The following is a 57671-nucleotide window of genomic DNA, read 5'->3' as shown; positions in this document are numbered from 1 at the left end:
ATTAGCGTTATTTATTTTATTACTCGGCCGTAAAGCCATACCTGCTACTAAAGATCAACCGGAAGTAGAAGCGCCAGTGGGGATGCTGCATTAACCTAAGATTAATAATCCTGAACAATAAACATGGAAAATGAACTAAGACCCGTTTGGAGCAGAATTTTTAATTTTAATTGGAAATTTGGTTTATTCTTAGTTCTGGTAATTTGTATTCCAAGGTTTATTTTAGTTCTAATAGCAAATTCAACGGGTAATTATGGCTCTATTGGATTAATTATGCTCATTTCTGCTGTTGCCCCTTTTCTGTTCCTGACTAAATATGGCCGGAAGAAGATCGGCCTTACCAGACCTAGAAAATATTCCGGGCTTGTTCTTGCTCTTATTGCCGGGCTAATTGTTAGCTTCTTGTTGTATTACATAGGTCAGAGTATATACGGCAACCACTACGAAAATTGGTATAACTATATTGGCAGGTCGTATAAAATACCCACCCAAATAAATTCTCATGACAAGGCTATTTTATTTGCCGTTGTTGCTTTAACCGGAATGATTTTTAGCCCCATTGGAGAAGAACTGTTTTTCAGGGGCATTGTTCACGCTAGTTTTGCTAATTCTATTGGGGAGAAAAAAGCATCCATTGTTGATAGCTCTGCTTTTGCCGTTACCCATATTTCCCACTTCGGATTCGTCTATATCAATCAGCAATGGCATTTTCTGACAACTTCAACTTTGATTTGGGTAGTAAGTATGTTTTTAGTTAGTGTGCTGTTTTTTGTTTTTAAGCAATACTCCGGTTCTATTTTAGGAGCCATTACTTGTCATGCGGCTTTTAACTTAGGAATGATTTATTGCATTTTTTATCTTTTATAATCTTTTACCCGGTAACGCAGTACTCCTATTTACTAAATAGAAATAGCTTAAGCACCCGCGTTACCATTGTGCGTACTAATGTAGTTAATGTGCAGGCGAAGAGCCTTTAAACCCGTAACTCCTTGCAACAACTCCAGTTCCAGAAATTCTATCTCCGGACCCAGCTTTTTTTCTTGTTGTAAATGATGGATAACTGGCAAGAATTCTTCTATTTCGGTGCGGGTAGTATAAACCAGGGCTATGGTATTGGGTTGCGTGAGTCGCTCGGTTGTTCCTTTCAGGTGGGCTTTATCCAAGCGCTTTTTAAGTATTTCGTACCGGATACTATACGAACCTTCTACATCAAACCGGTGTTCGTCGAGCCGAAACTTAATATCTACCGGGTGCGAATGCGCTAATATAAGTTGAGTAGTTTGCAACGGTAAAGGTAAGTTTGGTAAAAGCTGGTGCGTTAAAGCAGCCATTTGCACCATAGAAGAAAGCTGCCAATAGCGAATTTGCTGCAAATGTTCTGCCCCAAACGGCAACCAGGGCGCAATAGAAGCTCCCATGTACAAATTGTATTCTAAACCATCGGTGCGAAATTTCTCAAAATAATGCGGATAAATAACTTGAATATTTTTTGACTCTTGCTCCAGATAAGAATTAACCGTAGTATTTATGAGTGCCATACTTTTTTCGTAGGCCTGGTATTTTTCCTGGTAAAGACCGGTAGTAGAATTGGTAATCTCCAGATAAGGCTGCACCCAAGTGTTAAAATCAGGATGATTCTGGTGCAAAAACCGGAAATAGGGGTTTATTTCGTGTTTTAAAAAATCAGTAATCTGTTCTTCATCTTCCGGGCTAATTTTTTCTATCAGGCGGCGCTGCCAGTACCAGCTCTTTGCTAATAATTTTTCGGGCCGAACCTGGTAGGTAGGCAAATTAGGTAACTGCAATATTTCGCCAACAAAACGGAATTGTCGCATAAAATCCTGCTGAATGGCCTTGTTACGTTCCGTGGAAGAATTGCGTACATCTATAGCGCCGTAAAAAGGAAAAACTTGCTCAAAAATTACCTGTGTAGCTTCTTCTTCGAATGGCACGTCTTCCCCTTGCCGCAGGTAAGCCCAGGCAGCCTCATTAAATTTCCACTCTAATGCCGGCTGTAGTAAAGTAAATTTTTGCCGCACAATTTCTTCCATGCTGTTTTTGAACTGATTCCGTTGGTATAGCAGTAATTCTATTACCATCGGAATGGCTTGTTCAATCTTGCGTAAGACTTCTTTATTCAGGGCACCTACATGCGGACTACCAATTTCGAGCATACCTATGGCATTATTTGCAACTACCAACGGATATATTATAAAGCTACCGAACCCATTGCGGCGAAGAAGCCGTTGCGGTGGATTTTTAGCATCTACGAGATCATTCATTATCCGAGGCTCAGGCTTCCTAGCAATTCTTTCTATTAAATCCTGTACCTTGGGTTTACTTTTTTCATTACTGGGGTAAGCCGAATGCCTGAGGAAAATACTGCGGGAAGTATATGGTGCGTGGTGCACATATTGGCCGTTTACCTGCAAAAAAGGCATTAATCCAATTTGAATGTCTTTCTGGCCACACAGGTTACGCAATGCTTTTTCGAACCTATAGTAAATACCACTTTCCTCTTCCGATTGCAGGTGCACAAATACTTCTTTTAATTCCTGAAGAGTTGCTTGTTCGGTAACATCTTCCAACAGAAAAAAACAGAATCCATTGAACGTAAATTGCTCCAGAGGTATAGGCACCGGTAGTTCTTCCACCGTCTGTATGTTTTTTTCGGCAAAATCAATCCAATCTGGTTGCAGAGGAGATAAAGTACCCGGTGGATGCGGTTCCACAAACCGGAAATCGATGCGGAGGCGGTAATATTTAGTAAGTCCTTCTATTTCTTTTTTAATGGTCAGCCATGGCGATAAGCTGGTACTGATAGAAACGTGGTAGCATTTCTCCAGTACCAGCTTATACAACGCGCGTAACAAATTTTCGCGCATAGTAACCAGGTCTGAGTGGGGAGGCTGCTTTTCCGTAGAATTAGTGAGACGCTTAAAAGTTTCGGAATAATGAAATAAAGTAAGCGGATGATGAGGCAAGCCAATAGCGTAAGGAATTTCATCCCCCTGATGAATTAAGGGCAAAACGCTGTGTTTAATCAGCGTAAAAAGTTCATCTAAAGATTCAGTATTGGTAATTACTTCTAAGGCTTCCGAATCCAAAAAAGGAGTAAAGCGGGTAATCAGATAATCGTACAAGAAAATAAGACCCGAATTTAACGGAACTTCTTGCTTTCGTTTGCGCAAATAATGAATAAACGGCCGAAAGGATAACCGAAAAGGCAACACGTTTTCTACTAGCTGGGGAGTATTTATTTGCAGTAGCTCCATGTTGAATTTAGTTAAAGCCCTCTTTGCATTATTTGTTTCGGTTACCTTAACAATATAATAAGCAATTATTAAGAGCGCAACCCGTAAATAATAGAAGATTTATGCTCGGAAGAAGTTTACAATTTACTAATTCGGGCTAATATACAGAAAAAGTTAGCCGTTAATGCTTAAGCATACGTCTTATTGCCCGTTTGCCTGCATAATAATGTGTACAAAATCTTCCAGGGGCATTCCCAAAGAAACATTATTTTCTACGATGTTGCACTGGTACTCACCTTCCATGGTATTCAATAACCAGTTTATTTCTAAGGCTGAAACTCCCAATTTTTTTAAAGGCATCTTTTTTAATTGAGGAAATTCTTCTGAAATCTGCCACTCCGTTTTAATGCGATTGTATACTGATTTTTCGTTTAAAAGTACTTTTTTAGGTCTCACTTTATTATTGATTTTGAATTGTAATCACGGATTATTATTGCTTTTTTAACAAGTTACCAGTTTAACAAGGTTTAGTAATTTGGCGGCTTTCCTGAATATAGTGGGTTATTTGCTCTATCCGGGTTAAGGAAGTAAATTCTTCCGGGTCCAGATTTATTTTAAATTCCCGTTGAATCATCCGGAATAACTCTGCTCTATCCACTGGTTTATAGTTCAGGTCTAGTACTAAATCGGTTTCGAGTAAAATGGCTACCCGCGAAACAATACCTTGCGCCAAAATTAAATCCTTTACTTGGTTAAATGTTGTCATATTTATAGGGTTAGATATACATAGACCAGCTTACTCCCTTACTCGTAATTAGCCAGTCGCGAAAAGCTTTTTTACAAAACTTAAAGGTGACTCGTGCGTCGCTTGCCGACCGAGGTTTAGAAGTCAAATTTAAACTGACCGCGTAAGCCTAGCTCTGAAGTATTCGGGTGGTTGAGATAAGAAAAACGTTTTACCAGATCTATTCTAAAAAATTTAAAAATATTTCCGATACCCACGCTACCCTCCACGTAAGGCTTATCTTCTAAAGAGTAAGTAGTAGTCTGCCCGCTGGCATCTACCGGGAACTTCAACAACTGACTATTATATGCCGGATTGTTTTCGTCGCGCACACCACCGTATAGAGCTTTAAGAGTAACATACTCCCGGAACTTGGTTTTCTTGATAAGCGGAATTTTATTAAAAATAAACCCGTTAAAACAATGATCCAGCATAATACTGGCGTACCGGTCGCTGGCAAATTCCAGGAAGTTCATCAGGTTATACGACTGAAACTGGTACGAATACGTTTGATTGGCCCGGTGAATAGATAATAAAGGATACGGTACCTGCCCGAACAAATAACCACCTTCGGTTACCACATCGGTGTAACCTAATTGTGATAAGCTAAAGCGTTTAAATACGTTTAAGGTAATTTGCTGATAATTATACTCGCCATCGAACAAGCCTTTTACGCCGGCAATCCCGCGTATGGTAAACACCGGATAACGACCAATAAAGGAAGTACGGTAAATTTTACCCTGAAAGAACTTCTCGTTGGGTGCCCAGCGTAATTCCGCCGAAAGCTCCGCGGTAGTTAAGCTAGATAACAAAGATGACTGGTTTTCGGAAGTTGTAATTCTTTCAAATTCCAAGCTACCTGCCGGTGATTGCTGCCATCTTTTTAAGCCTAAACGATACGAAAAATGGTTTTCAAACTCCTGCAAATACTCCAGGTTAAAGGTTTTATTGTACAGGTATTTATCGTTAACACCCCGTTTTAAACTTAAAAAAACGTTACTCTCTTGAATTAACTGCAATTCCTGGCCAGGTATTTTAGTATCTTGCTGGTAACTCACCCGCACTGACCGTACCGGAAAATCGTAAATGGTTTTATCGGTTAAAGAGTAAGTGGCACCCAGATAATACTTCCATTTTTCGTCTTTAAAACCGTAAGCCGCGTAGGTATCAAAATTTATTTTTTTACTAAAATCAGGAGTGGTACGGCCGCCAAACCGCAACCGGAAACCTTCTACCGGGTTAAAGCTGTAAAAAGTAGCCACCGGCCCAATTTCTATTTTCGGACCTGCTTTTTTATACCCGGCAATTAATAGAGTAGCCCAATCAGTGGTTCTTTTAAAAGAAGGCGAATTCCGCAAGGTTTCAATGTTGGTGTAAGTAGTAGATTCGCTGGCCGTTAACGAATCCGGACGGTTGGCATTAAAGAAGTTTTCGTCGGGTTGGGTCTTTAACTCTGCTGCTATAATGGGTAAACCCTCGTAAAAATTAATGGGTTGCGGTTTATCGAAGGCATAATTTCTATAAACTACTAACCTGCTGCCGTACATGCCAAAATTACCTTTAGGCGTTAAGCCCAGGTCGGCGCGCATCTCGCTTTTGCTTAAATGGTATTTACCGGCTTCATCGGGGGTAAAATCCAGCTTAATGCGCAAATCCCGCACCCAGTTCAGGTTTATGGTTTTACTAATGCCTAAATCGGCTTTCTGCACCGCAAAATTACCATCTTGGGTTACGTATAAGTTTCCTGCAAATAAAAAGTCGGTTTCGTTGCGGGGTTCAAAAGTTAACTGTATTAGTTTGCCATTCTGGGTAGCTACGGTATCGGTTATATAAAAGCGGTAAAACGTAGGCGCCGCATCGGCAATTGGGCTCAGAAACTGGTTGGTTACTACTGTAATGTTATTTTGATAAATATCAATGTCCTGGTACAGGTGGTTAAAATAAGCCTGCATGCCTTTGCTATCGATGTACTCGCCGAAATCTACTTTTTTCTCAGCGGTAATTATTTTTTTCTTTTTATCGGGGTTCCGGCGGTAGAAATTATTAGAAAAAACCTCTTGTATATAAAATGGCAGCAGCGCTCTTCCTTTTAAGGTAGTAGTGTCTAAATCGGCGGTTAAGTAAGGAAATTCCCGGAGTAAAAAGTTTTTCTTGAGTTTTGTGGGGGTATTGGTTAAAGAGAAGCGCAGCTTTTCGTATTGTTCGTACTCGGCAAAATTATACTGTTGTAATTGATTGGCGGCTTTATGCGCAATAACTTCCCGGATTAAATCTACGGCCGGGTTATTTTTATTGCGGTAGCGGCGCTTGCCTTTAATAACTACTTCCGTTAATTGCTGACTATCGTTATCCAGAGTTAAATTAAGTTCCTGGATTTGGTTAGGCGCAATAGAACGGTTAACAGTTTTGTAACCCACATAGGAGAAGCGTACCTGCGAAAAAGCCTGATTTGCTTTTAGTACGTACTTACCTTCCACATCGGTAACCGTACCAATTTGAGTGTCTGGAAAATACACCGAAACACCAATAAGAGGCTCTTGGGTTTGGGCATCATTTAAAATTCCTCTAACAATAGTGGGGGAAGTGCTCTGGGCCAACATTTTATTTATGGCTAGAAAACTCAAAACTCCAACCAGCAGAAGCACCTTGATGAAGTTTGAAATATAATGCGGTAACATAGTTCTAAATTTGACTGGATTGAAGCAAACTGAGCGGAGCAATGGATTAAATATTTATTTAAATATTAAGGTAAAATCCGGCTTTTTGTAGAATGTATTTTTTTGTAACCGGTAAAATATCTTGTTATAAACTGCCCGTACATTATTTAACTAAAAGTACTGACAGAGGTACATTAAGCCAGATTAAATAAGGCAGGGCTCTTTTTCATCCGTTATTTAATTTGTTATACTGCAAATCTGGTAATTGCCCGGCATCTTCGAAATAGAAAGTAGGCTAAAGAGGAAAATTATGCAGGTAAAACGTTGAAATTTCTCGGTAAAATTTCTAATCGTTCGGGAAGTAAAAATTAGCATCGGTAAAATTGTTCTGTTTTAGATTAAACTACTTCGTGCAATAACTCGATAGAGCTTAATTAATTGGTACTTAAAACCGGGCAGTTGTTAAATTGTTTTAAACAATTGATTAAAACAACAGCAAAAAAAATCAATCCGGTTTTGCAATAAATAAGTAATTGCAAATCATATCTTTTACTATTTTTTGGTGTTCGGTTAAATGTTGGTCAAACTCTTCTTCGGTCATTTGCCACAAGCGCGTAGCCATTACTTTACTTTGAAAAATATACTGCACATTTGCTGCTATTAGCTGTAACACATGCGGAATAGTAATGGGGCGAACCTCTCCGGCATCAATGGCTTCCTGCAATTGCTGCCCGAAAACAGTGGTAAGCCGGCCTTTTTCAAAAGATATAGCATCCAGGAAGCGATCCGGATTTCGGTGCAGTTCGTTTTGCAAAAAGGTAACCAAGCCCGGGTTGCATCTAAAAATATGAAAATCATGATCTATCAAACCCGTTATTTTATCTTTCAACGGTATTGGCTGGTTCATGATATGGAGCATACCCCGGAAGTTAAGCTCCAACAATTCATTAAATACCAACGAAAATAACTTTTCTTTACTCCGGAAATAATAATTTAGTAAGGCCACATTCATTCCGGCTTCCTGAGCAATATCGCGGGTAGTAGTACCATCGAATCCTTTCTCCAGAAATACTTTTTTAGCCGCCTCCTTTAATTTTTCTTCGGGTACTAAAAAACAATTTGTCATACTACTTAAAAATGAACGGTACAAAGGTAACAGGAAACTTTATCATAATCCATTGTTTTAAACAGAAATTTTAAACAAATGTTTAAACTTAATTTTTAGTAAGCTAAATGTTCCTCATCCTAACTATAAAGGTAACTTACATTACTCTTAAATGGTTTGGCAAAAATATTTAATATAATAACTATCAAGCATTTATAAAAATTACTAATTTTGAAAATACTTTGCAAACCTATATTTAAGCAGGTATACCATTCCTAAGAACTGCTTGTTTATTGTTAAGGAAATAATTTGATCTTATAATTTCCTTAACCAAATTTGAACTCTCAAAAGCAATGTTTTACCACGTTTTATGTAATTATACCCGATGAATAAACCCTTTTTTTATTTAGTTATTTTACTAGCAGCTTTTGCTACGCTAGCCGCAACTTCTCCCCGGCCCCACTCCAACCAGCATAAGTCGGAGGTAATTGCCGATTCTACCTCGTTTACCGTTGATAAATTATACGAAGGCTTTAACAACCCGTGGGGTATGGCTTGGCTACCAGACGGCAGATTACTCGTTACCGAACGGGCCGGCCAGATTCTGGTTTTTAAGAATAATAAATATACCGGCGAGAAATTAACCGGCGTACCGGAAGTATTTGCCGAAGGACAGGGTGGCTTGCTGGACATTAAACTGCACCCGGATTATCAGAAAAATAAGTGGATCTATATCTCTTACTCCAAGCCGGTAGAAGGCGGTGCTACTACCGCTATTATGCGCTTTAAACTGCAAGGCAACCAGTTAGTAGAAAAAAAGGATATTTTCTTAGCCAAACCTTACTTAAAAGCTGACTTCCATTTTGGCAGCCGGATAATTTTTGATAAAGATAAATATTTATATTTCAGCTCCGGCGAAAGAGGTACCCAGCCTAAAGTACAGGAGTTAGATAACGACCACGGCAAAATCCACCGCATTTACGACGATGGCCGTATTCCGCAAGACAACCCTTTTGTAAAACAGGCAGGTGCTCACCCATCCATCTGGACTTATGGTCACCGTAATCCGCAGGGTATGGTATACGATGCGGCCAATAACCGTATTTGGGCCGTAGAACACGGACCTAAAGGAGGCGATGAATTAAACCTGATTCAGAAAGGTAAAAACTATGGCTGGCCGAAAACGTCTTACGGCATTAACTACGACGGTACTATTTTAACGGAGTTTAAAGAAATGGCAGGCGTAGAAAATCCGGTTCGTTACTGGGTTCCTTCTATTGGCCCGTGCGGTATGGCTATTGTAACCAGTAACCGGTACCCCGATTGGAAAGGGAATTTATTAGTGGGTGCCTTAGCTTTCCGGCACATTGCCCGGGTGCAGTTAGATGGTGCCAAATACGTGAAAGAGCAAAAATTAGTACAAGATATTGGTCGCGTACGAAGCGTTGCCGAAGGACCAGATGGCTACATTTACGCCATTACCGAAGGACCGGGTTTGCTCGTAAAACTTACTCCCAGCAAGCTATAAATCAGTAAAAAGGTAAAATTTAGTTTATAATAAAAAAGCAAACTCAACTACCAGGGTTTGCTTTTTTATTAATCTATTTTTAACTCTACTACTCGCTCAAAAAAATTATTTACTAAAACATTCCCGTTTGAGCAGCTGACTTCGCCAGGCAATAAGCTCAATGGCTCATAAAAACTCTAGAAGACTGATTTACAAGCATCAGAAAAGTGATGTTCTTCCTGCAACCATAAGCGCGTACCGCCTTTTATTCCGTCCCGGTTAGAAACAATAGTTATATTATCGTCCAGCTTAAACCGGATTTTATTGGCATTTCCACCGCTGATATATAAATGATCGTAATTGAAAACTGCTTTTAAAATGCTTAATACCCGTTCCATGCGCTGGTTCCATTTTTCTTCTCCGTGCTTTCTAAAAGCTTTTTCGCCCACATACTGGTCGTAGGTTTTACGGCCAATTACGGGGTGGTGCGCCAGTTCTAAGTGGGGTAACAAATTGCCATCTAACAATAAAGCGGTACCAAAGCCGGTACCTAAAGTAATCACCATTTCTAAACCCTGACCACTCACTACACCTAAACCTTGTAAATCGGCATCGTTTACCAGTCGCACGGGTTTGTTTAATGCCTCTTTTAATTCCTCCTGCAGGCAAACATTTCGCCATAGCGAAGTATCCAGGTTGGGAGCCGTAAATACCCTCCCATTCCGGATATAACCCGGAAAACCGACCGACACTTTATTATAATCTGAAAAATCTTTTACTAACTCCTGAATAGTAGCAATTACTCTTTCGGGAGCCGCCGGCAAAGGAGTAGGCAGTTTCTTGTACTCATTCAGCAGTGTTCCCTGCGAATCTAAAATAGTGGCTTTAATATTAGAGCCACCAATATCAACAGATAAAATTCTATCTTCGGATAAAAGGCTTTTCATCATGTAAATTATAGGAAGCAAAGGTTTTTAGAACAGTAATATACTCATTTAACCCGAACAAGTTGTGCCCTTCCTGGTTCTTTCCTAAGTAGCCGTTTTTTACTTTATCCGAAAAGCAAAAGGAGCCAGTTAAGTTGTGAGTATACTGGCTATAACCAATTACATTAATCTACTCAGTATCTTCTGTTTAGCGTAACAGCTATTTTGCAAACTCGAAAAATACAGTTCTTTAATTAAGAGGTACTACTTACTTCTAAGGCGGCGCGGTCCCAGCCGGCGAGATCGGCAGCAGACGAATATGTACTCCGCAAAAAGCTCAATACGGCTTGTTCCGGTTCTTCTACTTGCTGCACGGCGTTGTAAGGTAAAATAAATTCTCGAAGAGTTTGGTGGTAATAAGCAGCCGAAGGCGAAACAACTGCTTGATCATAACCCGCTGGCTCCGGGTAAATATAAGCGTAAAAAGCCGCTTCAGGAAAGCTGTCGTTGCCGGGCCAAAAGCCACAACTGCTCACTTCATGGGAGTACGCTTCCTGTGCTACCCAATCGGGCAAATGTGGTACCCCGCCCGGGTGTTCTGGAGCGGGACGCCCTGAAAAACGAGAAACAGCTAAGTCAAAACCACCCCAGAAAAAATGTACCGGACTGCATTTGCCCTTAAATTCAGCCCGGAAATAAGTTAAAATGCGATGAGCATGCAGTAAAACCTGGTGTAAATGTTCTACTTGTTCGGGCTGATAAGTAGCGTGAATTGTATCCTGATGAAAAGGAATAACTTCTTCTAATTCATTTGGAACCGGATAAATCCTGACATTTATATTTAATTCAGTCAGATTGGAAAAGGCCTTCTGGTAAAAGTCGGCTACCGAAAGATTCTTTAAACTAAACTGTCGTCTTTCGCCGGACTGCGTTATAATTATTAAATAATGGTTCTGAAGATCAAAATCTATCTGAAAGTATTGTTTTTCACTGGGAATAAGCCCTGTAGTTAGCCCGGGAGGCGTAACAGATAAAGTAACATGCCAGGCATGATTAACCCAAGGAAGTTGAGTAAGTTTTATTTTACCTATTATTTGGGTAAACAGCAATAAAGTTTTGTAGGTCTCTTTAGCATGAATATAGGAAAGTTCGGGCCAGTTAGATTTCATAGTACCAATTCTATTTAAAATAAAATTTATTTACTAAAGCTACATTAAAACTCAACTATTACTATTTAATAGACCACTATTAAACTACGTTCGTATTAATCTGTAAAATCTTGTTCTATTTTGGTATACGCAGTAGAAGAGAGTTTAGCCCAACTTAAAATTTAATCATTCAGGTTTTAATACTTAATAGGGCGTGTTAATCATGCTATTAAATAATACTTGAGAATGAATAATTCGCCTGACTTTTATCCTTGTTAAAATTTTTTTGAATTTTTTCTGAATATTATATGTATATACATTAAATGTATGTACATTTGTTCTATCAAATAAAAACATAAACTAATAAAAACTAAATATTAAGACTATGGCAACTACAAAATGGGCAGTAGACCCAACACACAGCGAAGTTCAGTTTAAAGTAAAACACCTCATGATTACTACGGTAACGGGTTATTTCCAAAAGTTTAACGTGGAAGCGGAAACCGAAGACGATCAGTTTACCAGCGCGAAAAGCGTAGTATTTACCGCTGATGTTGATTCTATCAGCACCAATAACGAACAACGCGATACTCACTTAAAATCTGCCGATTTTTTTGATGCCGAAAACCACAGCGAAATCCGGTTTGTAGCTGATAAATACGAGAATGTAGGCGGCGACGATTATAAATTACATGGCACTTTAACCATTCGGGGTATTTCTAAACCTATTACAGTAAACGTTGAATTTGGTGGTATTGTAGTAGACCCTTACGGACAAACCAAAGCTGGCTTTACAGTAGCTGGAAAAATTAGCCGGAAAGAATTTGGCTTAACCTGGAACGCTGTAACCGAAGCGGGTAGCGTTGTAGTAAGCGACGAAATTAAATTGCAAGCCGAGATTCAATTGGTAAAACAAAGTTGATTGAAGCCCTGCCCATTGGCAGGGTAACCTTTCACCTTTGAAGTCCGGGCTTCGTCACATTAACGATTATTAATTCTATGGAAAATAAAATTTTAGGCCTGCACCACATTACGGCTATTGCCGACAAGGCCAAACGTAATTTAGACTTTTACACCAAGGTGCTGGGATTACGCCTGCTTAAAAAAACTGTAAATTTCGACGACCCGGGTACTTACCACTTGTATTACGGCGATGAAAAAGGCAGTGCAGGTACTATTTTAACTTTTTTTCCTTACGAAGGAGCCCGTCGAGGACTTACCGGAACCGGTATGATTACCGAAATTGGCTATTCTGTGCCGGCCGGCAGCTTTGCTTTCTGGTTAAACCGCTTTGCTGAGAACGGTGTACCGTACCAACAACCAGCAGAAAGATTCGGGGAGAAATACATTGCTTTCCAAGACCCGGATGGGTTGCAGTTTGCCTTAATTGCTTCCAACACGCCGGATGCGCGCGTACCTTGGGAAACTCCGGAAGTAAAGGCCGATGTTGCTACTAAAGGCTTTCACAATGCTACTTTAACTTTACGGGATAGTCAGGCGACAGCCGCTATTTTAACAGAAATTTTCGATTACAAGCTACAAGCGCAGGAAGGCAACCGCCAACGGTTCGCTACGGATGCAGTGGAGCAAGCTGGCATTATTGATTTAGTAGACGCTCCAAATCAAATCCGGGGTATGGGTGGGGCCGGTACTAATCATCACATTGCCTTCCGGGTAAAGAACGAAGAAGTATTAACGCATTTCCGCGACAAAATTGCTAGCCGGGGATTAAATATTACCCATAAAATAGACCGTAATTATTTTTATTCCTTATACTTCCGGGAGCCAGGCGGCGTACTATTCGAAATTGCCACCGATAACCCAGGTTTTGGCATTGATGAGCCCTGGGATCAGTTAGGTTCTGGTTTACTGCTCCCACCGCAATACGAACCTCGCCGGGATGAAATCGAAGCAATTCTGCCGAAATTAGATTAAATACTTTTTTTATTCTTTAAATTTAGAAAAGGCAGATACTTCTTCTTATTGGAAGTATCTGCCTTTTTCTTTTTGCAAACTTTAGGTTTAATGACTTTTTGTATTGGTTACAGCGCGAAGAGAAAGGAATAAGAGCTGAAATTTAAATTACTTTTTGCTTTGAATAAATAACCGAGGATATACCAAGACTCCAATTATTTAACTTTTTAACTTGCAACCTGCAATCTAAAACCGGCAACTCTAAAAGTCAAAGTATTCGTCTGTATTAGGCTGCGGGGCAGTTGGCTTTTTGGGCAAAACCTGGGGTTTAATTTTTATAACTTCTTTAAACTCTTGTTTTTCGCGGCGCAGGTCTTGGGCAATTTTGGTCTTAACCCGTTGTTTATCGTAAGCTACTTTGTAGTTGTTTTCGTTGCCTTTTAAGGTTAAAAATAAGTTAGGTCCGTTGTTCTCGGTTAAGCCTATTACCTCCGCATCTCCACGACGCATTTTGTTCCGCAAAGGAATCCTGAATTTATAATCTAACTGCTGATCGAAGGTATGCATGCCTTGAATACCAATCACCGAAGCCCGGGACACATTTGAACGTACTTCCATCTCCGGAATGTAAACCGTGCGGTTCTGAATCCAGAAGGTATTGCTCAGATCCGAAAATTGCAGATGAGCCAGTTCCCGCTTCGGAAGAAACGGCGATAGCTTTTGCATAGGCTCAAAATTAAGCAGTTCTCCATTGCGGATACGGGCATTTACTTCGGCTTCCATTCGATCCGTTAAAGGCTTTAAATGATTATTAAAATATAAATCAGAATGAATAGTAGCCGTAAGCTCACCCCACAAATGGCGCTGAACCAAAAATTGCTGCCCAAAATTCTCGAAAACGTAAAACAAACTATCGAGCCGGATACTGTTAACGGTAGTAAGTGTAGTTACCTGAATGTTGTTCGATCGCCGGGCGTCGAGCACACCCTGAATGGCAAACCGGCCGCCAATTATCTGTAAGGCTAATTCCGGCGACGAGATTACCTGATTTTTCAAGCGCAATTTACCCTGTACTTTCTTCCCCCGAAACCGTCGGAACTGCAAATTTTGTACAGAAGTATTTACGTCGAAATCAAAATAAGGCGAAACCGTTAACTTATAAACGGGGGCGGCTTTCTGACGTCGGGTATTTACCTGACGAATAATGCCCGTATTTTCTTTCTCTTCGCTAAGTAACTCATCAAAATTAAGAAAACCAGATTCTAGGTCTGCTTCCATGTGCAGCCGTTGATTAGATAAAAACAGCCAACCCAGCACATTTTTGAAATAGCCATTGATTAGAAAATCTGAACTTCCTAATTTTCCTTTAAAATCTGTTACGGCCAAATCACTCTTCCGAAACAGAAAATTACCGTTTAGTTGCCGGAAAACGGGTTTATAATTTTTAACCTCTAATGCTACATTTCGGAGCGAAATTTCGCCGGAGCTATTTACTTGTCCGTAACCGGTGCGCGATTGAAAGGAACGCAGTTTTCCAGCAAAAGCAATGTTGACAGCTACTTCTCCGCTGCCACGTTTAAGATTAGTATTCGGAAAAACTTCCAGCGCGTGCCTTACATCCAGGTTCCCATTTAATTTTACTTGTAAATAGGGGTCCTGCAAATTCCGGTACACCATAGAGCCGGTAAATGGCCGGTTCTTAAGCATCCCGCGTATATTTTTTAATTCTATTACGGAAGTAAGATTATTTTGCTGGCTGCCGTTTGAGAATAGTCCCTGAAAGTTTAAGTCTTCCAATTTTTGTTTAGAAGCAGAATGATAAAACGTGGCATTGCGGCAGCCAAACTGAAATAAGACCTGCGGATTGGCTTTGCCCGAAGTAATGCCTTTTACAGTACCGTTAAAATACACGTTGCCTTGGCTCTGGTACTCGCCAAAAGCCTGATTGAATTTAGAAGGCAACAAAGCCAACAGTGCCTGAATATTGGCGTTTTTGCCCGTAAAACGTAAATCTAAAGCTGTTGGTCCGGCATAATTTACTAAACCTGCCACCTGATAACTTGCTGGCCCTACCCTCACCTCCGACGGGGAAATATTTACCTGACTGGCTACCCGGTCTACCAGCAAATTGGTTTGCAGGTTAACTTCTTTGTTCTGGAAGTAATCGTCTTTTTCTACCTGAATGGTTTGAATATAAAATTTCCCGTTGGCAGTAACTCCTACTTTTTGGTCGGTAACCTGTAAGGCAGCTACCATTTGGCGAGCCTGCACCTGGTAAAACTGATTCCGGCGTTGATCAGTGTAGTTTATAGCCACATTTTTAAAAGTTATTTTTTCCAGTTGAAAAGCAAACTTTTTATTTTTAGGCTGGCTTTCCTCTGCGGCAAATACCCAATAATTACCCAAACCATCTGGTAAAAACTTTATGAATACCTGCCCTTCTTCTAAAAAAACTTCGCGCACCCGGTATCTACCGGCCAGTAAATCGGGCACGTTTAAAGTAAAATACAAGTGTTTGGCTTTGGCTAAGGGAGCCGTACTGCCGGGCAAATTTTCTGTTATCGTTACTTTATCTAAAGTAATAGCTACGTTAGGAAACTGACGAAACAACGAAAGCGAGATTTCCTCTACCTGAACTTTAGTTTTTAAGTGGCGATTTGCTTCGGCTACAAAAAGCTGAATAATCTTATCTTTAAAACTATAAAGCAATCCCGTCGTGAGCAGTAGCAAAAGTAAAAATCCACCTAAACTATACTGTATAACCTTGCCAATGGCTTTCTTCTTCAATATCAACAATTTATAATAATCCGGAATAAAGCATTAAAAATACTCGGGAAATTTCTTCGGGGCAACTTTCACTGCGGATAAAAATTTTCTGTTTTTTTTGAACAAAAAATTTGCAGTGATAAAAAAACCTACCATATTTGCACCACAATAAACGACAACGGCAGGTTGTCAGATTAAAATGGGGTGTTAGCTCAGCTGGTTCAGAGCACCTGCCTTACAAGCAGGGGGTCACTGGTTCGAATCCAGTACGCCCCACATTGATAAAAAAGCACTTATATCGATAAAAAGATGTAAGTGCTTTTTTTATGTACATACATTTAGCCTTATATTATTTTTTATACCTTATCTACACTCTTTTTCAGTGTTCGTATTATAGGCAGTTAAACTATTTATACAGTATTCAGTCTTTATACTTCTTTAACTTACCCATTTTCTTTAAGGTGCCTTTAAACAGTTCTAAAGCAATCAGCTTGTTTGCAGCTTCATATTGGGAAAGTTTTAATTCTATACCCTGATATCCATTAATGTTCCTATAAAGCTTCTATGCGTTCAATAATGTGATCCAAGTCTTCTTCAGTTATTACGGTTGCTGGTATAATTAAAAATGTTGGCGTTAAAAATACATCTACTAAGGTAGAATAAACATTACATTCATAAACTTCAAATTTAGAGCCTTAAGAAAAGATAAAATTCTCAAAAGTTTTCTGTATTACTTTAAGGTCTTTTCCCCTTTCATTTACCCAAAGGCGTGGTATTGAATTCTGTAGTCAAGGCTTGAAAAAGAAGGTTGAATTTCCTTAACTTATTTACTTAATTACCTGCACCTTACACAATTCTTCTCGTATACTGTCACCATCACTCCTATTGCTTTTCTAATTCAGGCTGGAATAATTTATTAAAAAGTAAATTCATTCTTTAATTGTTACCCCGATGAATACTGCTATTTCCAATTACCCGGTCTTTGAAGATGAAACCCACATAATCCAGATTGAGAAAGAGCATTCTTTACTGTGCTTGACCTGGAAGCAGCATCCGGATAGTACGCTCTATCGTGCGGGTTACCGGCATGCTATTCAAGCCGCTTTAGCTTATAAAGTTCAGTTTTGGTTAACGGATTCCCGGAAAGTACCTTATCTGATTATGGCCGATCAGCGATGGATGTATTCTAAAATGCGCCCTTTGTTAAAAGGCGGTAAAATAAAGAAGATGGCGCTCGTTTTACAGCCAGAATCTCTCATGATGACCGACAAGTATCCTTACTTAGATCAATTGGATAAGAACACGAAAACCAACCATTCTCTTCATTTTGATTTCTTTTTAGATTTGGATTCTGCCTATGCTTGGCTCTTAGATGCAAATTAACCATCTCATGCACGTGCATAAATGTACTTTAAACTGTTGTTAATCTATAAAGGGAGCTTTTACTTGTAAACTGCTTTTAAGCGGCTATATCTATTAAATTGAGGCAGATAATTGGTACTATTTATTTGAGCCACTAAGGATATGGCTTATTCACTTAACGGCTTGTGGCAATAATTATATTAAATTGCTTAAACCAACAAGTAACAAGCAAGTATACTGTAAAACCTAACTTCTGGGGAAAGCCATTTTTAAGTATTTCTTGCTAGTTGCCTGCTTTTAATAGAATGCGTTTTTCTAAATGCTACTTATTTATTTATAACTATTCATTCGGTTGGATTTTATTATTTCGTAATATCACAACTTTGGCCCCTAAACATTGTATAACCTGTTTTGTTAGTCTACTTTTAATTAAGAATAAAGAAACTATGAATGAAGCAGATAAAATAACCGCCTCCCAGCGAGTAGTAGAACTTTCTACCCAACGTAATTTAACGGATGAGGAGCAATTGGAGTTAAATGAACTACGGGAGCAACTAACCGCCCCAACGCCCTTAAATAACCAGGAAGATGATTTTATTAATCCTTTAATTACTAATAGTAACGAGTAAAAGAAGAGATAAAGCTGTTAAAGCCAACTTATTAAAGTTGGCTTTTTTATTTAACGGATTAGTATTTAAAGGCTAATTCTTTAACCTATATAACAGGAACTCAATAAACGGCTCGAAATTAAAATAGATCTTAAATTTCAGAATAAGCCTTATTGCTATAATTTACTATTACCCTATTGCGCGCCTGACTGGCCTACTTGGTTATTGTAGTACTGTACCGTTTTAAGTACAGATGGCAAGTTACTTGGCAAATCTTCGGCATCGCGTTCAATGTAAATATGCCCTTGGAATTGTTGTTTTTTCAACTCTTCAAAAATGGCGGGAAAATCAATAATGCCGGTTCCTACCGGTACATCTTTCAGTTTAGGGTTATTGTAAGCTGCAATATCTTTTAAGTGCACCCCAATTATATGGCCTTTTAGCTTTTTTACCGCATCTATTGGATTAATCCCGCTCTTAGGCCAATGACCCAAATCTGCACAGGCACCAAAATTAGGATGATTCTTTAAAGCTGCTAAAACGGAATTCGGATGCCAATACCGGCTCGTGCCTTTCCAATGTTCATGAATAGCTACTTTCATTCCGTAAGTTCTCGCTAAACTATCAATGCTGTCCCACATGTTTACCGGTGGCTCTGCGGTTACAAATTTTGCGCCCAATTGTTTCGCTATTTCAAATTGTTTTTTCCAGGATTGAATGGTTGAATCGCCTACAATATACACCGATTCTGCCTTTAGGTCTTTCTGATCTATAAGTGTTCTGAGCTTTTTAATGCCCGCCGGCGAAAGCTGCAGAATCATGGAATCTTTCAAATCCGGACCTGCCTGATGAAAGGTGTTGGGTTCTATATAGGTTAAACCGGCACTGTCTACTTTAGCTAAGGCATTCGGAAAATCAAAAGTATGAAAAGTCCATAGGGCAACTCCAAATTTTCAGTTCTTAGTTACATCTTCGTCCGATTCGGTGGAGCTTTGGTTAGAAGTATTTTTGCTGTTACAAGCCGCAATAGTTAATGCTATTAACATTAACAAGAAAACACCTTTTAGCTTATTCATTTTTTTAGATTAGTAATTTAAATAAAAAAACACCAGTTTCAAGATAGTAGATAGTAGACTTTTGTGTATAAGTAATGGGAGGCTAATGCTTTTTATTAAAATTTCAATAGCAAGTATAGTAATACAAAATCATATCAAAAAACTATCCTAGATTTTACTTGACAGTTAGCGTTTCCTTTGGAGACGGGAACCGGCTCCATGTTCAAGTTCCATCTTATTAGATACGGCTGAGTTTGCCTCGTGGCCGGCAGGCCTCGTTTAGCTCTTTCGGGCGGTTTAGCGAACCTTGGCTCACTGCGTTGCGCCATGCCTCCTACGTCGGCACCGGAACGCTACAAGGCCCTCCACAGCCAAACTGGTGTCTTTGTTTTTAGCTACTGCTTTTCTTCACCTCTTGTACAATTCAGGAAAAGGAAAATGATTTTAATGGGCGGCTACTAATGACAAGAATTAACAGAATTAAACTTCCTGGTTCTGCTTCCCCTCTCCACAGATTCTAATAAATTCGGCTTCATACAATTTAATACTATTTAAAAAAGTAAATACAGTAGCTACTCGCAACAATACCAGTTTGGCTGTGGAGCACCTGCTAGGGTTCCGGTGCCGCAGGCATTCCGCAGACGAAGTCGAGGAAAGGAAGGCTAGCGAGTGCGGAAGAGCCAAACGAGGCCCGCCGCCTGGAGGCTTGAAAAGTCTCCAAAGAACTACATCAAAGTCCGCTATAGCAACTACTGCTTATTATTGGGTATAATTAACTCGTCCGGTTATTTATCCAAGTACCTATCCTCCTACAATTATATCGTAATTCAAGTAAAAATTCGACGGACCAAAGTTTTGCTTTCTTTAAGAATAACTTTTCTATCATTAATCCGCCAGTTCAATCCAAACGGGTGCATGGTCACTGGTTTTTTCCCAACCCCGCACGTCACTATCTACTCCCGCTGCCAGAAGACTGCTATCTAAATGGGGGCTGAGCAGGAAATGGTCAATCCGAAGGCCCGCATTGCGCTCGTACGCATTCCGGAAATAATCCCAAAAAGTATAAATCGGCTCGTTCGGATATAATTTTCGGAGGGCATCCGTCCATCCCTGGTCGACGAGGATTTTAAATGCCGATCGGCTTTCGGGCCGGAAAAGAGCGTCCTCCAGCCAGCGCTCCGGCCTATACACATCCTGTTCCGTTGGAATTACATTAAAGTCTCCGGTTAATACTACAGGCTTGTTCAAGGCCAAGAGCGCGGCCGCATGCGTATTAAAGCGTTCGAACCAGCGAAGTTTATAATCGAACTTTGGCCCGGGAGCAGGATTGCCGTTGGGTAAGTAAAGGCAGCCAATGTGAATGTTGTTTACTACCGCTTCTAAATAACGGCTCTGGGTATCTTCTTCGTCGCCTGGCAGCGTTCGGCTAACTTCCTGTATTTCTAAGTTGCGCGTTAAAATAGCTACGCCATTCCAACTTTTTTGCCCTTGCCAAATACCTTGGTAACCTATATCGGCAATTGCCTGTTCGGGAATTTTTTCTGTCGGTGCCTTTAGTTCCTGCAAACACACTACATCCGGCGCAGTAGTTTCGAGCCAACGAAGTAATACCGGAAGCCGGGCATTTATACCGTTAACATTATAGGTAGCTATTTTCATTTTGCAACGGAGAACGATTAATTAGCATTAGCTTTTCAATATGAGAATATTTTCAGGACTTATCATTATGCTTTTAGTAAGCCTGTTGCCGAAAGTAAATTTACCAAAATCTTATCTTCTTATAGGTTGGTTATGGTTGCTCCTACCACTTTTTTCATCGGCCATGCCCAATCAACTGCTTTATAGTTTGTCGAGGTTCACCTTAATTATTTTTCCGATTTACTTTTTTGGAGCAAGTTTAACATACCGGCCTTGTATTACTGTTATATCGGGTTCAATAGTATTTTTTTGGCTCTAAGTGTTTGTCTGTTTTCTAACGGATGGTGGGTAGGATAATTAAATTAAGTAAAGAGACACAAGTATAAAGATATTAGACGTTAAACCTTAGCAAAACACAAGTAACTGAATGCTAGCATTATAATACAACAATCTCTACATTTAGAATAATAAATTAATTTTGTGCAGTTACTTAAGCAATTAAATAAAAACTTAATTACCCGCCGATAATTCTGCCATTAACCATAAAGTATAAGCTACCATAGGGGTCCAATACTCAGAAATCTGCCAATCTCCTTTTCCTGTTACGGGCATATCAGAATGGTCGCCGCCTAAACCGTTTAGCACGGCGCCGGGTAATACGGGCGTATTGGGCAGAAAAGACGAGCCGCCAAAATGCGGCGGATGGTTGTAACCAACTCCTGCCATAGTGGAGCTGCTGAACGGGTTAGAACCGAGAATCCAGTCCAGTTGTTTTTGGGCAATTGCTTTCATCCGATCGTCTTTTAAAACAACAGCTGCTTTTACTAGACCAACCCCCGCCGAAGCCAGATTAGAATTAATACCAACCCACCATTCCTGTTCCGGTTCCATAAAATAGCGGTACCAGTATTTTCCGGCTTTACGGTCTCCGCCGGGATCTTTTTTATCATACAAACCCCAGGGCACAATGTTGAAACTGTTTTTACCGGCGAGTAACAATAAATAATTTTCAGCATAATTCTTTATCATACCTTTCCATAAAGCAACATCTTTATCTTTCGGAAATAGTTGCACCAAATCACTTAAACCAATAAAAGCCTGCGGGCCATTCCAGATATTTTTGTAAGGCTCCTGGCTGGCGAGTGCCGTATAAAAAAAGCCCGAAACCTCTTTTGCCGAACTTTTTGCTTGCATTTTGCTTAATTGCCGGGCGAGCTCTACTGCTCTTTTCTGATAGGTAGCTTGTTTAGTGGTTTTGTACATTTCAATGGTGGCTTGCAACGCCGCTCCTGCATTGGCAACAGAAGAGTCACGTCCTGATTTTAAACTCCAATCGTAACATTTTTTGGCAGCCTCCAGGCATTTTTTAGCATAAGTCGGATCAATTTTTTCGGTGATACGTGCCATTAGAGCTTCGGAAGTTATAAAATTATATTGCGCCATCATATCTACGGGCTGCGTTTGAATAATACGGTCGTCGTGGTTGGCGGCAACCAGCATGAGTTGTTTGGAGGTACCGGCGTTGGGTGTTACCAGGTTAATAGGAGTGCCTCCGCTAGCTATTTTATTATCCGTCCAACGGTTATTATCGGAATGCTTTTTTAAATCGCCACCAATAAAATCCATTACGTAACCTAATGGCTCCTGCATTTTTAAAAAATACTGATTTCCCCAGCGCAATTCCTCTAAGATAGCTTTTTGGTAAGCAGGTTCTTGTAACTCATACGTTCTGGCCAAACCCATTACTCCGTAAATGGTAGCCGACACCCATTTTCGCAAATCACTCGCATCGTGCCACCCACCCGAAACATCCTGGTGCTTGCCATTATCAAAACGAATTCCATCATCTACGTGGCAGGGCGTTAAATAACCGGTGGAACTGGCGCCGCATCGTTGCAAAGAGAAATAGCCAATTACCATATTAATCGGTGTTTGATAAACCTCGCGGGAAATACTAAAAGGAAAAGACCGCAATGTATCGGCCCGCAAGTAATAGCGGCCCTCTTTTATTAACTTGCTAAAATCGGCGGTAAGGTAATTACCAAAATCGCCGGGCTGCGGAACAAGCGTACCCTGGTAGGCAACTTGGCCAGTAGTAACTTCTACCACCTCAAAATTTCTTTTTTCGGTACCTTTAGTTAACACCGTTTTAGTAGCCTCAGGAAGGTAACCTACCTGGTTAGTTAACAAAACAACGTCCAAATCGCGAGAAAGACGCTGCGCCCGCAGCGCAGAAATACCACTCAGGATATTAAGAAAAAATAAAAGCAGGAGTATCTTTTTTACTTTAGCGCTATATCTTGTACAACTCAAACCACTATAGCCATTTTTTATCCGGTAAAATTGGTTTACTGAATTGTAGAGTATAGTTCTGCTTTCCATTATGTGTTTTAATTAGATATAGTTTATAAGACTGGCTTTTAGCAATATAATTGTTTCTATTATCTACCGCTACAGTCTACTATATTTACTATTTAAAAGATTAGAATAGAAAAATGTACTAAATCCTTTTCTTGTAAAATATTGCTTACCGCTTTTATGGCGAGGATTTAACTACCATGACTTATTAAACGTGCGTACAGGATTAAAACTACCCAATCATTCCAGAGAAATGAAATTATTACTTTACTAACCCAATATGCAAAAATTAACAATTCTACTCTTTTTAAATTTTATTCTGATTTCAGCTTGTACTCCCAAAACCTTTACTTCTACTCCACAAGAGAAGCGTACAGTACATCTACCGGCAGAAGCCCAAATTCAACGGATAGTTTGTTTTAAATTTAAAGCAGGCACTACTCCCGAAGCCATTAAACAACACATGCGTGGTTTTGCTAACCTACAAGACAGCATTTCCTATATTCTGTCTTATCAGGTGGGGCCAACTGTGCTCGGCGACTTAACGGAAAAACCAGAATACGATGTAATGCATTATTGTACTTACCGCAGCGAAGAAGAAATAAAGCTTTATTCCGTTCACCCGGTACACCAGCGATTTATAAAGCAAAATCAAGGCATTTGGGAAAAAGTTTTGGTTATTAATTCCCGCATAATAAATTAAGGCGCTACATCTTTGTAACTGGACTTAGAGTTGCCGTGCCGGATATTGGAAATATAAACCACGCGGGGCAACTGCACTTTGCGGTTGTAAATACCCGCTTTAAAGTAAGGATATTTACGTTTATCGTTAAAGGTAGTGCCGCCCTCATAATCCATTACTTTTTTGCCGTTGATGAATAACCGGGCATATCCGTCTGGTTCGTAAGTGTGCTTTATTTCCAAAACCATTTCCAGGAATTTATCTTTCAGCAGTGGTCCTAAATCAAACTTTTCATCGATATCAGTTTTATTTGTATTTACCGGCAAGTCCGAATGGTGAATGGTAACTTTTAAATGGTCTTTATGCACGTGCAGGGCAAACTGCGGATTACGGGCTTTTTCACCTAAATGCTTGTCATCGTAGCCGTGCAACTGCATTACAATATCAAACTCATCCGACGGATCCCAGTATTCTTTCGGAAAATACATGACCCAACCGTACTTTACTTCGGCTTCGTTATCGGGTTGTAGTAAAATTTCGGAACGTACTACTCCTTGTGCCACGTCATCGGGGGTGAGTTCAAAGCGGGCGAGCGGCTGGCCTTTCCAGGTTTTTTGATTATCTAAAGTTAAGCCATGCGCAGTAGTAACTTGTTTCCGTAAATTCTTAGGCACTCCCTGAGCAAAGTTTACTTCCGCTCTTAAATTAGCGCGTTCAATAGGCAACTGCGATGGAGCAGGTACTACCTTTTTAGGTTTAGCCGGTGAATTATTTTTTTTCCAGGGAGGAGTTGTTTTTTGTTTAACCGGCTCCTGAGCTACTAATTTGGTGGCAGTTGCCGGAAGCTTTTCCGGAACTTTTGCGGTTATTTCTTTTACGGTATCAGGAATGGCCGGAGTTGAATCTACTGCCGATTGAATAACCGGTTGCCTTATTTCTAGTTTTTCGGTGGCAGTTTCGGTTTTCTCTTCCTGATTGCCCGATGATTGGCAGCCGGGTAAAAATCCAAATGTGGTACTAAACGCGAGCCCAACAAACAGGCAAGTTGATTTTTTCATTTATTTAATTTTTTGACCAGTTCGTAGAGCGGTGTACGCTCTAAATAACAAAACAGAAGCTTCTAAATAGTAAAAACTATATCACCCTCTTATTTTCTGCTCTGCTTAAAGCAGCATGTAGTAGAGTTTTCTGTTCTAGTTATTTTTTAAACACTGACCAATAAGTTTAGTGCGGCAAACCATTCGGAGTTAAATCAAAAGTTAGGCTAATAATCAGCCACTATCTATCTATTATAAGGTTGTTCCACTTCGTTCATCTTCTATTGAAACGATGCAGAATTTAAAAAATTTACTACAGCCTTTAAATAATCCAGGGCAAAAATAAATATTCATCTTCACGCGCAGCTTTAATAAAAAAACAACCATCCCTGCCCCTCCTAAACTTAGGAGGGAAGCTTTTCCCCAACTTATCATCTATCATTTAATTGGTCTCTTTAAATAATTCAGGGTAAAAGAATACTCTAATTTATTTTTACAACCTAATTAGTTGGCAATAGAACTTTATTTATTTACTTTTTTACTAAACGCAAATGCACCATTTGCCGGGCAGCCGGCTCTGAAGAAGATTTAAGGTAAAGCAATTTATTTAATTTGCCCTGTCGCCAGGTTTCAATTAAGTTATCGTAGTAAAAACTTCCCGGATTACCAGATTGCCCACCCGGATAAACGCCATACCCTTGCACTTCCGGGCCTAACGCTACCACCATACGCCACGACGGACCATGTCTCGGGCCGGTAGCGTTTACAATTCCGGGGCCACCACCCGTTAATACATCGTTTTTCCCGAAACCGGGAAGCTTCGCTAGGTGCATAATATCCGTACTTTTTACTTGAGCCCATTGCCATTTTGGACCAAGCGGCCCATAGCGTTGCTGCAACGAATCGATAGCCACCTGAAAAGTAGTAGTAGCTAATTGTTCCAGCGTTTCTTTGGCCGAAGTATTTTGGTTATTAAACCAGTGCGCTTGTGGCTCGGTTAAAATAAGCTGCATCGTGCGGTCGCGGCTCGGATAACGCAACTCCATTCCTTGTGTGCTTCCAAATTCATCTTCCCAAATGGCTTTATCCAGGGCAGGTCCCCATTCCTGAAATATACTGGGTGCTATTTGGGCGGCATCGTTAAAGTAATTCCAGGTAGTTAGCACCGAAAAGGCCTGTTGCTGCGCTTTAGTTAATTTTTCTTTTTGTATGGCCGCCAGTAAAGCCGGTAAAATAGTTTGGGCGTGCAGGTTTAAGTTATCATTCTGCAATTGGCGCATACTATCTACAGTTACCTGTTGCATTTGCGAGAGCCGCTGATTAATCCGGATGCCGCGTTGAGCCGGAGCAAACTGCCAATTTAAATAATAAGGATACTGCTTCGGATCGGCGGAAAATTGATTGGCCGAACTAACAAAACCCCGTGCCGGGTTTTCTACGTGCGGGTTATGTGCTTGCGGAATCCAACCTTGCCAATCGTAAGCCGGATTAGTACCATCCAGAATAAATTTGCCTTGGTCTGGCCACTTCAGCGGAAATTTACCATTGGGCCAAATAGCAATATTTTTAGCGTCATCGGCGTAAATAAAGTTCTGGGCTGGTGCGGTATAAAAAGTGAGGGCCTGGCGGTAATCGTTGTAATTCTTAGCCCGGTTTAAGAGATAAAATGCCAGCATTTCGTTCGAGGCATCGTGGGCAATCCAGCGCATGGCATGTTTTACGGGTGCTTGCTTATTAAAAACCTTGTCGGATTGATCGTAAACAATGGGGCCATGATGAGTGTATGAAACTGTATCGAATACTGTTGCTGCTCCTTTAATTTTAATTTCTTCTATTACTTTCCGGATAGGTTTCCATTGATGGGCATGCCAGTATTGCTGTTGGGTTTTATCTTTAAATTTTAGCTGGTACCAATCCATTACGTCGGCATCTACATTGGTAACCCCCCAACTAATGTGCTGGTTAAAACCAATAATAACGTTAGGCGCGCCCGGCAGCGAAACACCGCACACATTCATATCAGGAGTTACTAATTGCACCTGGTACCAGATAGAAGGTAACCTTAATTCCAGGTGAGGATCGTTGGCCAAAATAGGATAACCCGTAGCTGACTTTGCCGCTGAAACGGCCCAATTATTACTACCTAACTCCGGATCGGGTTCTTGTGGTCGTTTAATTTCTGCTAGCTGAGCCGAGAAAGAAGCAGGTACGGGAGGTATTGGCAATGGCTTAAAATCTAAGGGAGTACCCGAAGGCACAATCGGATCTTCCCGGAAAGGATAATCCGGGAATAAATCTTTGGTAATGGCTGGCCCGTACTTACGCAAAATATTTGTCATGCGCAGATCATCGCTGCGGCCAGCCAGATCAAAGGCCATTAACTTAAGCAACAAAGCACATTTAAGGGGTGTCCAGGGTTCCGGGGCGTAGTTGAGTAACTTGTATTCTAAGGGGTAATCGCTGGGTTTTAATTGCCCAATATAAGCGTTAATTCCGGCAGTAAAGGCTTCCAACATTTCTCGCGACCGAGCATCGGCAAGCATGGCTTTTAACGATTGCTGGGCGCCATATACCATTCCCATCCGGCGTTGGTAGCGATCAAACTCAATGGCCTTAGAGCCAACCACTTCAGATACCCGGCCAGCGGCTGCATAGGTTTGAAATTCCATTTGCCAAAGACGGTCTTTAGCCGTTACGTAGCCTTGCGCATAATACACATCGTAATTGTTATGAGCAAAAATGTGAGGCACCCGATTTTCGTCGTAAAAAATCTGTACTTCGGCTTGTAAGCCGGCTAAAGGCAATTCAACGGCTTTTAAATTATCGCGTGTTTCGGCATTTTGCCAGAAGCCCACAAACGGACTCAAAAATTTGCCAATTGGTGGCACCACTCCAAAAGATGTATTTAAAGCAATTATTAAGGCTAAGCTAAGGACAACGCTTAAAACAGCTCGTATTACTTTCATACTTATTTTTACTACTGGTAAATTACCGGAAGATAAACGGATTACGAAAGAATAAAAAGAATCTGGTGCTGCTTATGCGAGGAATTTAGAACGAATAAGAAAAGTACTAGCACCCGGTTCTCTGATTTTAAACAAAATCTTAATTTGCTGGTTGATTTTCTCTAAAACCTGAAGGTAAAAACAAATCTGCAGTAGATGATAAAAGCCTATTTTGAAACTTAGCGAAGAATAAATTGTTATGGTCGATATAAGCTATACTTTTACTTTTTCGACTTATCCTAAAGTTTCTGTAATTTAGCGTGTATATTAGTTTATTAACTGTTTAAATAATTTTTATTATGGGAATGTATCCTGAATATATGGTAGCTCCAATCCGGGAAGATTTAACCTCGGCTGGTTTTGAGCAATTAATGACCCCGGAAGAAGTAGAGCAAGTACTTTCTGAAAATGAAGGCACTGTGTTAGTAGCTGTTAATTCGGTTTGTGGCTGCGCTGCGGCTAAAGCCCGTCCGGCTTTAAAAATGGCAGTTGCTTCTAGCGATAAACGTCCGGATAAACTGGTTACTGTTTTTGCCGGTATGGAAGGCGAAGCCGTTGCGAAAGCCCGCGAACACATGCTGCCCTACCCTCCTTCTTCGCCGTCTATTGCTTTGTTTAAAAATGGCGAGTTGGTGCATATGATTGAGCGTTACCACATTGAAGGCAACGACTTAACCCGCATCGTTGATAATTTAAAAGGTGCTTTCGAAGATTATTGCTAAAACCAGAATCGCGGATTAAACGGATTACCCGGGTTCCGCAGATTTAACATGATAGTCTTACTTTTTTAAGTAAGGAAAAGCAAAAAGAAAAGAGGCTAGCTTTATCAGGTAGCCTCTTTTCTTTATACATCCGAAATTTGTAGAGTTATAAATCTGTTCTAGGTCATTTAGTAAAAAATTATCCGGACAAACTGGAAATTTATTACTCTAATAATTATCAAAAAATAATCTGCGGAATCCGGGTACTCCGTTGATTCCGCGATTCTGATTTAACTTACCGCAAGTCGAATCCAATGTCGCGGCGGTAATTTCTACCGGCCCAAGTAATTTTTTCGGCGGATTGACGAGCCTGCTCGAGCGCTTCTGTTATATTATTTCCTAAACCGGTTACCGCTAGTACCCGTCCACCGTTAGTTAAAATTTTCTTATCTTCTGTTAGAGTAGTGCCTGCCTGAAATAGCAAAGCTTCGGTGGGCTGATCTAAGCCAGAAATTTCATCGCCTTTGCGGTAGTCGCCCGGATAGCCTTCGGCCACCAGCATAATAGTAGCAGCCGTGCGTGGGTCAATTTCCAACCGGAAATTTTGCAATTCGTGGTCGTGTAAAGCTCTAAACAGTTCGAATAAATCTGATTTTATGCGGGGTAAAATGGCTTCGGTTTCCGGATCGCCCAGGCGCACGTTATATTCAATCACGTAAGGTTCGCTGTTTACATTTATCAATCCAATAAAAATAAAACCGCTATACGGTATATTCTCGGTTTGCAAACCTTGTAAAGTTGGTTGAATAATGCGTTCTCGAACTTTTTGCATAAAAATTTCGTTGGCAAACGGCACCGGTGAAATAGCGCCCATACCACCCGTATTTAAGCCGGTATCTCCCTCGCCAATACGTTTGTAATCTTTAGCTTCCGGCAATAGCACGTATTCTTTACCATCGGTTAAAATAAATACCGATACTTCAATGCCCTGCAAAAACTCTTCGATTACTACTTTACTACTCGCTGCCCCAAATTTTTGTCCTTGCAGCATAGCCTGGAGTTCAGCGGCCGCTTCTTCGTACGAACCCGCAATTACTACTCCTTTTCCGGCTGCTAAACCATCGGCTTTTAGTACTACCGGGTACGCATGATTTTGTAAATAAGTAAGGCCTTCCTGAAAAGAGTCAACCGTAAAAGTTTGGTACCGGGCCGTAGGAATATTGTATTGCTGCATAAAGCGCTTCGAAAAATCTTTGCTGCCTTCTAACTGCGCTCCTGCTTTACATGGCCCAATTACCAGAATATGCTTTAAATAATCTAAACTTTGAAAGTAATCATGAATGCCATCTACTAAAGCGGCCTCCTGCCCTACCACCACCATCATAATGTTAAAATCGTCAGCAAATTTGGCCAGTTCCTTAAAGTTAGTGATAGAAATATCTACGTTAGTAGCTATTTCGGCGGTACCAGCATTGCCAGGAGCAACAAAAATGCGCTCGCAGTATTGACTTTGTTTCAGCTTCCAGGCCAGCGCATGTTCTCTGCCGCCTGATCCGATGATGAGTATGTTCATGATGTACTAGTTGAATAGTTGAGCTGCTCGATTAAAGGATAACCTCTTCTGCTTTTTACTTTTTTGTACTCTAACCGAAGTTGCGAAGTTATTAAAATTTAATCACGGATTTTCACAGATTACCCTGATTACGTGGATTTCAAAGTTTGAATTGCGGATTTTAACAGACTGCGCAGATTATATCCGCAGGAAAATAAAATAATAATGATGAATACTCTTTAATACAAAACGAGGGGCCCACCTAACTAATGAGCCCCTCATTTACTTATGGAAATTATTTTAAAAAAATAATCTTCGTAATCCGGGTAATCTGTGAAAATCCGCGATCCTTAATTAGCGTATTCGCTTAAAAACTTTATACGCATTAATCGGATATCTTCTTCGGTGTAATCGTCGGTGCCTAGTTCTTTTAAGGCTACTCCAATATTATCGGTATTGGCCTGCATAAAATAATCGTACACTTCTTCCTGGCGTTCTTTATCCAGCACGCCATCGATATAATAATTTAAATTAAGCTTAGTACCAGAGTAGCAAATATGTTCAATTTCTTCGATGAGTTCCTGCATGGTAATATCCTTCGACGAAGCAATTTCCTCCAGGTCCATCTTTTTATCAATCTGCTGAATAATATAAATCTTAATTTTCGATTTATTTACCGTGGTTTTTACTACTACATCAGCCGCCGTTACTATATCGTTATCTTCAACGTATTTGCTGATTAAATCCAGGAATTGCTTCCCAAACTTCTGCACTTTACCCATTCCTACGCCGGAAATATGCGCTAAGTCTTCTTTGGTAGTTGGGTAGGTAGTAGCCATTTCTTTCAAAGAAGGATCCTGAAAGAGCACGTAAGGAGGCAAATCCAGTTCTTTCGCCAGCTTTTTCCGGAGTGCTTTGAGCAAATCGAACAACACCGTATCGTGACCGGCCGAGGATTGCGTTTCTTCTTTTTCTTCTTCCTGCTGAACTTCTTGTTCGAAATCGTGGTCTTTGGTCAATTTAATTGGGTGAGGATTCTCAATAAAGTTGAGGCCTTTCTCTGTAATCTTAACCACACCAAAGTTATCAATATCTTTTTCGAGGAAACCGGATAGTAAAACCTGACGAAGTAAAGAACTCCAGAATTGCACGTCGTGCTCCGTTCCTTTACCGTATTGAGGTAATTGGTCGTGGCCGTAGCTTTCTACGTATTGGTTGCTGGTACCGCGTACTACATCCACAATGTGGTCCATTCCAAAACGCTGGTCGGTGGTCACAACAGCTTGTAACGCCAGCAAAACTTCGTCTTGTGCTTCAAACCGCTCTTTAGGGTGCAAACAGTTATCGCAGAACTGGCAATCTTTTTCGTAGATCTCACCAAAGTAATGGAGTAATTGCTTGCGCCGGCAAACCGCCGAATCGGCGTAAGCCGCCATTTCTTGTAGCAATAATTTAGAATTATCGCGTTCGGTAACGGGCTTATCTTTATTAAACTTTTCGAGCTTAAGAATATCGTCGTACGAATAAAACATGAGGCAATTCCCTTCTAGTCCATCACGACCACCCCGGCCAGTTTCCTGGTAATACCCCTCAATGGATTTAGGAGTATCGTAATGCACTACAAAACGAACGTCCGGCTTATCAATTCCCATCCCGAAGGCAATAGTAGCTACAATAACGTCAGCATCTTCGTTCAGGAAGGCATCCTGGTTAGCCATGCGCACACTGGCATCCAGACCAGCGTGGTATGGTAATGCTTTTACATCGTTTACCCGCAGCAACTCGGCAATTTCTTCCACCTTCTTCCGGCTCAGGCAGTACACAATACCGCTTTTGCCCTTGTGCTTCTTTACATATTGAATAAGTTGCTTTTTGGTATTATGCTTCGGGCGAACCTCGTAATATAAATTGGTGCGGTTGAACGACGATTTAAATACCGAAGCATCGTCCATCTGCAGGTTTTTCTGAATATCTAATTGTACTTTGGGCGTGGCGGTTGCTGTTAACGCAATAATGGGCAAATTGCCAATAGTATCAATAATGCCCCGGATTTTTCGGTATTCTGGCCGGAAATCGTGACCCCATTCCGAAATACAGTGAGCTTCGTCGATAGCCACAAACGATATTTTAGCTTTCTGAAGAAAATCTAAAGTTTCTTCTTTGGTGAGCGATTCGGGAGCCACGTACAATAATTTTACGTAGCCGCTAATGGTTTCTTTCTTTACCTTGTTCATCTCGGCTTTTGATAAAGTCGAATTCAGAAACTGGGCATTTACCCCAAAAGCGTTCAGCTGATCTACCTGATTTTTCATCAGGGCAATTAAAGGCGAAATAACAATGGCGGTTCCGTCCAGTACAAGTGCCGGTAGTTGATAGCAGAGTGATTTTCCGGCTCCCGTAGGCATAATCACGAAGGTATTGTTCCCTTGAATGATATTATTTATAATAGCCTCCTGGGTACCTCTAAATTGGCTAAACCCAAAAACTTCCTTTAATTTGCTTTTCAAACTTACCTCTTGCGTGACTGACATGGTTTAATGTATCGTATATTTTCTTGTAACGGTATATAAATTTAAATCCTCTTATTATTTAACACAAATCTAAATTGAATATAGTTAAAAATATTAAATTTATTGCAAAAAAAGTCTTAAATGACGAAGCAATTGCTATTCAAAGGCTTAAAAAATTTATAAATTCTGATTTTGAAGATTGCGTAAAAGCCATATTAAACACAAAAGGCCGGGTTGTAGTAACCGGAATTGGTAAAAGTGCCAACATTGCGGCTAAAATGGTAGCCACTTTTAATTCAACGGGTACTCCCGCCCTGTTTATGCACGCCGCCGATGCCATACACGGCGACTTAGGTATGATTCAGCGCGACGATTTTGTTATTTGTCTATCCAAGAGCGGCAACACTCCCGAAATAAAAGTACTTACCCCTTTGTTAAAACGCAAAGAAGTGAAATTAGCGGCTCTGGTAGGCAACACAAACTCTTACCTGGCCCAAAATGCCGATTTTGTTTTAAACGCGAGCGTAGAAAAAGAAGCCTGCCCGCATAATCTGGCTCCTACCACCAGTACTACTGCTGCTTTGGCACTCGGCGATGCTTTAGCCGTTTGTTTATTAGAAGTGCGTAATTTTAGTACCCGCGATTTTGCTGAGTTACACCCGGGTGGCTCGTTGGGTAAACAATTATATTTAAAAGTTTGCGATATTTACAAACAGCACGAAGTACCTCAGGTAAGTGAAAAAGCTACTTTAAAAGAAATTATTATTCAAATATCTTCGAAGCGTTTAGGGGCAACAGCGGTGCTGGCTCCAGACACGAATACTTTAATCGGCATTATTACCGACGGCGATTTACGACGCATGCTTACCAATTATGAATCGCTGCAAAGCCTTACTGCCGCCGATATTATGACCCGCAACCCGTTAACGATTGACGAGGATGAATATGCCACCGCTGCTTTGGCTTTAATGCAGAAAAAAAATATAACACAGCTAATTGTCACAAAATCCAGTATTTTTGCTGGATTCATTCACTTACACGACCTCTTAAAAGAAGGTTTAGTTTAATTTATGATGCAGTCGACTTTTGTAATTATAATGGCTGGTGGAATTGGAACCCGGTTCTGGCCTTTTAGCCGAGTAAATAATCCGAAGCAATTTCATGATGTGTTAGGGGTGGGTGAAACCATGCTGCAGACCACGGTTAAACGATTTGAAAAAATTTGTCCGCCGGAAAACATTTTTATTGTTACTAATTCGGATTACAGCGGTCTGGTAAAACAACAGATCCCTTTTTTAAAAAATGAACAGATTCTGTGCGAACCTATTGGTCGTAATACGGCTCCGGCTATTGCCTACGCAACGTATAAAATAAAACAGCTTAATCATCGGGCTAATATTGTGGTGGCTCCTGCCGATCACGTTATTTTAAATCAGGAAGCTTTTGTACACAAAATTCAAAAAGCTTTAGATGAAGCCACCAAAGCCGATATTCTGATTACCTTAGGAATTACCCCTAGCCGACCTGATACCAATTACGGATACATTCAATATATTGAAGAAGGTAACGAGTTGAAAAAAGTAAAAACTTTTACCGAAAAGCCTAATTTAGAAATTGCAAAGGTTTTTCTGGATAGTGGGGACTTTGTGTGGAATGCCGGTATTTTTATCTGGAATGTACAAACCATTATGCGGGCGTTCCATGAATTTTTACCGGAAATAACCGAAATTTTTGATGAAGGTATTTCAGTTTTTAATACCGAAGAAGAAAGCACTTTTATAAACCGGGCTTATTCGCACTGCCGTAATATTTCCATCGACTACGGTATTATGGAAAAAGCAGGTAACGTATACATGCTGCCCAGCAATTTTGGTTGGTCCGACTTGGGTACCTGGAATTCCTTATATGCTATTGGCGACAAAGATCCGCAAGGCAATGTAATTGATGGAGAAGTAATGTTGTACGATACTACCAACTGCATTGTAAAAACACCGCAGGAGCGCTTAGTAGTAATAGATGGTTTACACGATTTTATTATTGCCGAGTACGACAACGTACTCATGATTTGCCCAAAGAAAGATGAGCAACGGGTAAAAGATTTTCTAGCGGATGCAAAAAATAAGAAAGGTCTGAATTTTATTTAAATTTATCAGGCCGCTTAACAGTGTAAATAAGTTAAAGTATTTACTAAAAATAGTAAAAAGGCTGTCTGATTTAGAACTCAGACAGCCTTTTTACTATTTTTATTTTACTATTAAAAATTATCTAATGCCGCATTTAAACTAGCACTCGGGCGCATAGCCTCTTCTACTTTTTTTGCATCCGGATGGTAGTATCCGCCTAAATCAACTGATTTACCTTGGGCGGCTATTTGTTCTTCTACAATTTTAGCTTCGTTTTCGGTAAGTTCTTTCGCAAGCGACGAGAACTTGGCTTGTAATTCTGAGTCTTTGGTTTGTTCGGCCATGGCTTGAGCCCAATACAAAGCCAGGTAAAAATGACTACCCCGGTTATCTATGCCCCCTACTTTACGGGAAGGTGATTTATCGTTTTCCAGAAATTTAGCATTTGCCTGATTGAGGGCTTCGGCCAAAACTTGGGCTTTATCGTTTTTAGTTTTATAAGCCAGGTCTTCTAACGAAACACCTAAAGCTAAAAACTCACCTAAAGAATCCCAACGCAGGTAATTTTCTTCTGTAAACTGTTGCACGTGTTTTGGGGCCGATCCACCGGCACCGGTCTCGAACAAGCCACCACCGTCTAAAAGCGGCACAATAGAAAGCATTTTAGCGCTGGTACCCAACTCCAGAATCGGGAACAAATCGGTTAAGTAATCGCGCAACACGTTACCGGTTACCGAGATGGTATCCTGACCAGCTTTGGCCCGCTCACAGGTATAGCGCATGGCTTCTACCGGCGACATGATTTTAATTTCTAAACCAGCCGTGTCATGATCCTGTAAGTAACGCTCTACTTTTTTAATTAAATTAGCATCATGCGGCCGGTTTTTATCGAGCCAGAAAATTGCCGGAGTGTTGGTAATCTTAGCCCGGGTTACCGCTAGTTTTACCCAATCCTGAATTGGTAAATCTTTGGTCTGGCACATTCTCCAGATATCGCCTTCTTCTACTTTATGTTCCATTAAGGTGTTACCAGAGCCATCTACCACCCGAACAGTACCACTTTCCGCAATCTGGAAAGTTTTATCGTGGGAACCGTATTCTTCAGCTTTTTGGGCCATTAAACCAATATTGGGTACCGTACCCATGGTGCTCGGATCAAAAGCTCCGTTTTCTTTACAGAAATCAATTACTACCTGATAGATGCCTGCATAGCTACGGTCCGGAATCATGTATTTGGTATCGTGCAATTTGCCATCTGGCCCCCACATTTTGCCGGAAGTACGAATAGCAGCGGGCATAGAGGCATCAATAATTACATCGTTCGGCACATTTAAATTAGTAATTCCTTTAGCCGAATCTACCATGGCTAGTTCCGGCTGGCTTTTGTAAACTGCCTCAATATCGGTTTCTATGGCTTTTCTTTGATCTTCGGGTAAGCTTTGAATTTTAATTAAAACATCGCCGAAGCCATTATTCGGATCAACTCCAATTTGGCCAAAAGTAGCAGCATGTTTTTCAAATAAATCTTTAAAGAAAATAGAAACTGCCTGTCCGAACATAATCGGATCCGACACTTTCATCATAGTGGCTTTCAGGTGTAAAGACAACAATACTCCTTGCGCCTTAGCATCGGCAATTTCTTTTTCGAAAAAGGCCCGTAAAGCTTTTTTGCTCATTACCGAAGCATCAATTACTTCGCCTTCTTTCAGTTTTAAATTTTCTTTAAGCGTGGTAGTGGTTCCGTTGGCTCCCACAAATTCGATTTTTACTTCGCCGGCTTGCTCCATCGTTACCGATTGCTCGCTGCCATAAAAATCACCGCCATCCATATGCGACACATGCGACTTGGTATCTGAGGTCCAGGCGCCCATTGAATGCGGGTGCTTTTTAGCGTATTGTTTCACCGCATCGGCCACGCGGCGGTCAGAATTTCCTTCTCTTAAAACCGGGTTTACCGCACTGCCTAAAATTTTGGCATAACGGTTCTTGATTTCTTTTTCAGTATCTGATTGAGCATCGGCCGGATAATCGGGAATGTTGTAGCCTTGTGACTGTAGTTCTTTAATGGCCGCCGTTAATTGCGGAATAGAAGCGCTAATATTAGGTAACTTAATTATGTTAGCCTCGGGGGTTTTAGCTAAATCTCCTAAATAAGCTAAATCATCGTTTTGTTTCTGTTCTTCCGATAGATTTTCCGGGAAAGTAGCCAGAATTCGGCCAGCAAGCGAAATGTCCCTGGTTTCAATGGCAATATCGGCGGCTTTCGTAAAAGCTTTTACAATCGGCAAAAAAGAATAAGTTGCCAAAGCCGGGGCTTCATCCGTTATGGTGTAAACAATTTTCGCTGTTTTTGTTGTCATTCTTTCTTTTAGTTTAATTTATAGTACCACTCAACAGAGGCAAATACAGGTTATACGTACTACTTAAAAATTTAAATATAATCGTTTCTGAAATATTCAGACTTATTGCTTTGCGTTTAAACGGCAAATATAATAGTCTTTTTCATATCGCCGAAGTTAGCTTTACTAGCCTGGTGCTGTACTTTTGATGATAGCAGAAAATGAGTTGAAAAACTTTACAAGGTTAGGCGATTTACAACTAACTAAAAAAATCAGAAATAGTTGGTTTGCTGTACAATAACCTAAAAAGGCTTACTACTAATTAATTTACTATTATTACCTGGCAATTTTAAAAAGCTCGCACAAGCTGGTTTTAACAATTAAAATCAACTGTAAAATTTTTATTATACAAGTTTAGTAAATCACGTTTGCCCATTAACAAAAAAGCCGCTACTTTTTAGGGTAGCGGCTTTTACTTTTATCTTCAGAATTTACTTTTACAAATACGTATATTCATTTACCACATCAAAAGTGTTGGTATCGCTCTTTCTGGTGTCTTTAACGGGCAAACCAGTTGTATTGTAGGTATAAGTATGCGTAGTAATTTTGGTCTGACCAGACAGCGGATAGGTTTCTTTTTGCTGGAGAATGTTGTTACTCGACAAAATTTCGGCTCCAATCCCTATTTGTACGGCATTTTGGTAAGGATTAATTTTATTGTCGTAGGTATACTCTACGGTATAATCGTTAACTGGTCCGGATTCGCTGTTTAAGTAATCCATTAATTTAACCACATTACCTGCGGCATTATAGGTGTAAACCGTGTAGCGATGAATGGTAGTAGGTAATTCCGGCTGATAGGTTAGTAATTTCGTTATCTGATTCTGGCTGTTGTATTCTATTACGTTATCGTATTCGTGGTTAAACTCCCCTAGCGGTTGTGGCCGGTTATAATAAGAAATTTTGGTAAGCCGATTGTTGGTGTAGGTGTAGGTAAAGTAACTGAGTTCGTCGCCGTTTATTAATTTAAAATGGCTTTTAGTTAAACGCCCAGCCTCATCATACTCATACTCTCTGTAATACCGGTTAGCGGTTGGGGTACGTTCGGCGGAGTAACGGGCCTTGGTTAAACGCTTTTGCGCATTGTATTGGTATTTAATGGTATCTACCCCGGCAAAAATAACTTTCGATAATACTAAAACTTTTGTATCCGGAATAGGGTCAACGGCATCGTCGGAGGTACAGGCAGTAAAAAAAAGCAAGCTCAATAATATGGATAGATGTAATTGTAAGGTAGTACGGCGCATGGTTTATAATAATTTTGTTTCATAGTTTATTAAGGAGAGTCTTCGCGGGCTTAAAAGGTTGCAAGGGCAAAATGGATAGAACCCTGAAAGCGTAAGGAGACTTAGCTGTTTATCTAACTAAAGTACTTTTTATCAATTATACCTCCGAAAAGTGGAGCACAAAGGGTTTAGTTATTGGTTTAGTTGGTAAGTAATGCAAGGCTGCTTAATTTTGTTGCGTGACTTATTTATACATTAAATCGCTGCACATTATTTTTGTAGTTACCTGGTTCGCCGGCCTGTTTTACATTGTGCGTTTGTTTATTTACTTCGCCGAAGCCACTGAGAAACCCGAACCGGAAAAAACTATTCTGCAAACGCAATTAAAAGTAATGCAAAAGCGGCTTTGGTATGGTATTACCTGGCCTTCTGCGGTACTTACTCTAATTTTCGGCTCTTGGATGTTTTACCTGTACGGGAGTCTGCCGAACTGGCTAATAGTAAAATTAGGTTTTGTAGTGGGTTTATTTCTGTATCATTTTAGCTGTCATAGAATATTTAAACAACACCAACACGGCGAAGTAAAGCAAACTTCCACGCAGCTCCGCATCTGGAACGAAGTAGCCACTCTTTTTTTGGTAAGCATTGTATTTTTGGTTGTGTTAAAAAACAGCATCAGCTTTTTGTGGGGAGTTGCTGGTTTAATTTTGTTTGCAATAATCTTGATGCTGGCTATCCGGATTTATAAAAAACTCCGGGCCAGGTAGTAATCAGAATCGCGGATTTACGTAAAGCCTTTAAAAGAAAACTTATGGCTTACTACAACCACCCGCCAGTTGATCCGGAATTAATCAAAACGCTTACTGCTCGCCAGAACGAATTACAAAAGCAAGTAATACTGCAAAAACCGGATTGTACTATAACTACCATAGCCGGTTGCGATTCTTCTTTTATCGGGGAAAATATCTTATCGGTGTTTGTATTGCTGCGGTATCCGGATCTGGAAATTCTGGAAAAAGTGTGGCATTATGGCGCCGTAGAACTGCCGTACGTACCAGGATTTTTGGCCTTCCGGGAAGCGCCTAATTTGCTCGAAGCGTACAAAAAGCTCACGCAAAAACCTGATTTAATTATGGTAGACGGGCATGGAATCTCGCACCCGCGCCGTATGGGCATTGCCAGTTTTTTGGGCGTTGAATTACAGAAACCAACCATGGGTTTGGCTAAAGAAATACTGGTAGGCAAATTTGAAATGCCAGGCCCGCAGCAAGGTTCCATAAGTCCGGTTGTGCACCGGAACGAGCACATTGCCAATGCTATTCGTACCAAAGAAAAAGTAAAACCGGTTTTTGCTTCGGCGGGCCACCTACTCGACCTGGAAACTGCTACCCAAATTGCCTTGGCTACTACCCGCAAACATAAACTACCAGAACCTACCCGACTTGCCGACCATTATGCCGAAGTATTTAAAGCAGAAGTACGTTAAATAATTTCATTTACCAACTATCATTTACCATTTACCAATTTTTGTTCTGGTAAATGGTAAATGATAATTGGTAAGCATCTTTCAGCGGGGTTTGGCTCGTTCGTATTGTACCGGCCAGGTGATAGGCTGGTGCAACTCCGAAGCAGCTGTTAAAGGAAAATAAGGATCACGTAAAAACTCCCGGGCAATAATAACAGTATCAGCCTGCCCCGTCCGGATAATATGATCGGCTTGCAAGGAAGAGGTAATTAAACCAACGGCTCCGGTTAAAATGCCCGCCTGCTCCCGGATAGCTTGCGCAAAGGGAGTTTGGTAACCCGGCCCTGGTTTAATCTGCTGCACCGGTACATTCCCACCCGACGAACAATCAATCAAATCTACCCCTAAGTCTTTTAACTGGCTCGCTAATGTTATAGAATCTTCCAGTTTCCAGGAGTTCTCGTCGGGCACCCAATCAGTAGCAGAAAGACGGACAAACAACGGCAAATCCGATGGCCATACTTCCTGCACCGCTTGTACAACTTCCCGGATGAACCGAGTTCGGTTCTCAAAGGAGCCGCCGTATTCATCGGTGCGCTGGTTGGTAAGCGGCGATACAAACTCGTGCAGTAAATAACCGTGGGCTCCATGAATTTCAATGACTTTAAAACCGGCTGTTAAAGCGCGACTGGCTGCGGCTTTAAAATCTGCTACTACTTGCCGGATCTGGTCTAAAGTAAGTTCTACGGGTGCAGGTAAGTCTTCACTTACGGGTATGGGGCTAGGAGCCATTATGTTTTCCCAACCACCTTCATCGGGCGATAAAAGTTGAGAACCCATCCAGGGAGCGTTGCGGCTGGCTTTGCGGCCGGCATGAGCTAACTGAATACCCGCTACTGAACCTTGCTGGTGAATAAAAGAAGTAATACGTTGTAAAAACTCAATATGCTCATCTTTCCAGATGCCAAGATCATAAGGAGTAATACGTCCTTCGGGGTTTACAGCTGTTGCTTCGGCAATTACCAGGGCGGCACCACCCACAGCGCGGCTGCCTAAATGTACCAAATGCCAGTCATTGGCAAAACCATCCGTACTGGAATACTGGCACATCGGCGATACAACTACCCTATTTTTAAAAGTAAGTGATTTTATTTGGAGCGGACTAAATAAATGATTCATGGCGTAGCGCTTTTGCAATAGCTTTCGACACTTTTAGTTTCTTTTCGGGATAAAGGTTGTCCGTTTTAACAAAAATTTTGAAGGCGGGCGCTTAAGATTCATTCTCTTAAGCGCCCGCCTTCAAAATTTAAAATTTCAGCCTGAGAAATTAATTTTATTAAAACACAAATAAGTAAAAAGATACAAGTATCAAGCTACTGGATGTTAGACTTTTCTGGAGTAAAGAAATTGAGTCCTTAAACTATACTATAATAATCTCCGCATTCAATATAGTAAATTAGTTCTGCCAATTTACTTAATTAACCTGCTACCATTCTTCTTAGAGGTTAACCCTGCTGTATTTTAGCTAAGATATTCTGGAGGTTAGAGATATTATTTTTTACTAACCGGACACTTTCAGATTCTAGGCAGTTGTTATTTTCTTCATCCTGCGAAAGCTGCTCTGCTGCCTTTTGCAAATCGCGGATAGAATCCGGTAATTGCTTATTCACAAAAGTCATTACCTCATCCAACCTCTGATTTACAACTTTAAGTTGTTGCTTCTCTTCTTCAACTTCCTGCTTTTTCAGGCGTAATTCTAAGTGCGCTACCACCTGTTCCGATAAAGTTGCCAGGGCCATTTTCTGAGCTTCGGAAAGTTCGCGCGGTACTGTATCTATCACGCATAAAGTACCCAGCCTATTTCCCTCATTAGTAACAAGAGGTGCGCCAGCATAATAGCGGATATTAGGATTTCCGGTAACGAAGGGATTACTGTAAAACCGGATGTCGCCTAAGGTATCGGGTATTTCCAGAATATCATCGCTTTGAATAGCGTACTGGCAAAAAGATAGTTCACGCGGAGTTTCGGCTTCTGTAATTCCTAGTTTAGCTTTAAACCACTGACGTTTATCTGAAATCAGGCTAATCAAAGATATAGGAGTACCGCAGATAAAAGAAGCCAAAGTTACTATATGATCGAACTCTTCCTCTGCGGGAGTATCTAATATATTATACTTATTCAGAGCTTGTAACCGTAAATTTTCTTTATCAACTTCCAATGTGTGAGCAGTGTTGTAATGGAGCGTGGTCATGCATTAATAGTAAATTTTATTCAAATATAAGAACCTAAATTAATTGTAAATCACTAATTTATAAAGAATGGATTAAATTAACAAGAAGCATTTTAAATAACTAAAATCCTGAACCTGCATGTGCATTCTATAAATTATAAATTGCACTTTACTTAGTATCTAATATTTACTGAATTAAATTTATACAATTTCATTTTATTGCTACTGAGCTATTTACCTTCTACTTTATTTAAGATTTACTTTTATTCATCCCTGCGCTCTCAAATTAAGATTCGCTTCGTTGACAGGTTTGTTTCGTTCTTTCACTTTAGTTCTCATTCTTTAAGTCTCCTTCCTGCTTTTTAGCAAAATTTCGGCTTGTTCAAAAATATTTTTTACCTAAAAACTAGTTTTATGAGCTAAAAACACACTTTATAAAAATATATAATACTATTTGTCACTTAGTACCTTGCTTTACATAGTACCTTTTATTATGTTTGTGCTGTTCATCCACTTGGGGTTCCATTTTTTAGATTATCCCAAACAGAAACAGCAGCAGAAAAAGTAAATTTCAAACCGCGTTACCTTATAAAACCATGAAAAATATATTCAGACTTTTATTATTTACCATTGGGATAATAATCGTTGGCCAACCTCCGGTAATAGCTCAAAATAATAATTTTTTAACCGGTACTTTAAAAGATGCGAAGGGTACTATTGTGGGTTATGCAACTGTGGCAGTGGTACAAGCCGCTAGTAAGACGATAGTTAACGGAGGAATTTCGGAAGCAAATGGTAATTTTAAAATTAAAGCTCCGGCTACCGGGCAATACCTGTTACGCGTAAGTGCCATCGGGTACACGCAAACAGAAACTCCTTTTGAACTTACCAATAGCACCCCCAGCAAAGATTTCGGCACTTTAACTCTAAAAGAAGACACCCAAGTTTTAAAAGAAGTAAACGTACAAGCACTGCGACCTACTATTACTAATCATCCGGATAAAATGGTAGTGAGTATTGAAGGTACGGCGCTTTCTACGGGTAACACCGCTTATGATGTTTTACTAAAATCACCGGGCGTGTTTGTCGATCAGGATGGCAATATTCAGTTAAATGGCAAGTCGGGCGTGCGGATTATGATTGATGGAAAACTGACTTATTTATCGGGCAAAGAACTTCAAACCATGTTGCAAGGCATGGCCGCCGAAAACTTAAAAGACCTGGAATTAATTACGAATCCATCGGCTAAGTACGACGCCGAAGGTACCGCCGGAATTATTAACATAAATTTAAAAAAGAATACGCTTAGCGGCATAAACGGCAGTATTTACGGCGGATACCAGTACAACAACTGGAACGCGTACTCTATGGGCGGCAACCTGAACGTGAAAAAAGGCAAATGGAACTCGTTTGTAAATGCCGATTTTGCCCGCCGCATATTCATCCGCGATGCCCGCTTGTACCGGGAATTTAACTCTCCTGAAAGCAGCACCCAGTTTAAACAAACCGCCAAAGAAAAAGGTATCCGCCAGGCTCCTTCCTTCCGGTTGGGTACAGATTACGACATCAATCAAAAACACAGTATTGGAGTAATGGCAAACATTTATTACCAGGATATGAATACCAATTTCCGTTCTGACTTGAGTGAGTTTCATCCGCAGGTACAGGATAATAAGCGGGTATTCACGAATAATCGGGTGCAGGGCAAGTTTGCAAATGGCACCGTTAACGCGCATTATCTCGGCAAATTAGATACCTTGGGCACCACCCTGGCTGCCGATTTAGATTTTGTCCGGATTTACGACCACGACGAGGCAACTTATGCCAACCAGTTTAGCTATTTAAATAAAGTTCGGCCAGATAGTCTGGTAGATTTAGCCAATGATAACCCCAGCAGTTTTAATATTTATTCCGCTAAAGTAGATTATACCAAACCTTTTACAAAAAAAACCAAACTCGAAGCCGGTGCCAAGGCCAGCCACGTGGTGTCGGATAATGATTTACGATTTTTTCAGGTAGCAGATGAGCAACTAATAAAGGATTTTACCCGCAGCAATCATTTCATTTACCGCGAAAACATTTACGCGGCCTATGCTAACTTCAGTACTAGCTTAGGCGAAAAATGGAAAATACAGGGCGGTTTACGCGCCGAGAAAACCATTTCCGAAGGTAAATCCATTACTAAAGATTCAGTAAATAGCCGTAATTACCTTAATTGGTTCCCGAGCATATTTTTGATGCAGCAGGTAAATAAAGATTATAAAGTAACTTATAACTATAGCCGCCGCATTAACCGGCCTTATTATGGTAATTTAAATCCTTTTGTCTTCTACATCGACCCTTACACATCGGCGCAAGGCAATCCGTATTTACGACCTCAATATACCCATTCGTTCCAGGTAACCCAATCGTTAAAAGACACTTACTCGTTGAGCATCGGCTACGCTGATACCCAGGATTTTATGGCCGAAGTACCAGTACAAAACAACGCCAATAATACAATGGTATTTCAGCAACGCAACGGCGACCAATTTAAAGATATAAATGCCGCTTTGGTGGCCCCCATTAAAATTACGCCTAAATGGGATATGAATAATAACCTTACCGTAGGCTATCAGAGTTACACTATTGCTATTTCAGATCAAGCTATCCGTAACGAGCAATTTTTCGTGTATGGGCAATCGTCGAACAATATTCAGTTACCCCGCGATTGGCGCTTAGAAGTAAACCTGGATTACCGCGGCCCACGGGTTTATGCGGCGTATCAAATCAAACAAAGCTGGGCCGTAGATGCCGGCTTAAAACGCTCTTTCTTAAACAAGAAATTAGAAGTATCAGCTAACGTAACCGATATTTTCCGGACCCGCCGTTTTGCCGGCACATCTAATGTAAACGGTAACGTAAATGAAATAAATCAATATTTTGCCCAACGCAGCTTGCGCTTAAACCTGCGCTACAACTTTAACAAAGGCGAAAAATTTGAAGCCAAAAAACGCAATACTAACCTGGAAGAGTTGAACCGGGCCGGCGGCAATTAAAAGCTACTGAAATAAAACTGTACTTAAATAAAACTATGAAAAACAAAAGCCCTTCTGGTATTCCGGAAGGGCTTTTTTAGTAAATAATGTTGTTATTTATTTCCAGAACCAGGCTAATTGGCTATTATAAGCAGCATTAACCTATTATAACGCACAAAAAATTACTTTTTTGCGTAAAATTGATTTTGGGAAGAAATAAATTAAAAACACATGGTTCATTACTACCGGGGACTTCTGGTCATACCTATTCTGATTTTAATTCTGGGAACGTCGATGTTATTATCAAATGAAGTTCTGATTAAAAATTTGTACGCCCAGGAAAATAATATTGTTTCTCCAGTACTTACTCCCAATAAATATTTACTTCATCCTATTTCTAAACGGAATACCTCGTATGCCCAAGATCTTAGAAACAACCGCGAATCGGCGTATCCTTACTTTTTGCTGGGTACCGGACTCTTACTATTTCTTTTAGTATTACCCAAACTCAGTGAGTTATCTTTTTCGCCTTCAAACGGTTTTACGCTTAAAGTTTTACAAGAAGCCTAGGAAGCACTCACCGAAGCCAGAACAGCGACTTTGGCCATAGAAGCAAAAGTCAAATCACCTGGCCGAACCACCATCACGGCCGAACCAACTTTAGCTACCCGGCCTTCCGATTTAGAAGAAGAAATCAAGAAACTTGAAGAAAGCACCGTTAAACTTCAAACAATTGCGCAGTTAATGGAAATTAGATCTAATAAGAAATAGCAAATTTACTTAAACTAAAAATTTTAGCTTTTTTACTAATTATTTTGGTAAATTAAAGATTATTCCAGAACATTATAGCCAGAAACCAGTATGTTACTACAACCAATATCCGAAAGCAAGTTTGCTTTTTGGTAATTTTAGCTTAACTGAAATATCTGTTTAAAAACTAAAATAATGGCGCAAATTCATTCACACCGGCATTCTATCTTTTGTATTTTACCGCCTTACATTTTGCGGGCTTTGGCCGAAAAGGGCAACGATCATCAGCGTTCTGTTGCTCTAAAGGCTTTAAGTGGCGATATGACTTTCCGGAATTTACGTTCGGGCACGCGGGTAAGTCCGATTTTTGGTCGGAAGCGACCAGCGGCTTTTTTAGTAGCCGGTGATAAACAACGTACCATTTTTTCGGCGGAGCAATCGCAAACTTTACCGGGCAAAACCGTACGGGCCGAAGGCAGTAAACCCTCCGGCGATCCGGCTGTTGATGAAGCCTACGATGGTTTAGGTGCTACGTACGACTTTTTCTGGGAGCAATTTAAGCGTAATTCCATTGATGACGAAGGTATGCCGATGAACGGCACCGTCCATTTTGGAGAAGATTACGCCAATGCTTTCTGGGACGGCCAACGCATGGTTTTCGGCGACGGCGATAACGAATTATTTAACCGGTTTACCCTTTCGCTGGACGTAATTGCGCACGAACTCACCCACGGCGTTACCGAAGACGAAGCTCAACTTATGTATTCCGGCCAATCCGGAGCACTAAACGAGTCGGTATCGGATGTGTTTGGCTCTTTAGTAAAGCAATACGCCTTAAAACAAAGCGCTGATGAGGCCGACTGGCTGATTGGAGCTGAATTATTTACCGATAAAGTAAAAGGCACCAACGGTAACCCAGCAGCAATCCGGTCGATGAAAGACCCAGGCAGCGCCTACAACGATCCGGTATTAGGCAAAGACCCCCAGCCCAAACACATGAAAGATTTTGTGAATACTTTCGAAGATAATGGCGGTGTGCACATTAATTCTGGTATTCCGAACCATGCTTTTTACCTGGCTGCAACGGCCATTGGCGGTAAGGCCTGGGAAAAAGCCGGTCGGGTTTGGTACGAGACATTAATTGATGCCCGCTTAAAATCGAATGCTACTTTTCAACGGTTTGCCGAATTAACCATCGAGAATGCGAAGCGCTTTAACGTAGAAGAAGCCATAACTAAAGCCTGGAGCCAGGTTGGTATATCCCTAGCTGTTTAAAGCAGCCAAGTAACTTTATCGTACAAATTCTGATTTTAATTTTAGCTTGTTCCGGGTTGATCAAAATCTGAATAGTAGACGCGTAACTTTCTTACTTGCTGGTGCTTGTTGCTAAACTAATAACAGCCACCAGCAGGTATTGTACTTCTAAATATGTGGTTTGTTTTGCCCAAATGCTGGTTGTAAAATCTTATCTTTAGAAGAACGCCCACCTAACTATATCAACCATGAAAGTTTACTTTAAACCCGAAGGTGGATTTGGCTTTTTTCCGGGGTTGAATAAGCCTTTGGAGTTAAATAGCGAACAACTCCCTCCCGAAGAAGCCGATCACCTGCACCAGCTCATTCACGCAGCTAATTTTTTTAATTTACCCAACCAGCAGCCGGAATCTACCTTTGGAGCTGATCAGAAAAAATATACCATCCGGGTAGAAAGTCAAGATCAACAGCACTTGATTCAGCTTCAGGATACGGAAATAGAGCCGCCACTCCACAATTTATTAAACTACTTAAATCAAAAGCAAAAAGAAACACGCTCCTGAATTTAAGTATTGCTATTCAGTTAAGGCAATGGACAGTTTTATGGCAAATTTAGAGAACTACAAGGGTTATTCAGAAGCTTTTATTCATCCGGAATTACCGTTACCGTTGCCTCGCTTACAAGCAGAACAACAAGCCGATTTAGCTCCGGTAACAGGCACCACCAATAACCTAGCGAATTATATTAACTACAGTCTGGTCTTAAGCCAAAGCCGCGGATTTCCTTATTTTGTGGCAAGCAACATTGATGGCGGTTTGTTTAAAAAAGTATCCCGGACCGATAACTGGCGCAAAGACAGTCGCATAGATTATGCGCACCAATGGGGTGAGGAATTGTATAAAGCCCGAAAAAGTGATTTTGATAAAGGCCACATGACCAAGCGCGAAGATGTGCAGTGGGGACAAACCACTTTAGAAGCCAGGGCCGCAGCCGATACCACATTCTATTTTACTAACGCGGTACCGCAACGGGCCGAATTAAACCAACAAATATGGGCTGATTTAGAAAATTACATTCTGCATACCGAAAGCGTACCCAATAATTTACGCATTGCTGTATTTACGGGCCCAGTGCTGCGCCCATCCGATCCGGTGTTTGTTACGAAAGTACTGGGCAGAGAAGTTCAACTACCCACCTTGTTCTGGAAAGTAGTAATATTCACGAAAGATAATCAGCAATTAAACCGGGTTGGTTTTTTAATGGGTCAGGAAAAACTACTCCGGAAAGCTAAAATAGTAAAATCCGAAGCTGTAGAAGCCACTGCTTTTGCTACTGAACGGTTTATGGAGTTCGAAGATGCCGAAACTTACCAGGTAAATATTGCTACCATCGAAGAGCTAACGAAACTAACTTTGCCTCCCGCGCAAGATGTTTACCTGGACAGCCGACCTATTAAATTGGTGCTGGAAGAAGTAGACATCAATGCCCGCGTTGCTACTCCAAAGGCATTTACCGAGCTTGGTTACCGTATTTCCAACTTAGTTGTTTAATCTTTTAGAGAACAATAATTCCGGACTAGATTAATATTCAAATTAACAGTAGAGTAACGCTAACGAAAGTTTAAATCCTGTTTAACCATGTCCCAAACGTATAAAGTATCCGTAGAATTAAGTACCGAAGCTACCTTGCAGTTGTTTAAACTGGAAGGGTACGTTATTGCGCTTACCCGCACCCTGGACAACGTGTACCGCATTGCTATTAACGATTTTCCAATCGATGGCGAATTAGATTACTATGTGCATTGTACCGGTTGGAATAAAACTACCTGGAGTTTAAAGATTTTGCTCGACGATAAAGACATCACCCCGGAACCCATTCGAGGAGTGATTGAAAAAGGGTATTCGGCGGTAAGAGGATCAATTAAATTTTAATCTTTTATGATGAAGAAATTTTACTCTGGTTGTTTGGGCATGCTTTTATTTTTAGCCTTGCTCAGTTTTAAAGGTCAAGCCCAAACGTTTCAGCCTATTTTTGAAGATGGCGAAGGCCGAACTTCCATTATTGCGCCTCTAGGCTATTTTGGAGTAAACACCGAAAACAGCAGCATCCGCTTTCAGTATTTTTATTCTAGGTCGGCTTCGCAGGAAAACTTTACGGCTCCGCTAAAACGCAATCGCTTTTTCTGGGGAATTACAGTAGCCGGTACAGCGGCCGGTGGTTTAAGTAATTTATTTAGTTACGGTAGTTTTACGCCCGGTACATCGGCCAGTTTATTTGCCGGTCAACGCTCGCTGCTTTTTCCGGCCATTAGTAAAACCGGCGAACCGGTATTGCACGGTGCCCGCCAAATAGCCATCGAAGATTGGTTAACCCTACGGATTGGCGGACAAGTAGCTAACTACACTTTGTTTGACGCTTCCCGGGTTTTCGACGAGCAGTTATTTCAGGAAAGATTTAGAGGTTATTCCACGCAATTGGCTTATATCGTACTTATTGGTGGCGCTACTTCTTTGGGTGCCTCCTGGGATGTAGGCCGGGTAAATAATATCGATGAACTCACCCCAGTAAATTTTAAGCAGCAAACTATTATTACCGATCCAATAACGGGGCAAACCAGTCGAATTTTTGAAGAAGAAGTAGATGCTTTTTCCGGCGCTTACACTACCAACATTGTACATACTTACAGCTTAGACGCAGTACATTATATTACGCCCGCTTCCGAAATTAACTTTGCCTTACACGGTTACGGCCGCCTGAAGCGAATAAATGAATACTCCGTTTACAAAGCAGGCCTAGGGTTTTATTTATTTCCGAAAAGTAAAGTAGCTGGTGGGCTGTTCATCGAGTCTAGTGATCTGACCAACAAAATTTCCGAAACAAAAGACTTTGCCAAACGAATAGACGTAGGCATCACCGTAAAATACGTACTGCCGACCTTGGGTGTACCCAGTCCTTAATCCTGGAACTTCAAGCCAATTTTCCCAAAATCGGGTTCGTAATGGAAATACTTTAAGTCGTAACCAAACAGGTACTAAAAGTAAAATCACCAAATAAAACAAACAGAGAACCTAAGCTAGCTTCTAGCAACAAGCAACTAATACCAATTTGAATTCAGAAAACTTATTAGCTATCCGATGTTCAGAAAAGTGGCGTAGCATAATATAAAAAACAAAGTTTACCGCGTATCCCAAAAGAACCCATGCTATGTCGCGGATTTACTTTCGTGTCTATACTGTTCATGCTGGCAAGATAGTGGGCTAACAGGAACGCTTTACAAAATACCTAAAGTAGTTTAAAAGCATGACACGGAAGAAACTTCCGCGCCATAATAAGAATGCCATAGTAAGAATTAAAAAAACTGACACCAGTTTGGCTGTGGAGGGCCTTCTAAGGTTCTGATCCTGCGCAGCAGAATTCCGACATAAGGAGGAAAGGAAGGATAGCGAGTGCGAGAGAGCTAAACGAGGCCCGCCGGCCATGAGGCAAACTTAGGCAGTTGAAACGCATCAGTACTGCTCCTAGAGACTTGAAAAGCCTTCAAAGAATAAAGCGAATCATTCCTTCAGCTACAATTTACTTTTTTCAGGAAAATACAATGAGCAGTGTCCTTATTCCACTTTAAAAATCCCATTTTTAATCGCATACAAAACCAATCCTACCCTCGACTCTACCTGTAATTTTTTAAATAACCCTTCCCGAATAGCCTCCACCACCCGCGGATGCACTTTTAAAATGGGGGCAAAAGCTTTGTAACACAACTCAGTACAGGCTAACTTTAGGAATTCAGTTTCGCGTTCGCTGAGTTCTACTTTTACTTTTTTGGGTTTATGCAAGTCTTCAATTAAAATAGCCGTAACCCGAGTAGAATAATAAGATCCTTCTTCTTCTAAAGTTTGGAGAGCCAGGCGGAGTTCGGCGGGATCGGCATTTTTTAAAACATACCCGTTTACTCCCGACTTGAGCATTCGTTTAATAGTTTCGTTATCGTTGTGCATGGATAAGGCCAGCAATTTTACCTCGGGGTAACGTTGCTCCATCCACTGCGCCGTTTCAAAACCATCCATCACGGGCATACTAATATCTAAAAGTACCACATCCGGTAAATCCTGGGGTATTAGCTTCTGAATAAAATCGCGGCCATTTTCCGCTTCCCACACTACCGAGTAACCCGCAAAACCATTCACCAACTCCACCATTCCTTTCCGGAACAGCTTGTGGTCGTCTACTAAAACAACTTTTTTATCTTTGCTGGCTTGCATACAAATGGGTTTAAGAGGTGGCTGGTAATACCAGATGCGCCAAAGTACCTTCGCCTTGCTGGCTTTGCAAACTAAACTCGGCACCAATCAGGCGGGCCCGGTAATACATATTATACGTACCAATGCCTTTCACCGGAACTTCGGCATCTACTTTTTCAGCTACTTCAAAGCCGTGGCCATCGTCTTTAATACTTAAAATAGTTTTATCGGGCAGATAAACCAGCACTACCAAAATATGTTTGGCATCGGCATGTTTTAAAACGTTATTTAAAGCTTCCTGCGCAATCCGGAAAACAATTAGTTTCTTTTCCGGGTCCAGGTGAGCCTCTTCCTCGCCGTGTACCTCTAAGGAGGTGGTATGATAACCGGCTTTCTGAATCAGATTTAGTTGGAACCGGAGCGAGGCCGATAAGCTCTGCTGCGTAACAAATTGGGTGTTTAACCTTTTAGATAAATCGCGCAGGTCTTCAATGGCTTGGTCTAGGAGTTCTTTACTGGCAGTAATTTTATGTTCGGTAGCCGCATAATCGTCCGGTTTAATCGTACTGATATTAAGCCTAGTAAGGGAAAGAATCTGGCCGATATTGTCGTGGATTTCCTGGGAAATACTATGAAAGGTTTGTTCCTGCATTTCCAGTTGGGCTTTAAGTTTTTCATTCTGAAAAATAATTTTAAGTTCTTCTTTTTCTTTCAGATAGGCAATTAAACGTTGATTGTACGAATAAAATAAAGATATAATAAAGCCTGCAGTTAACAGAAAAATAATGGTGCCGCCCGCAATAATGATAGAAATATCGGCCATGTTTATACACTTAATTTAGGCTTACTAAAAATATCTCGGCACAAAAACGATATAATAAAAGTAATGTAAAGCGTGCATAGCAAGGGTAAATAAATGTAGTAATAATTCCAACGCGCCATCCGTAACGATTGATCTAATAACGCTTTCATTAACCCCTCCACAAAAAAATCGCCTAAGGCAAATAACAATAAGCCGTTGCTAATCCAGAACAATGGCTCCATTTTTAAATCAGTTATTTTTAACTGCACGAAAAGCTGCCGGTAATAAGTTAGTACCCATATACATAGAAAAAAATTAGTAAGAATAATAACGTAAGAATTATAGGTATCGGGAGGTTGAATGGTAAATGCTAAGAAAACGGACGCTCCTATTACCAACGCTATAGAAATTAAAATCAACTTCTTGATTATTTTAAATTCTATGTAACAGTAATAAATGTAGGCATAAAAGCCGTATTGAATGGGAATTAGAATATGATAAACAAACAAGTTGTTAATGGTAAACGACTGTAAGTAACCCGCATATAACTCAAAAGGCAGAGTTACCAGCACAATAAACCCAATAATTTTCTGCTCTTGCGTAAGCTGTTTTCCTTTTAGAAAGAACAGGCCCAGAATAACAATTAAGAAAGAAATATTTAAATAAACATCGATCATATTACGACTACCGGCATCTGATAAAGCTTAAAGACACAATAGGAAAAGGGTTGCTAACCGGGCTGTTTAAACGTCCGGTTAGCTAATATATGGATTGTATTTACCCGAGAGAGGGGAGAAATTTAATGCCAGTAACTTATTAAAACTATGGCTTTAAACTATTTTATTATCTGTTAAAACACGTCGCTTACTAAACGGTCGTTAATGGTACCACCGGGCGGGCATTTTCTTTCTGCGGCTACCGCAATACCAGCAGGCATGGCGAAGTTGTGCAATTCATTAGTCAGTTCGGTAGAATCTACAATAACTTCCAGGTTTTTATCCAGCAACGACATGTGCAATTTATGATTGGAGCCGTCTTGGTTGCAGCCGTAATAAAGTCGGATCGAAACGGGCTCCTTACCGGCTGCCTGTGCTTTCTTTTTTAAATCCTCTATCTCTTCTAAAGGAAAACTGTAAGTAAAAATAAACTCCTGAAAGTTCTCTACTTTTAGATCGTCTCTTAAATAATTGCGAAAGTTGGTACAACCTTGAGTAATAGCGGAAGGTTTTGCGTTTTTGTCGGCCATGTTAATTATAGAATTAAGGTGAAACTGCTGTTACTTACTCAATTAATAAGCACCGAGAAGTAAGGTGCTTAATCTGCCGCTAATTTAAGCTTCTCTTTTACTTAAAAGTACGTGATTTTTCCCATTAAACTTCCTGAAAATCATCCTCTTTCACCAGTGAACTTACGGAATCTTTTTTCAAAAAATCACTGCCTCCTGGTGTTTACCTTCACCTTGTTTGGTCATTAATAAAAAATGAGCTTTGTTCTGTCCGGCGAAACAGCACCAGACAGTCAGGTTTGTTCTTTCTAATGATTTTATGCCATGAAAAAATTACCCACTTCCATGAGCCGCCGCTCTCCCAGCAAGTCATACGGAGAATTAGTACAACTATGGCAAAGCCAACCTTACTCCCCCGAACTGGATGATACCAGCTTTCAGCACCTGGTACCGAACACACCAACCTTAACCATTAGCCCCTGCATTACCTGGATTTTTGATTTGCGCACGAAAAAATACGTTTTCGTGAGTAGTAATATTCAACGTTTACTTGGTTATGCCCCCGAAGAATGGCTGCAAGGAGGAATGAAGTTCGCCAAAGACCGGGTACACGCAGAGGATGCCACTCACTTATGGCGACTTATGCGGCAAGTATGGGAATTTTTACTGGCTTTACCCGCCAGCCAACGCCAGGAGTACCGCTTTAATTGCGATTACCGCCTACAGAAAGCCAATGGCTCATACGCCCGGCTGCTGGAACAAAACACCATTTTGCAAACCGATAAACGTGGCAGTGTACGGTATATATTGGGCGTTTGCACCGATATAACCGACTGGAAAAAAAACGAAGGTTTAACTGCCTCGGTAATATCGCCGCAAAATGAAACCTGCCTGGTGTGTACCTCTACCTCCACTGAGGAAGAAGAACCATCGCCGTTCGAAGCGTTATTGAGCAAACGTGAAAAAGAAGTACTCAAATTAATTGCCGATGGCTACAGCAGCAAAATTATTGCGGATATGCTTAGCATAAGTTTTCATACGGTTAATACACACCGGCAGAAAATGATCGAAAAAACCAATGCTCCTAATACAAGCGGCTTAATCCAGCTCGCCTTTAACCATAAACTAATCTAAATCGCAGATAAACTAGATTATATAAATTCTGCAGATTAAATAATTAAAATTTTAAATAACTCTGAATTAAACTTTTCCCTCTCAGCAGGCAACTCTCTCCTGCTATCTTTCCTTCCTTTATGGCTTGGCCCGAAAGGCGCAACCTATTTCGGGCCTTTGCCTCTCATCTTCTAATTAGTTTTAGTAAAAAATTTACTTTTTTCTTGTCTCTGCAGGGCTATTCTCCTCGGGTAGCAATCCGTACTTCTAAGTACTTTATCTGCTCAAAAGTAAACATGAAGGAATAAGCCCGTTAAGCTTTTAAAATCGCTTTTTTTCTTAATTTCTTCTATTTATTTCCTAAAAATGCCCGATAAATAAGACTATTATAAGATACATACCGGGCTTTGCGCGAAAGCATACATTTATTTAAAGCAAAATTTTGCTAAAATTTTCTTCTTAAACCAGTAACAATTTACCTCTTCGCCGGATGTATAAAAGAAATGGAGTGCAATTATTTCTCCGAGTTTTATAAATGCCATTAAACTCTACCCGAACCAGTACCAACACTAACTAAACTAACCAAGATTACCCCGTTATATGGCAACCATATACACCGAAATTCAATTTATAAGTCCACAGCAAATTGTGGCAATTCACCTGTCAGAAGAAAACGAGTTTGGTTTATCGAACCATTACCGCATGCACATACGCTTTAATATTAGACCTGTACCGGAAAGAGGCGTTACTATTAACCTGCGGGTAATGATTGTAAATAACCGGCTGTTTAGTTTTGAAGACGGCAATAATTTATTCGATTGTTTATTTGCGAACGTGCAGGATGGAGAAGTCCGTATGACGAATCCTTTCCGGGTGAAGAATATTGCTCCGCTTACCGGCATGCAGCTTGTGTTATCTACCGAAGCCTATGATGTAACCGAACCTTATAACAAAGATTTTGACTCGGAAACGTACGATGTTACCTCTAACTTCCACAGTCATGTAGCTGCACGTTTTTTCTTAACTCCTTAAAGGCACATTAAATTATTACGTTTTATTAATCCAAAACCAAGTTTTCTTTTGTCTAGATTTTTTTTTGGTAAACCCTATCGAACCCGAGAGTTATCACCGGAAACTTATTTGGTGGCTACTATTTTTGGGTAGCCTGCTGACGCATGCTTTTTTGAAACCGGTGTATGGGCAGAATGGAAGAAAAACTCAGGTAACGGAACCCGTGCGCGTTTTGGCGTTGCACCAATTACCAGATCCGGATTCGCGTATTACGTTAGAGCAAGCGCAGAATATACCCTTGCGCCATTGGCAGCCCGTTTCAGCAGTTAACTTTGGCAGTAAAGGCCGTTCGGGTTGGGTAGTTTCCCAAATTTATAGTTTGCGCGCGCAGGAAGTAAAACTAGAACTCCAGACTCCCTTTATAGATACGGTGCAGGTATGGTTGTTTACTAAAAATGATTTAGTAAAAAAATACCCAACTACCGGCTACTGGCGCCTGCCGCATAGCAGCCATAATCCTAACGAGCATCGTTATTACTTGTTTACTTTACCCCTCGAGGCAAATCAAGCGTACCAGGTTTATATTCGGGGGTATGTAAAACCTGGCTTCAGTTTAAAATTTGCGGTGCAATATTGGCAGCCTGCTGCTTTTTGGTGGCACATGCGGTACGTTGACTGGCACTGGGCTTTGTTTGTGGGCATGATAACCATGACTTTAGGTATTACCGTAATCCGTTTTGGTTTTTATCCCCGGCGCATTTACGTGTACTTTGCCGGTTATATTTTTAGCCTTGCCCTGTACGCGCTTCTGAATGATGGCTGGGGAATTTTTCTACCTGCCGTTATACAGCAACAAGTAAATCCTATTACTAATCATTATTTATTGAGCCTAGGCTTATGCTTTTTATTGTTATTTAGCCGTCGCTTTTTACATATTTCTAAACAGGCACCGCATTGGTGGTTGCGCATTAATCCGTGGTGGTTATGTTTGTTATTGATTGTGTTTATCGACTTGGCCCAGTTTGCCAGTTTAAACGAACATCTGGTTCTTCTTCGGTTTGTTTACCGCTTGGGTTTACTCGTTGCCTTGGTAGCAGCACTTATCTGGATAAGTTACCTTCGGCATGCTCTCCGGCAAGGGTTTCAACCGGCTTGGTTGCTCCTGTGTTCGCAACTGGTTATGCTTTTAGTTTACTTTTTTACTAAATTTTTAGAAAACACCGGTCTTTTGCCCCACATTTTGCCGGATATGCTTTTGTTTCGGCTTGCTTTGGTTACTGAAATTACTATTATTACTATTGGGTGGTTGTACCGCCAGAAAGTTATCCGGGAATCGAAAGAACAGTTGCAAGGCCAACGCGAACGGATGGCTCGCGACCTTCACGATAGTATTGGATCTCAGCTCACCCATATTGTTTTGCGCCTCGATTCCCTTGTTCGCCGTACTTCCGGCGAATTTCAGGAACAAACACATCGTCTGGCCGATTTCACCCGGGGAACTATCCAAATGCTCCGGGAAACTATTTGGGTACTAGACCAAAAAAGGCTTTCGGTAAGTAGTTTTGCCAACCGGCTCCAAAACTTTTTGCATAAGCTTTGGGAAGGCCGGGAAAATCCGGTACTCAACTGGGAATTTTTATCAACTGCTACGGCTCCGGAACTATCGCCGCTAGTAGCGCAGCATTTGTTTTACATTACTCAGGAAGCTATTAATAATGCCTTAAAATACGCCTGTGCCACCCGGATAGACGTGCGATTGGCAACTCAAATTCCTAACCTGGTACTTACTATTACAGATAATGGCGGTGGGTTTGATCTGGCAAATACCAAACGTATTAACGGAATAAACTACATGCGTAAACGAGCCGAAGAAGTAGGCGGTCAGTTTTTTATCACCAGTACTTTTAAAAAAACTGAAATTAAAATTTCAATGCCTATAATTCTTGAAGAATATCCAGTAATAGACATTTAAAAACCAATCCTCGTTAATTACTAGAGATTTAAATAAAAACTACATTTATTAAAAGCGTATACGAACAAGGGTTCGTTGCCCGAAGCCCACATCTAATCTTTCATTTGCTCTGCATAAGGTATATTCCGCGATGATTTATATTTCGGCACCCTGGTTCTTAGTTCTACTACGTGACGGTAAAGCTTAACTTTCGGGAGAATCCCTTAACTGATTATACTGTCTTGGTAAAACAAATGGGTCGATGAAGTTGCGTAAATTTTTACTTTTGCCGAATG

The 57671-nt window shown here is 40.6% G+C and carries 48 protein-coding genes, 1 tRNA gene and 1 pseudogene (1 of these 50 running past the window's edge); 25 read left to right on the top strand and 25 right to left on the bottom strand.

Features of this window, described 5'->3' with window-relative positions; translation table 11 throughout:
* On the top strand, positions 1-94 hold the final stretch of the coding sequence (locus HUW48_RS01980; protein ID WP_317173744.1) for a multidrug effflux MFS transporter. It extends 1196 nt beyond the left edge of the window; only the last 94 of its 1290 coding nucleotides appear in the window; its start codon lies beyond the left edge, outside the window; its stop codon occupies positions 92-94.
* Between the two features lie 29 nt (positions 95-123).
* Positions 124-867, top strand: a complete 744-nt coding sequence (locus HUW48_RS01975; RefSeq protein WP_182414077.1) for a CPBP family intramembrane glutamic endopeptidase — start codon at positions 124-126, stop codon at positions 865-867.
* A gap of 47 nt (positions 868-914) precedes the next feature.
* On the opposite strand, the gene HUW48_RS01970 is transcribed toward HUW48_RS01975, so the two are convergent.
* The 5 genes from HUW48_RS01970 to HUW48_RS01950 form a co-directional block, all read right to left on the bottom strand.
* Positions 915-3275: a GAF domain-containing protein gene (locus HUW48_RS01970; RefSeq protein WP_182414076.1), complete on the bottom strand. Its 2361-nt coding sequence runs from the start codon at positions 3273-3275 to the stop codon at positions 915-917.
* 180 nt (positions 3276-3455) lie between these two features.
* On the bottom strand, positions 3456-3710 hold the full coding sequence (locus HUW48_RS01965) for a hypothetical protein (RefSeq protein ID WP_182414075.1): 255 nt from the start codon (positions 3708-3710) through the stop codon (positions 3456-3458).
* 61 nt (positions 3711-3771) lie between these two features.
* On the bottom strand, positions 3772-4020 hold the full coding sequence (locus HUW48_RS01960; RefSeq protein WP_182414074.1) for an acyl carrier protein: 249 nt from the start codon (positions 4018-4020) through the stop codon (positions 3772-3774).
* A gap of 116 nt (positions 4021-4136) precedes the next feature.
* Complete coding sequence (locus HUW48_RS01955; RefSeq protein ID WP_182414073.1) at positions 4137-6716, bottom strand: DUF5686 and carboxypeptidase-like regulatory domain-containing protein; 2580 nt, start codon at positions 6714-6716, stop codon at positions 4137-4139.
* A gap of 484 nt (positions 6717-7200) precedes the next feature.
* Positions 7201-7821: a TetR/AcrR family transcriptional regulator gene (locus tag HUW48_RS01950; RefSeq protein ID WP_182414072.1), complete on the bottom strand. Its 621-nt coding sequence runs from the start codon at positions 7819-7821 to the stop codon at positions 7201-7203.
* A gap of 364 nt (positions 7822-8185) precedes the next feature.
* Here HUW48_RS01950 and HUW48_RS01945 point away from each other — a divergent pair, with 364 nt between their 5' ends.
* The gene (locus HUW48_RS01945; RefSeq protein ID WP_182414071.1) at positions 8186-9328 is read left to right on the top strand and encodes a PQQ-dependent sugar dehydrogenase; all 1143 of its coding nucleotides are present in this window, start codon (positions 8186-8188) and stop codon (positions 9326-9328) included.
* A gap of 176 nt (positions 9329-9504) precedes the next feature.
* On the opposite strand, the gene HUW48_RS01940 is transcribed toward HUW48_RS01945, so the two are convergent.
* Positions 9505-10257, bottom strand: coding sequence for an ROK family protein (locus HUW48_RS01940; RefSeq protein ID WP_220463983.1), 753 nt, complete (start codon positions 10255-10257; stop codon positions 9505-9507).
* 230 nt (positions 10258-10487) lie between these two features.
* A complete protein-coding gene (locus tag HUW48_RS01935) occupies positions 10488-11402 on the bottom strand; it encodes a DUF5996 family protein (protein ID WP_182414070.1) in 915 nt (304 codons plus the stop codon).
* Between the two features lie 364 nt (positions 11403-11766).
* Here HUW48_RS01935 and HUW48_RS01930 point away from each other — a divergent pair, with 364 nt between their 5' ends.
* Positions 11767-12303, top strand: coding sequence for a YceI family protein (locus tag HUW48_RS01930; RefSeq protein WP_182414069.1), 537 nt, complete (start codon positions 11767-11769; stop codon positions 12301-12303).
* A 77-nt stretch (positions 12304-12380) separates the two neighbouring features.
* Complete coding sequence (locus tag HUW48_RS01925) at positions 12381-13316, top strand: ring-cleaving dioxygenase (RefSeq protein ID WP_182414068.1); 936 nt, start codon at positions 12381-12383, stop codon at positions 13314-13316.
* 240 nt (positions 13317-13556) lie between these two features.
* Here the strand turns inward: HUW48_RS01925 and HUW48_RS01920 are convergent, their stop codons facing one another.
* Positions 13557-16082 carry an AsmA-like C-terminal region-containing protein gene (locus HUW48_RS01920; protein ID WP_182414067.1) on the bottom strand — a complete coding sequence of 842 codons (2526 nt, stop codon included), beginning with the start codon at positions 16080-16082 and terminating at the stop codon, positions 13557-13559.
* A 180-nt stretch (positions 16083-16262) separates the two neighbouring features.
* Between HUW48_RS01920 and HUW48_RS01915 the strand changes: the two genes are divergently transcribed.
* The 3 genes from HUW48_RS01915 to HUW48_RS01905 all read left to right on the top strand — a co-directional run bounded on the left by HUW48_RS01915 (position 16263) and on the right by HUW48_RS01905 (position 18052).
* Positions 16263-16337: transfer RNA gene (locus tag HUW48_RS01915), tRNA-Val, on the top strand.
* Positions 16338-17012: 675 nt separating this feature from the next.
* Positions 17013-17444 (top strand): hypothetical protein, encoded by a 432-nt coding sequence (locus tag HUW48_RS01910; RefSeq protein ID WP_182414066.1) that lies wholly within the window; start codon positions 17013-17015, stop codon positions 17442-17444.
* A gap of 425 nt (positions 17445-17869) precedes the next feature.
* Positions 17870-18052 (top strand): hypothetical protein, encoded by a 183-nt coding sequence (locus HUW48_RS01905; protein WP_182414065.1) that lies wholly within the window; start codon positions 17870-17872, stop codon positions 18050-18052.
* A 173-nt stretch (positions 18053-18225) separates the two neighbouring features.
* Here the strand turns inward: HUW48_RS01905 and HUW48_RS01900 are convergent.
* A pseudogene (locus tag HUW48_RS01900) lies at positions 18226-18918 on the bottom strand (sugar phosphate isomerase/epimerase family protein); the annotation flags it as partial.
* A gap of 66 nt (positions 18919-18984) precedes the next feature.
* Positions 18985-19107, bottom strand: a complete 123-nt coding sequence (locus tag HUW48_RS27170) for a hypothetical protein (RefSeq protein ID WP_262891485.1) — start codon at positions 19105-19107, stop codon at positions 18985-18987.
* A gap of 240 nt (positions 19108-19347) precedes the next feature.
* Here HUW48_RS27170 and HUW48_RS01895 point away from each other — a divergent pair, with 240 nt between their 5' ends.
* Positions 19348-19548: a hypothetical protein gene (locus HUW48_RS01895; RefSeq protein WP_182414064.1), complete on the top strand. Its 201-nt coding sequence runs from the start codon at positions 19348-19350 to the stop codon at positions 19546-19548.
* Positions 19549-19971: 423 nt separating this feature from the next.
* On the opposite strand, the gene xth is transcribed toward HUW48_RS01895, so the two are convergent.
* Together xth and HUW48_RS01885 are read right to left on the bottom strand one after the other, a co-directional pair.
* The gene (xth, locus tag HUW48_RS01890; RefSeq protein WP_182414063.1) at positions 19972-20745 is read right to left on the bottom strand and encodes an exodeoxyribonuclease III; all 774 of its coding nucleotides are present in this window, start codon (positions 20743-20745) and stop codon (positions 19972-19974) included.
* A gap of 489 nt (positions 20746-21234) precedes the next feature.
* The gene (locus HUW48_RS01885) at positions 21235-23106 is read right to left on the bottom strand and encodes a glycoside hydrolase family 9 protein (RefSeq protein ID WP_182414062.1); all 1872 of its coding nucleotides are present in this window, start codon (positions 23104-23106) and stop codon (positions 21235-21237) included.
* A gap of 256 nt (positions 23107-23362) precedes the next feature.
* On the opposite strand from HUW48_RS01885, the gene HUW48_RS01880 reads away from it, so the two are divergent.
* On the top strand, positions 23363-23785 hold the full coding sequence (locus tag HUW48_RS01880; RefSeq protein WP_182414061.1) for a Dabb family protein: 423 nt from the start codon (positions 23363-23365) through the stop codon (positions 23783-23785).
* Here the strand turns inward: HUW48_RS01880 and HUW48_RS01875 are convergent.
* Positions 23782-24822, bottom strand: a complete 1041-nt coding sequence (locus tag HUW48_RS01875) for a polysaccharide lyase (protein ID WP_182414060.1) — start codon at positions 24820-24822, stop codon at positions 23782-23784. The genes HUW48_RS01880 and HUW48_RS01875 overlap by 4 nt on opposite strands.
* Before the next feature lie 509 nt (positions 24823-25331).
* On the bottom strand, positions 25332-27767 hold the full coding sequence (locus HUW48_RS01870; protein ID WP_182414059.1) for a penicillin acylase family protein: 2436 nt from the start codon (positions 27765-27767) through the stop codon (positions 25332-25334).
* Positions 27768-28111: 344 nt separating this feature from the next.
* Here HUW48_RS01870 and HUW48_RS01865 point away from each other — a divergent pair, with 344 nt between their 5' ends.
* A complete protein-coding gene (locus HUW48_RS01865; RefSeq protein WP_317173808.1) occupies positions 28112-28528 on the top strand; it encodes a BrxA/BrxB family bacilliredoxin in 417 nt (138 codons plus the stop codon).
* Between the two features lie 274 nt (positions 28529-28802).
* On the opposite strand, the gene purD is transcribed toward HUW48_RS01865, so the two are convergent.
* Positions 28803-30080, bottom strand: coding sequence for a phosphoribosylamine--glycine ligase (gene purD / locus HUW48_RS01860; protein WP_182414057.1), 1278 nt, complete (start codon positions 30078-30080; stop codon positions 28803-28805).
* Positions 30081-30409: 329 nt separating this feature from the next.
* Positions 30410-32590 carry a DNA helicase RecQ gene (gene recQ, locus HUW48_RS01855; protein WP_182414056.1) on the bottom strand — a complete coding sequence of 727 codons (2181 nt, stop codon included), beginning with the start codon at positions 32588-32590 and terminating at the stop codon, positions 30410-30412.
* Between the two features lie 74 nt (positions 32591-32664).
* Here recQ and HUW48_RS01850 point away from each other — a divergent pair, with 74 nt between their 5' ends.
* Both HUW48_RS01850 and HUW48_RS01845 read left to right on the top strand, forming a co-directional pair.
* On the top strand, positions 32665-33636 hold the full coding sequence (locus HUW48_RS01850) for a KpsF/GutQ family sugar-phosphate isomerase (protein ID WP_182414055.1): 972 nt from the start codon (positions 32665-32667) through the stop codon (positions 33634-33636).
* Positions 33637-33642: 6 nt separating this feature from the next.
* The gene (locus HUW48_RS01845; protein WP_182416237.1) at positions 33643-34713 is read left to right on the top strand and encodes a mannose-1-phosphate guanylyltransferase; all 1071 of its coding nucleotides are present in this window, start codon (positions 33643-33645) and stop codon (positions 34711-34713) included.
* Positions 34714-34823: 110 nt separating this feature from the next.
* On the opposite strand, the gene HUW48_RS01840 is transcribed toward HUW48_RS01845, so the two are convergent.
* Both HUW48_RS01840 and HUW48_RS01835 read right to left on the bottom strand, forming a co-directional pair.
* Entirely contained in the window at positions 34824-37052 is a 2229-nt protein-coding gene (locus HUW48_RS01840; RefSeq protein WP_182414054.1) for an NADP-dependent isocitrate dehydrogenase, read from the bottom strand.
* Between the two features lie 476 nt (positions 37053-37528).
* Entirely contained in the window at positions 37529-38338 is an 810-nt protein-coding gene (locus HUW48_RS01835; RefSeq protein WP_182414053.1) for a hypothetical protein, read from the bottom strand.
* A gap of 218 nt (positions 38339-38556) precedes the next feature.
* Here HUW48_RS01835 and HUW48_RS01830 point away from each other — a divergent pair, with 218 nt between their 5' ends.
* Complete coding sequence (locus HUW48_RS01830) at positions 38557-39084, top strand: CopD family protein (RefSeq protein WP_182414052.1); 528 nt, start codon at positions 38557-38559, stop codon at positions 39082-39084.
* Positions 39085-39128: 44 nt separating this feature from the next.
* Entirely contained in the window at positions 39129-39803 is a 675-nt protein-coding gene (locus tag HUW48_RS01825; protein ID WP_182414051.1) for an endonuclease V, read from the top strand.
* An 81-nt stretch (positions 39804-39884) separates the two neighbouring features.
* Here HUW48_RS01825 and namA read toward each other — a convergent pair whose 3' ends face one another.
* Together namA and HUW48_RS01815 are read right to left on the bottom strand one after the other, a co-directional pair.
* Positions 39885-40961 carry an NADPH dehydrogenase NamA gene (gene namA / locus HUW48_RS01820; protein WP_182414050.1) on the bottom strand — a complete coding sequence of 359 codons (1077 nt, stop codon included), beginning with the start codon at positions 40959-40961 and terminating at the stop codon, positions 39885-39887.
* A gap of 326 nt (positions 40962-41287) precedes the next feature.
* Positions 41288-42034 (bottom strand): GAF domain-containing protein, encoded by a 747-nt coding sequence (locus HUW48_RS01815; RefSeq protein ID WP_182414049.1) that lies wholly within the window; start codon positions 42032-42034, stop codon positions 41288-41290.
* Positions 42035-42609: 575 nt separating this feature from the next.
* Here HUW48_RS01815 and HUW48_RS01810 point away from each other — a divergent pair.
* Entirely contained in the window at positions 42610-45051 is a 2442-nt protein-coding gene (locus tag HUW48_RS01810; protein WP_182414048.1) for an outer membrane beta-barrel family protein, read from the top strand.
* 210 nt (positions 45052-45261) lie between these two features.
* Positions 45262-45600, top strand: coding sequence for a hypothetical protein (locus HUW48_RS01805; RefSeq protein WP_182414047.1), 339 nt, complete (start codon positions 45262-45264; stop codon positions 45598-45600).
* Here the strand turns inward: HUW48_RS01805 and HUW48_RS27165 are convergent.
* Positions 45597-45728, bottom strand: coding sequence for a hypothetical protein (locus HUW48_RS27165; RefSeq protein WP_262891484.1), 132 nt, complete (start codon positions 45726-45728; stop codon positions 45597-45599). The genes HUW48_RS01805 and HUW48_RS27165 overlap by 4 nt on opposite strands.
* A 247-nt stretch (positions 45729-45975) precedes the next feature.
* Between HUW48_RS27165 and HUW48_RS01800 the strand changes: the two genes are divergently transcribed.
* The 5 genes from HUW48_RS01800 (at position 45976) to HUW48_RS01780 (ending at position 49992) form a co-directional block, all read left to right on the top strand.
* Complete coding sequence (locus HUW48_RS01800) at positions 45976-47055, top strand: M4 family metallopeptidase (protein WP_182414046.1); 1080 nt, start codon at positions 45976-45978, stop codon at positions 47053-47055.
* Positions 47056-47282: 227 nt separating this feature from the next.
* Positions 47283-47597: a protealysin inhibitor emfourin gene (locus HUW48_RS01795; protein ID WP_182414045.1), complete on the top strand. Its 315-nt coding sequence runs from the start codon at positions 47283-47285 to the stop codon at positions 47595-47597.
* Positions 47598-47637: 40 nt separating this feature from the next.
* A complete protein-coding gene (locus HUW48_RS01790; protein ID WP_182414044.1) occupies positions 47638-48585 on the top strand; it encodes a DNA/RNA non-specific endonuclease in 948 nt (315 codons plus the stop codon).
* 87 nt (positions 48586-48672) lie between these two features.
* Positions 48673-48966, top strand: coding sequence for a hypothetical protein (locus tag HUW48_RS01785; RefSeq protein ID WP_182414043.1), 294 nt, complete (start codon positions 48673-48675; stop codon positions 48964-48966).
* A 6-nt stretch (positions 48967-48972) separates the two neighbouring features.
* Entirely contained in the window at positions 48973-49992 is a 1020-nt protein-coding gene (locus HUW48_RS01780) for a hypothetical protein (RefSeq protein WP_182414042.1), read from the top strand.
* A 651-nt stretch (positions 49993-50643) separates the two neighbouring features.
* On the opposite strand, the gene HUW48_RS01775 is transcribed toward HUW48_RS01780, so the two are convergent.
* The 4 genes from HUW48_RS01775 to HUW48_RS01760 all read right to left on the bottom strand — a co-directional run bounded on the left by HUW48_RS01775 (position 50644) and on the right by HUW48_RS01760 (position 53321).
* Positions 50644-51294 (bottom strand): response regulator transcription factor, encoded by a 651-nt coding sequence (locus HUW48_RS01775; RefSeq protein WP_182414041.1) that lies wholly within the window; start codon positions 51292-51294, stop codon positions 50644-50646.
* 10 nt (positions 51295-51304) lie between these two features.
* On the bottom strand, positions 51305-52096 hold the full coding sequence (locus HUW48_RS01770; protein ID WP_182414040.1) for a sensor histidine kinase: 792 nt from the start codon (positions 52094-52096) through the stop codon (positions 51305-51307).
* A 2-nt stretch (positions 52097-52098) separates the two neighbouring features.
* Positions 52099-52752 (bottom strand): hypothetical protein, encoded by a 654-nt coding sequence (locus HUW48_RS01765; protein ID WP_182414039.1) that lies wholly within the window; start codon positions 52750-52752, stop codon positions 52099-52101.
* A 173-nt stretch (positions 52753-52925) separates the two neighbouring features.
* Positions 52926-53321, bottom strand: coding sequence for a hypothetical protein (locus HUW48_RS01760; protein ID WP_182414038.1), 396 nt, complete (start codon positions 53319-53321; stop codon positions 52926-52928).
* A 303-nt stretch (positions 53322-53624) separates the two neighbouring features.
* Here HUW48_RS01760 and HUW48_RS01755 point away from each other — a divergent pair, with 303 nt between their 5' ends.
* The 3 genes from HUW48_RS01755 (at position 53625) to HUW48_RS01745 (ending at position 57396) form a co-directional block, all read left to right on the top strand.
* A complete protein-coding gene (locus tag HUW48_RS01755; RefSeq protein WP_182414037.1) occupies positions 53625-54434 on the top strand; it encodes a LuxR C-terminal-related transcriptional regulator in 810 nt (269 codons plus the stop codon).
* A 579-nt stretch (positions 54435-55013) separates the two neighbouring features.
* Positions 55014-55445 (top strand): hypothetical protein, encoded by a 432-nt coding sequence (locus HUW48_RS01750; RefSeq protein ID WP_182414036.1) that lies wholly within the window; start codon positions 55014-55016, stop codon positions 55443-55445.
* Between the two features lie 64 nt (positions 55446-55509).
* Entirely contained in the window at positions 55510-57396 is a 1887-nt protein-coding gene (locus tag HUW48_RS01745; RefSeq protein ID WP_182414035.1) for a sensor histidine kinase, read from the top strand.
* The last annotated feature ends 275 nt before the right edge of the window (positions 57397-57671 follow it).

It is taken from the genome of Adhaeribacter radiodurans (assembly GCF_014075995.1).
Classification (GTDB): domain Bacteria; phylum Bacteroidota; class Bacteroidia; order Cytophagales; family Hymenobacteraceae; genus Adhaeribacter; species Adhaeribacter radiodurans.
Note: the sequence above shows the minus strand (reverse complement) of the source record. Positions and strands in the feature narration are given on the sequence as shown.

What these genes read in the sequence shown, in the direction of transcription:
- HUW48_RS01975 (WP_182414077.1), top strand. Translation starts at nt 124, where the DNA reads ATGGAAAATGAACTAAGACCCGTTTGGAGCAGAATTTTTAATTTTAAT.
- HUW48_RS01970 (WP_182414076.1), bottom strand. Translation starts at nt 3,275, where the DNA reads ATGGAGCTACTGCAAATAAATACTCCCCAGCTAGTAGAAAACGTGTTG.
- HUW48_RS01960 (WP_182414074.1), bottom strand. Translation starts at nt 4,020, where the DNA reads ATGACAACATTTAACCAAGTAAAGGATTTAATTTTGGCGCAAGGTATT.
- HUW48_RS01955 (WP_182414073.1), bottom strand. Translation starts at nt 6,716, where the DNA reads ATGTTACCGCATTATATTTCAAACTTCATCAAGGTGCTTCTGCTGGTT.
- HUW48_RS01950 (WP_182414072.1), bottom strand. Translation starts at nt 7,821, where the DNA reads ATGACAAATTGTTTTTTAGTACCCGAAGAAAAATTAAAGGAGGCGGCT.
- HUW48_RS01945 (WP_182414071.1), top strand. Translation starts at nt 8,186, where the DNA reads ATGAATAAACCCTTTTTTTATTTAGTTATTTTACTAGCAGCTTTTGCT.
- HUW48_RS01940 (WP_220463983.1), bottom strand. Translation starts at nt 10,257, where the DNA reads ATGATGAAAAGCCTTTTATCCGAAGATAGAATTTTATCTGTTGATATT.
- HUW48_RS01935 (WP_182414070.1), bottom strand. Translation starts at nt 11,402, where the DNA reads ATGAAATCTAACTGGCCCGAACTTTCCTATATTCATGCTAAAGAGACC.
- HUW48_RS01930 (WP_182414069.1), top strand. Translation starts at nt 11,767, where the DNA reads ATGGCAACTACAAAATGGGCAGTAGACCCAACACACAGCGAAGTTCAG.
- HUW48_RS01925 (WP_182414068.1), top strand. Translation starts at nt 12,381, where the DNA reads ATGGAAAATAAAATTTTAGGCCTGCACCACATTACGGCTATTGCCGAC.
- HUW48_RS01910 (WP_182414066.1), top strand. Translation starts at nt 17,013, where the DNA reads ATGAATACTGCTATTTCCAATTACCCGGTCTTTGAAGATGAAACCCAC.
- HUW48_RS01905 (WP_182414065.1), top strand. Translation starts at nt 17,870, where the DNA reads ATGAATGAAGCAGATAAAATAACCGCCTCCCAGCGAGTAGTAGAACTT.
- HUW48_RS27170 (WP_262891485.1), bottom strand. Translation starts at nt 19,107, where the DNA reads ATGAATAAGCTAAAAGGTGTTTTCTTGTTAATGTTAATAGCATTAACT.
- xth (WP_182414063.1), bottom strand. Translation starts at nt 20,745, where the DNA reads ATGAAAATAGCTACCTATAATGTTAACGGTATAAATGCCCGGCTTCCG.
- HUW48_RS01885 (WP_182414062.1), bottom strand. Translation starts at nt 23,106, where the DNA reads ATGGAAAGCAGAACTATACTCTACAATTCAGTAAACCAATTTTACCGG.
- HUW48_RS01880 (WP_182414061.1), top strand. Translation starts at nt 23,363, where the DNA reads ATGCAAAAATTAACAATTCTACTCTTTTTAAATTTTATTCTGATTTCA.
- HUW48_RS01875 (WP_182414060.1), bottom strand. Translation starts at nt 24,822, where the DNA reads ATGAAAAAATCAACTTGCCTGTTTGTTGGGCTCGCGTTTAGTACCACA.
- HUW48_RS01870 (WP_182414059.1), bottom strand. Translation starts at nt 27,767, where the DNA reads ATGAAAGTAATACGAGCTGTTTTAAGCGTTGTCCTTAGCTTAGCCTTA.
- HUW48_RS01865 (WP_317173808.1), top strand. Translation starts at nt 28,112, where the DNA reads ATGTATCCTGAATATATGGTAGCTCCAATCCGGGAAGATTTAACCTCG.
- purD (WP_182414057.1), bottom strand. Translation starts at nt 30,080, where the DNA reads ATGAACATACTCATCATCGGATCAGGCGGCAGAGAACATGCGCTGGCC.
- recQ (WP_182414056.1), bottom strand. Translation starts at nt 32,590, where the DNA reads ATGTCAGTCACGCAAGAGGTAAGTTTGAAAAGCAAATTAAAGGAAGTT.
- HUW48_RS01845 (WP_182416237.1), top strand. Translation starts at nt 33,643, where the DNA reads ATGCAGTCGACTTTTGTAATTATAATGGCTGGTGGAATTGGAACCCGG.
- HUW48_RS01840 (WP_182414054.1), bottom strand. Translation starts at nt 37,052, where the DNA reads ATGACAACAAAAACAGCGAAAATTGTTTACACCATAACGGATGAAGCC.
- HUW48_RS01835 (WP_182414053.1), bottom strand. Translation starts at nt 38,338, where the DNA reads ATGCGCCGTACTACCTTACAATTACATCTATCCATATTATTGAGCTTG.
- HUW48_RS01825 (WP_182414051.1), top strand. Translation starts at nt 39,129, where the DNA reads ATGGCTTACTACAACCACCCGCCAGTTGATCCGGAATTAATCAAAACG.
- namA (WP_182414050.1), bottom strand. Translation starts at nt 40,961, where the DNA reads ATGAATCATTTATTTAGTCCGCTCCAAATAAAATCACTTACTTTTAAA.
- HUW48_RS01815 (WP_182414049.1), bottom strand. Translation starts at nt 42,034, where the DNA reads ATGACCACGCTCCATTACAACACTGCTCACACATTGGAAGTTGATAAA.
- HUW48_RS01810 (WP_182414048.1), top strand. Translation starts at nt 42,610, where the DNA reads ATGAAAAATATATTCAGACTTTTATTATTTACCATTGGGATAATAATC.
- HUW48_RS01805 (WP_182414047.1), top strand. Translation starts at nt 45,262, where the DNA reads ATGGTTCATTACTACCGGGGACTTCTGGTCATACCTATTCTGATTTTA.
- HUW48_RS01800 (WP_182414046.1), top strand. Translation starts at nt 45,976, where the DNA reads ATGGCGCAAATTCATTCACACCGGCATTCTATCTTTTGTATTTTACCG.
- HUW48_RS01795 (WP_182414045.1), top strand. Translation starts at nt 47,283, where the DNA reads ATGAAAGTTTACTTTAAACCCGAAGGTGGATTTGGCTTTTTTCCGGGG.
- HUW48_RS01790 (WP_182414044.1), top strand. Translation starts at nt 47,638, where the DNA reads ATGGCAAATTTAGAGAACTACAAGGGTTATTCAGAAGCTTTTATTCAT.
- HUW48_RS01785 (WP_182414043.1), top strand. Translation starts at nt 48,673, where the DNA reads ATGTCCCAAACGTATAAAGTATCCGTAGAATTAAGTACCGAAGCTACC.
- HUW48_RS01780 (WP_182414042.1), top strand. Translation starts at nt 48,973, where the DNA reads ATGATGAAGAAATTTTACTCTGGTTGTTTGGGCATGCTTTTATTTTTA.
- HUW48_RS01775 (WP_182414041.1), bottom strand. Translation starts at nt 51,294, where the DNA reads ATGCAAGCCAGCAAAGATAAAAAAGTTGTTTTAGTAGACGACCACAAG.
- HUW48_RS01770 (WP_182414040.1), bottom strand. Translation starts at nt 52,096, where the DNA reads ATGGCCGATATTTCTATCATTATTGCGGGCGGCACCATTATTTTTCTG.
- HUW48_RS01765 (WP_182414039.1), bottom strand. Translation starts at nt 52,752, where the DNA reads ATGATCGATGTTTATTTAAATATTTCTTTCTTAATTGTTATTCTGGGC.
- HUW48_RS01760 (WP_182414038.1), bottom strand. Translation starts at nt 53,321, where the DNA reads ATGGCCGACAAAAACGCAAAACCTTCCGCTATTACTCAAGGTTGTACC.
- HUW48_RS01755 (WP_182414037.1), top strand. Translation starts at nt 53,625, where the DNA reads ATGAAAAAATTACCCACTTCCATGAGCCGCCGCTCTCCCAGCAAGTCA.
- HUW48_RS01750 (WP_182414036.1), top strand. Translation starts at nt 55,014, where the DNA reads ATGGCAACCATATACACCGAAATTCAATTTATAAGTCCACAGCAAATT.